Genomic DNA, 57671 nt, shown 5'->3' with positions numbered 1-57671 from the left:
CAGCTAATAATGCAGCAAAAGTAGCTGTAGGAATCCCTACAATCCCTGCAATCGAAATGAATAGTAATATTTTTAGTAAGAAATTTACAAGAGTAACTAGAAATGGTTTTAAGGTTCCATCTACTTTACTTCTGTCAAAAGCTTTTTTAATAGCTTTCATGATCATTTTTACGATCCATAAACCTATTAACAGTGCTACAATTCCTCCAACAATTTTAAGCCCATATTGACCAACTCCTTCTTGTATAGAATTGAAAAAACCGCCAAGGGAGCTCATAATAGTTCCTCCTGTTTCTGTAGTAACCGATATCGTAGTATCTACTACCTTTTCTGTAGTTTGCATAATGTGTTTTTTAGTGATTAAATTTTATCACATAAATCTACTATTATATAAACGGCGATATATTTCTTGTTAAATAATAAAAATATAGAAAATCGTTAAACTGAAATAATTATCGATGAATTGTAAATTATTTTTTGGCAGTCAATTCTGCAATCTTAACAATCACTTCTACAGCTTTAATCATACTTTCTACGGGTACGTACTCATATCTTCCATGAAAATTATGTCCGCCAGCAAATATATTAGGACAGGGTAGTCCCATATAGCTTAATTGTGAGCCATCTGTACCACCACGAATTGGTTTAATAAGAGGAGTAATGCCTAACTCTTTCATGGCTTCTTCTGCAATAGCTACAATATGAATTACAGGTTCCACCTTTTCCTTCATATTGTAGTACTGATCGTTAATATAAGTAGTAACTGTATCTTTTCCGTATTGTTTATTTAGTTCGCTTGTAAGTTTAATCATCATCTCTTTACGAGCTTCAAAATGTTCTTTATCGTGATCTCTTATAATGTATTCTAGTTTAGTTTCTTCTACCTCTCCCTTCATAGTGTGTAAATGAAAAAAGCCTTCACGATCGCTAGTGTGTTCCGGAGTTTCTAATCTGGGCAGAGAATTGATAAAATCCTGTGCTATATACATGCTATTAATCATTTTTCCTTTTGCATATCCTGGATGTACTATTTTACCTTTTATGGTAACCACAGCACCAGCAGCATTAAAATTTTCATATTCTAGTTCTCCAATCTGACTGCCATCCATAGTGTAAGCCCATTCGGCTCCAAACTTTTTAACATCAAATTTATGAGCTCCTCTACCAATTTCTTCATCTGGAGTAAAACCGATACGGACCTTTCCGTGTTTAATTTCAGGGTGTTGAACAAGATATTCCATCGCCGAAATAATTTCGGCAATACCAGCTTTATCATCTGCTCCAAGAAGTGTAGTTCCGTCCGTAGTAATTAAAGTTTGTCCCTTATATAATTTTAGATCTTCAAAATAATCCGGAGACAAGATGATATTCTCTTTTCTGTTAAGGATAATATCTTTACCGTCATAGGATTCAATAATTTGTGGATTCACATTTGCACCTGTAAAATCAGGAGTAGTATCAAAATGGGATATAAAACCAATTGTTGGTACATCGTGATCTACATTTGAAGGTAATGTTGCCATGATATAGGCATTTTCATCAATAGTAACTTCGTCCAGACCGATTGATTTTAACTCTTCTACTAATTTATTTGCAAGATCCCATTGTTTTTTTGTGCTTGGTGTTGTGTCACTATTTGGGTCACTTTCGGTATCTATGGTTACATAACTTACAAATCTTTCAATAATGTGTTTTTTTGGAATCATAGCGATGAGTTTTTAATCTTGAAGATTTCAAAAATACACATTCATACACTTTTATTAGAAACTACTAAGACTTATTTTTGCACTGCAAAAGAATCTTTCAATGTATAAATCGCTTGTCCGTCCAATTTTATTCAAATATGATCCTGAAACAGTGCATCACTTCACGTTTAGAATGATAAGGATTATGTCTAAAATACCTTTCTTCTCATCAATTTTTAGAAGTTTATATCTTGTGAAAAACCCAGTATTAGAGCGTGAGGTTTTTGGGTTAAAATTTAAGAATCCGGTTGGACTTGCTGCAGGATTTGATAAAAATGCAATACTTTATAATGAATTAGGGAATTTTGGTTTTGGATTTATTGAAATAGGTACTGTAACCCCAAGAGGACAAGAAGGAAACCCTAAGAAAAGATTGTTTAGACTAAAAGAGGATAGCGCAATTATTAATAGAATGGGGTTTAATAATGAAGGTCTAGAAGCTGCAATCGAACAGCTAAAAAAAAATAAAGGAAAGCTCATTATTGGTGGTAATATTGGAAAAAATACGGATACTGCCCCAGAGGATTATACCAGAGATTATTTGGAGTGTTTTAATGCTTTACATCCTTATGTAGATTATTTTGTCCTTAATGTCAGCTGTCCTAATGTTAGTAGCCACGCTAAGTTAAATGATAAAGATTATTTATTAGAGTTGATTAGTGCTGTGCAAGAAGTAAATAATGCAAACAATACACAAAAACCTATTGTATTAAAAATTGCACCGGATTTAAATAATAGTCAGCTTGATGAAATTATAGAGCTGGTTAATGTAACTAAATTAGACGGTGTTATCGCTAGTAATACTTCTACGTTTAGAGAAGGTTTGAAAGCTTCAAAAGAGCAGTTAGATGTTATAGGTAATGGAGGTTTAAGTGGCCAACCTATAAAAAACAGAAGCACATCAGTTATCAAATATTTGTCAGAAAAAAGCAATAAAGCTTTTCCTATTATTGGAGTAGGAGGTATTCATAGTGCTACTGATGCGATAGAGAAATTAGAAGCAGGAGCAAGCCTTGTCCAATTATACACAGGCTTTATTTATGAAGGGCCAAAATTGATTAAGGATATTAATAAAGAAATAATCAAAAAAGGATTATAAAATAAACTATCTTAAGATTATTTTTTGAGTTTCAGTTTTTCCAAGGTTGGTATGAAGTCTTACTAAATAAATTCCAGAATTAAGATTGGTGAGGTCTAAGTTAATATTTGTGTTACTTTCTCTAAAATCATAACCTCTTACTTTTTTTCCTAAAACATTATAAACCTGTATTTCTTTTATGGTAGCTGCCTTTGAAGATGATATCGATATGTTTCCACTGCTTGGATTAGGAGAAATCGTAATAGCATCTTTTGTATTGTCAAAATCTTGTAGGTTAAGTTGTTTTTGTGTAAAAACAATAGTTCCAATTTTTTCAGATGAAAAAGGAGCAATTCCCTGCAAGCTAGATATTGTTTCCTGAGGAACTGTAGCAGTGTTATTTAAGCTATAACCGGTTCCGTTTTCAGTTCCTCCATCATATGCATAGAGATCCAATGTAATTTCAGAAATCCATTGTCCTCCGTTATCTAATAGGGAAACACTATTTACAGCAATCATCCAATCTGGACTTGGGGCAATCATAGAGGCAAGGCTAATCAGGGGGTAGTCCGAACTTATAGTAATATCACTTATCGTGATAGTTCTGCTAGACCCATTGAAAAATAAACTTGGCCCTTCAATAAATTGATCCGCATTATTAGCGTTTATTGCACTCGTAATTTCTGAGTTAAAAGTACCGAAAGCACCAGTTTCCGCAACTTGTTCTATGCCAGCAGTGGCTAAACCTCCCATTTCCAGAAAAGTAACATTACTATTATGTGCAGCGCCTACTAATTCAGTAAAATGTGCATTGCCAGGTAATGTGCCATGAGCTTCCCAATTACTGGTGAAAATAATATCGTATGTGGCTGTTGTTTGACCAAATGTTGCTAGTGAAAAGAATAATAGTGTAGTTTTTAGAATAAGTTTTTTCATTTGTGTGGTTGTTGGTTATCTTAATTTGTATTATATATTTTAAACAGTTGAATGAAGAATAACCCTAATTATTCAATAATAATTTATTATGAACTGGTTTTAAAATGATATGTATACTTTTGGGCAGTCGGTCGTTTATACAAAACCTTACAAAAAAGAAGGATGAATTTTGAAATCTTATACACTTTCATAATCGCTACTCTGATTTTATCTATTTCTCCAGGGCCAGATAATATTTATGTATTGATGCAAAGTATTGTCAATGGCAAAAAATATGGCCTTGCAACAGTAGCTGGTTTAATATCTGGTTGTTTGGTGCATACTACATTAGTAGCTTTCGGAGTATCTACTATCATACAACAAAGCGAAGTGTTATTTTTTGTTATAAAACTATTAGGGGCTCTATATTTATTTTTTTTAGCATATAAAGTATGGAAAAATAGTGGGGCGATACAACTTTCGGCTGATACCGTGGAAAAAAAAAGTTTATCGCAATTATTTAGACAAGGGTTTATTATGAATGTATTAAATCCTAAAGTATCTATATTCTTTTTGGCTTTCTTTCCTGGGTTTTTATTTAGCGAAGAGTTAAGTAGTGTAACACAGTTTTATGTTTTAGGTTTTTTATTTATGGGAGTGTCTCTTTTAGTGTTTAGTTTAATAGCTATTTCCGCAGGATATCTCTCAGATTTTATTAAGCATAACTCTAGCATAGGTATGTTTCTAAAATGGTTACAAATTATTGTCTTTATCGGAATCGGAGTTTTTATCCTATTTTCTGAAAAATAATCATACTTAAAGAGCTAGAAAAGGTTGTCTGTTTTTTTTAGACAACCTTTTTTAAAATTTAGTTCAAACTAACAAAAGGTTTATTGATCTGTATTAGGATCAATAGATTCTTCGCAAACATAACTTCCTTGATGCCAAACCCATCTACCTGCATGATCACCACAAGGAAGTTGGCTACCACCTTTTAAAGAAATTAAATTTTCCAAACTTAATTTTTGTACTCCTTCTAAATTTAAAATGTTTTTTAACATGATTTTTTTTTTAAAATTATTAATAAATGTTTTAAAGATTCGAATATTGAATCTTTATATACCTGTTCCGCGAAAAGTAAAATGTTACTATCAAAAAAACCTTTTTTTTTAAATAGTTCGGTAATGGTGATTTTTACTATGAAATTTTTTATTCTCTTTTCTGAAAAATAATCATATTTTTATACTCTTAATTAAATTTCCTTTAGATAGACGCTTGTAAATGGCTGAAAAAGTAAAAATCATTGAATGCCCGAGAGATGCTATGCAAGGCATTAAGGACTTTATTCCTACCGAAAAAAAAGTTCAATATATCCAATCGCTTTTGCGTTGTGGATTTGATACGATAGATTTTGGTAGTTTTGTATCTCCTAAAGCTATTCCGCAAATGGTGGATACGGCCGAAGTTTTATCGAAGTTAGATTTGTCGATAACTGAAAGTAAACTATTGGCTATTATAGCCAATGTTCGTGGAGCGAATGATGCAGTGCAGCATAAAGAAATTGATTATTTAGGGTATCCTTTTTCGATTTCTGAGAATTTCCAGATGCGTAATACACACAAGACGATTGCAGAATCTGTAGAAACTTTGCAAGAAATTCTCAATATTGCTGATAGATCTAATAAAGAAGTAGTAGCATATCTTTCCATGGGTTTTGGTAATCCTTATGGAGATCCTTGGGATGTAGAGATTGTAGGTGATTGGACAGAGAGGTTAAATACTATGGGAGTGAAGATTTTATCGCTTTCTGATACTGTTGGGACATCCAATCCTGAGATTATAGAGTACTTATATGCTAACTTGATCCCCAAATATCCAGAGATAGAATTCGGAGCACATTTGCATACAACTCCTACTAGCTGGCATGAAAAAGTAGATGCTGCTTATAAAGCAGGTTGTAGAAGATTTGATGGGGCAATACAAGGATTTGGTGGATGTCCAATGGCAAAGGATGAGTTAACCGGTAATATGCCAACTGAGCGTATGCTTTCCTATTTTACAACTGCAAAAGCAGATACTAATGTTAGAATGATGAGCTTCGAATCTTCTCATAACGAGGCGACCAAAATATTTACTAAGTATCATTAAAAGATAGATTCATAAAATGAAAAACATTTTGAAAAATAGGACTATTGTTGTTAGTAGTAATTGTACAATTTATTAGACTAGATAAGAATAAATCCTGTTATGAATCTGTTGCTTATTTTGAAAATGAAACAAAGCCTGCTCCGGAAATAAAAGAGATATTTAAAAGTAATCTTTATGACTGTCATAGCAATCAAACAATTTATCCCTAGTATTCGGAAATAGCATTTTAATGTGTTTGATTGAGGACAGTATTCAATAAAAAGAAAGGTCATGAATTAGAAGAGTTAATTGAAGAAGTAGAGGAAGTAGAGGAAGGAGAAATGCTGCTTTCATCTTATATCTGGATACATGAGAATCTAGAAAAAGAAGAAATGGAATTACTTGTTAATTAGACAAAAGAGCTTAGAAAAAAGTGCATTTCTGAATGGTAAATCTCATAAATACTAGCCATAAGTTGTAACTGATTGTTTACTATGTTTCTATAAATGTTTTAGACGAGCTAACATTAGTTACTTCCAGTTTGCTTCAATGTTAAATTTAATTTTATTTAGATTTAATATAAATAAAGTTTGTAAAATATGTTTTGATACATATATTTGCACTCAAAATAAAAAACTATTTATATTAAGTCTAAATAAAAAATACTCATGAAGTTCAAAAATCTTATCAAGTTTATATGTATATCTGGGACTATTATTTTAGGTTCATGCTCTTCGGATGATGATACAACCATAGTAGGTGTAGAATCTCCTGCTACATATGAATTTCAACGTGATGGAGCAAGTACAGTAAGCTTTAGTGGTCAAACTACTAGAATAGCAATGGCAGAAGTGATTATTAGTGAATTTACCGATAACACAAGTACTGAAGGAATTATAGATGCAATGTTCGATCATCAAGAAAATGCAGATGATTTTGAAGATGCTGCTTTAAATTTGTCTGATAAAAGCGTACGAAGCAAAACCGCTGCAAGTGCAGATTATTTTTCTGCTAATGTTACTGATGCTGCAGCAATCAAAGCAGATTTTGATGGATGGATTAAAAGTCAGATAGATGAGGTGTTTCCTAACTGGGCGATACCTGCTACTGCTGGTAACTCGGGAGTTTTACAGGAAGCTGGAGGAGGATCTAATCGATATGTAAATGCCAAAGGATTAGAATTAAACCAAGCATTCGCAAAAAGTTTGATAGGCGGATTAATGACAGATCAGGCATTAAACAACTATTTAGGAACTGCTGTTCTTGATGAAGCTGATAATATAGCTAATAATGATAATGGCGTTGTAGTAGATGGTAAGTCATATACTAATATGGAGCATAAATGGGATGAAGCTTATGGATATTTATATGGTGCTTCAGTAAATGCTGCAAATCCTAATGCGACAATTGGTGCAGATGATAGTTTTCTTAATAAATACATTGGTAGAGTAGAAGGTGATACTGACTTTGAAGGGATTGCAGAAGAAATCTATAATGCATTCAAATTGGGTCGAGCAGCTATTGTAGCTAAGAATTATACAGTTCGTGACCAGCAAGCGGCTATTATTAGAGAAAAAATTTCTGAAATCATTGCTATAAGAGCAGTATATTATTTACAGCAAGGTAAAGTAGCTTTAGAGGCTTCCATTATTGATTATGCAAGTGCTTTTCATGATTTATCAGAAGGGTATGGGTTTATCTATAGTTTACAGTTTACAAGAAGATCCGATAGTAATGCTCCTTACTTCACCAGAACAGAAGTTCAAAGTTTAATTGATGATCTAATGGGAGGTACAAATGGTTTATGGGATGTAACACCTGCAACATTAGATGCTATGTCAGAAACAATTGCATCCAAGTTTGATTTTACGGTAGCACAAGCAGGAAGCTAAAAATTAAACAAAGTATAAAAATGTAAAAAAAGAGGTAGGAAATTATACCAATTTCTTCTCTTTTTTTACATTTGCAAAAATTTATTAAGAATAAATAAAAATAAGATGAAGAAGTTTGGGTTTTTAACAGTGGCTATTTTGGTTCTTATTGTAGCAGCCTGTTCGTCGAGTGATGATGGTGCGGGAACAACTGATAATTTTGACAGAAAAGCAATGTTGGAAAATATTGCGGATAATATTATTATTCCTGCATATCAAAATTTCTCGACAGATATGACAGCTTTAAAAACAGCTACTTCTGATTTTATAAACACTACCGATGAAGCTACTTTGGTTTCTTTAAGACAGGCTTGGTCGACAGCATTTATTTCTTGGCAGTCTGTTAGTCTGTTTGAGATAGGTAAAGCTGAAGAGATATCTTTCAGAAACTTTATGAACGTTTATCCTGTAAATGCAACAAATATAGAAGCAAATATTTCTTCAGGAACTTATGACCTTACTTCGATTTCTCAACAAGACGAGCAGGGTTTTGGAGCATTTGATTATATGATTAATGGTTTGTCTGATTCTGATGATGCTATTGTTGGTTTCTATACGGATGCCGCTACAGGTGTAAGCTATGAAACATATCTTATAGAGCTTATTACCAGAATGGATGATATGACATCACAGGTATTAAATGATTGGACTGGAGGTTATAGAGATTCTTTTGTGAACAATAGTGGTTCTTCGGCAACAAGTTCATTAGATAAATTGGTCAACGATTTTATATTTCATTATGAAAAACATTTACGAGCTGGTAAGATTGGTATTCCTGCTGGTGTTTTTTCTGTAACTCCTTTGAGTGATAAAGTAGAGGGTATTTATAAAGGTGATTTATCAAAAACACTTTTTATTGCAAACTTTAATGCTTTGCAGGACTTTTTTAATGGAAAACATTTCGGAAGCAATACTATTGGTGAAAGTTTAAAGACATATCTTGATTTCCTCAATACTATTAAAGACGAGGAGGATTTAAGTACCTTAATTAACAATCAGTTTAATGTGGCAAGAACTACAGCAGGTAACTTAAACGATGATTTTTCTGTACAGGTTCGGACTAATAATAATCTAATGCTTAATACATACGATGAACTTCAGAAAAATGTAGTCTTTCTAAAAGTAGATATGCTTCAGGCTATATCGGTAAACGTTGATTTTGTCGATGCTGATGGAGATTAAATTTATTTTTAGTATCATATGAGGTATTATTTAAACGAATATTTTAAAAAGAATACGGAGGCTGCACCACTTGCAGTCTTTCGTATTTTTTTTGGTTTGATGATGTTGATTAGTATTATTCGTTTTTGGAGTTATGGATGGATAGGCAAATTATATGTCAAACCAACTTTTTTCTTCTCATATTATGGTTTTGATTTTATTAAACCTATGGGTGTTTACACCTACTTGATTTTCGTTTTATGTGGTGTTTCTTCAGTATTTGTAGCTATTGGATATAAATACAGAATAGGCATTATTACGTTTTTTCTAAGTTTTACCTACATAGAATTAATGGATAAAACCACGTATCTCAATCATTATTATTTTATTAGTATACTTAGTTTTTTACTTATTTTTTTACCGGCTAACGCTTATTATTCATTAGATGCTAAGATGAAAAGAACTTCTTTTCAGAAAGTACCAAATTGGACAATTGATGCTGTGAAATTATTATTTGGAATTGTTTATTTCTACGCAGGTTTGGCAAAGTTAAATTCTGATTGGTTGCAAAAAGCAATGCCTCTAAAAATTTGGTTGCCTTCTAAATATGATATACCATTAATAGGAGATCTAATGCAACAAGAATGGATGCATTATGCTTTTAGTTATACAGGTGCTATTTATGACTTAACAATTCCGTTTTTATTGATGTACAAAAGGACTAGAGTTTTTGGTTTTTTAATGGTTGTTGTGTTCCATGTTTTAACAAGAGTACTTTTTCCAATAGGTATGTTTCCTTATATTATGATTGTTGGGGCATTACTATTTTTTGATAGTAGTGTTCATCATAAAATACTACAATTTATTTCTAAAATATGTGGTGTAAATAAAACAAATTTTGATACAAATAGAAGGTTGGTTTTCCAATATAGTAAAACCAGAATTATGACATCGGTTTTGGGATTGTTTTTTATAATTCAATTATTTTTGCCGTTTCGATATATGCTATATCCTGGTGAATTGTTTTGGACAGAAGAAGGGTACCGTTTTTCTTGGCGAGTGATGTTAATGGAAAAGGCAGGATATGCAAATTTTAAGATTGTAGATGGGGAAACTGGGAATAGATTTTATGTGGATAATGATGATTTTCTAACTCCTTTTCAACAAAAACAAATGGCTACGCAACCTGATTTTATATTGGAGTATGCACATTATCTTAAAACACATTTCGAAAATCAAGGGCATCAAAATATACAAGTATTCGTAGAAAGTCATGTAGCACTTAATGGGAGATTAAGTAGCGAATATATTGATCCTAATGTGGATCTAGGGAAACAAAAAGAGTCATTTAAACATAAAACGTGGATTATTCCATTTAAGGATGAGATTAAGGGATTGTAATGTAGTTATCTTTTTTTTATTGATAACTACAATCGTTTCAGCGCAGTATACGATTAAAGGAGTTGTAAGAAATCAAAATAACCAAGCTGTTCAGGGTGCAGAGGTTTATAATAGAACTACTGGGCAACAAGAAATAACAAAAGTAGATGGAAGTTTTGAGTTTTCTGAGTTAGCAGAAGGAGTATATTTTCTTGCGGTTTTCAGTTTTGATTATGAGATTTTAGAACAAGAAGTTACGGTTAGTAAGGATGTTGAGATTAAGCTGGTTTTAAATCTTTTGGGAGAAGAGCTGTCAGAAGTAATCGTGACTCAGCGAAGAGAAAAAGTCTTTGGACTTAAACAATTAAAACCTGTAGAAGGAACAGCGATATATGCAGGAAAGAAAAGTGAAGTAGTATTATTGAGTAATGTACAAGGTAATTTAGCTTCTAATAATGCTCGACAGATTTATGCGCAAGTTGCTGGGTTAAATATTTATGAAAATAGTAGTGGAGGATTACAACTTAATATTGGAGGGAGAGGATTGGATCCGAATCGTACAGCAAATTTCAATACTCGTCAGAATGGTTATGATATCAGCGCTGATGTTCTAGGATATCCCGAAAGTTATTATACACCACCTGCAGAAGCAATTGAAGAAATACAGGTAGTTCGTGGAGCTGCTTCTTTGCAATATGGAACACAATTCGGTGGGTTATTGAACTTTAAAATGAAGAGACCGAATCCTAATAAAAAAATAGAATTGGTTTCTCGTCAAACATTAGGTTCCTATAACCTTTTTACAAGTTTCAATAGTTTAGGAGGTACCATCGGTAAGTTTAGTTATTACACCTATTTTAATTATAAAAAAGGGGATGGGTTTAGAGCTAATTCTGAATTTGATTCTAAGAATGCTTATTTCCATTTAGGGTATCAATTGTCTGATAAAACAAAGTTGATTGGAGAATTTACATATTTAGATTATTTGGCAAAACAACCAGGAGGTTTAACAGATACGCAATTTAATTTAGATCCTACATTTAGTAATAGAACTAGAAATTGGTTTGATGTAAATTGGAAGTTATTTTCTCTGAAACTAGAACATGAGTTCTCTGATAAGACTGATTTTAGCTTTAATTTATTTGGGTTAAATGCTTCGAGATCAGCTGTTGGTTTTAGAGGTATTCCTGGGAGTCTAAATACTAATCCTATTACCGACATAGATGAAGTTGATGGATCTGGTGGTTTTGTAAACTCGAGGGATCTTATTGTTGATAATTTTAAAAATTGGGGAGCAGAAGCAAGATTACTTACTAGATATCAATTATTGGATAAAGAGTCCGTTTTACTAATTGGTTCAAAGTTTTATAAAGCTTCTAATGAATCTAGGCAAGGGTCGGGAGGTATCGGATCTGGACCGGATTTTGATTTTCAAGATGATGCTTTTCCGGATTATCCAAATCAATCTTCTTTTGATTTTCCTAATATTAATCTAGCCGTTTTTGGGGAGAACATATTTAAAATATCTGATAAGTTTTCGGTTACTCCTGGATTTAGATTTGAATATATTAAGACAGAAAGTCAAGGGGTCTTTAATGATGTAGTATTCGATAATGCAGGTAATCCAATCGCTAACAGTATAGAGACAGATAATAGAGAATTGGATCGATCTTTTTTTCTTCTTGGAATTGGATCGAGTTATAAAATTAGCAACTCTTTAGAAGCATATGCGAACGTTTCACAGAATTATAGATCTATCACTTTTAGTGATATTAGAGTTGTGAGTCCAACATTTAGAGTTGATCCTAATATAGGAGACGAAGAAGGATTTACTGCTGATATCGGCATACGAGGTAGGTTAAACAATATGTTATCTTATGATATAAGTGTTTTTGGATTAGTGTATGACGATAGAATTGGTATTGTATTTAATGATAGGGCTGAGCGAGTAAGAGGAAATATCGGAGATGCAGTTATATATGGAGTAGAGAGTTTTGTGGATTGGAATGTTTGGAATACTTTGTCAGGAGATAATGAAAATTATAGGTTGAACTTGTTTGCTAATACTTCCTTTACTACTTCAGAGTATACGTCATCAGATCTTTCTGGAGTTGAAGGAAATAAAGTAGAGTTTATACCAGAGGTCAACTTAAAAGCTGGTCTGAAATTTGGTTATAAGAACTTTCTGGCAAACATACAATATACGTATCTTTCTGAGCAATTTACGGATGTTTCTAATGCTGCTGTGGCATTAGATGGAGATAATAGAAACGGTATTATAGGAGAAATACCATCCTATTCAATTTTAGATCTATCGCTGTCCTATTCTTATAAAAAGTTTAAACTAGAGACAGGAATAAATAATCTTTTGGATGAAAGTTATTTTACACAAAGAGCAACAGGATATCCTGGACCAGGAATTATCCCTTCTGATCCTTTAACCTGGTACGCTACTTTACAATTTAAGTGGTAGTTGTGTAAGATTTAACTTTTGTTTACTTGTATAATTAACTTTTGTTCAATCTTTGGTTTTGGTTTTAATCTATAAATTTGTTTAAAACACATGTTATGAAAGAGTTTGAAGGATACGATACAATGATGGCTGAATACTATAATGCTAGTTCAGCACTTGTTTTACCACTTTCTTCTTGGGAATTTTATGGAGAACATAACTGGTTTTTTAATAGTTTTAAAAAAGATCTTGATTCTTTGAGTAAAATCACTAAAAAGTGGGATTTTGAAGATGTTTATCATAACGAGCTGGTTAACAAGCAATCGGTTATAGTTGTAACTAATCCAGATCTTGAAATAGTGTATGCTACTCACAATATAGAAAAGATGAGTGGGTATACCTCAGATGAAGTAATAGGTAACTCCCCTAAAATGTTTCAGGGTAAAGAAACTGATCCTAAAATATCTAATGTTATAAGAATGGCGATAGAAAAGCAAGAGCCATTTGAGGTTTCTATTGTTAATTATAAAAAAGATAAATCTACTTACTTATGTCATATCAAAGGTTTTCCTGTGCATGATAAGCGCGGTAGACTTGTTAATTATATAGCTTTTGAGCAAGCTGCATAGTGTTTTTTTAAGCTTATCCTCTTCGTATTTAATTTCAAAACAAGTACTTCTTATTAGTAATGATCTCCTGATATTAATCAAAACTGATTCCTGATTAAGTATTTCCTTGTTGTTTATTCAGTTAATAGTGTTGAATTCGGAATTCGTGTTTTGAGTATTTCTATTTTAGAGAGAGTGTATCGAGAATAGCATTTTATTTTTCTAAAACTATTCTCAATACATCTTTGCTGGTTTTCACTTTGAGAATTTCCAAATGTGTAACATATTATTTTAAACCCTACTCTCACCGTTTATTTCCACTCTAATCAAATAAATATATAGTTTGATTAGATTAATTTCTTGCTCTTTTAGGATAGGCGGGTCTTTTGTAATCTTTTGGAGGGTTTTTTTTCAGCTCTTTTAAGGCTATTTCTATCGCTTTTTCTAATTGCGGATCCTTACCTTTAATTACTTCAGACGGTAATTGCTCTACTTCTACATCTGGTGCTACCCCAACGTTTTCTACAATAAAACCATCTTCCGTCCAGATTGCTACATTAGGAGCAGTAACACTCGCACCATCAATAAATTCTGGAAACCCTAAAACTCCAACTAAACCACCCCAGGTTCGTTTACCTACCATTTGTCCTACTTTAAATTTTCTGAACATCCACGGTAGCATATCTCCACCAGATCCAGCGGTTTCATCAATGATCATTACTTTAGGCCCCTGAATAGATGCACTTGGTGTTTTTAGATCTTTTCCATATCTAAAATTCCAATGAGACTGATAAGGATTGAGTAACAGGTTGATGTAATAATCAGCTATTTGACCACCACCATTAAAACGTTCATCAATAATAATGGCTTTTTTATTTGCTTGTGGAAAGAAATATCTTTTAAAGTATTCATGACCGGCACCAGCAGTATTGGGAACATACACGTATGCAACTTCTCCATTGGTGGCTTCGTGTACTTTTTTTAGATTTCCTTCAACCCAATCACGATTACGTAATCGATATTCGCTTATTATAGGTGTCACTTTTACGACTCTGGAATCTTTATAGCTATTATTAGGACCTACAGTAATTTCGGTAATTTTATTAGCAGTATTCTCGAAAACACTAAAAAGGTTCATTGTGCTTTCTATATTTGTTCCGTTTACTGCCAATAAGTAATCTCCTTTATTTACTAAAACTCCAGGTTCTGTTAGCGGTGATCTTAAATCAGGATTCCAATTTAATCCACCATAAATTTTCTTAAATCGATATCTATTGTTTGTTATTTCGTAATCGGCACCAAGAAGACCTCCGGGAATTCTTTCGGGAGTATTCAATTTTTCTCCACCTCCCTGTAATCTATGATGTCCTACAGATAATTCACTACACATCCATTGTATCACTTTATTAAGATCATTTCTGCAAGAAAGGTGAGGTAAAAACTGTTCGTATTTCTTTTTCATTGCTTTCCAATCGGAACCGTGCATTCCGGGATCATAAAAATAATCACGGTTGATTCGCCAGGCTTCTTCAAAAATGTTTTTCCATTCATCAATGGGACTCATTTTTACCTGAATATCATTAATTTTTAAGACTCCTTTTCCATTTGTTGGTTTTTTTGCTGTTTCTGCGATTCCCCAGGTATCATCTTTTTGATATAGCATTTTTTTACCGTTAGAAGAAATAATATAATTATCTAATTCCATTATCTCAGCGTCTTTACGGTCATTTAAGTCATATTCGTGCAGTGAGGAAGGAATTGAAGAATCTAAAGAGTTCGACGAGATGTATAGGATTTTATTAGCTTGCCCTGAATTTAATCCACGATAATTACCTGCTTTTATAGGGATATCGATAATTCTATTTTGTATTCCATCAATATCAATTTGTAATGATTTATTAGAATCTTCATTTTCTGAAGACTTATCTTCTTCTTTAAGTTCTTCTTCATCGCTTTCTTTGGCAAAAGGAGAAATGATACCTTTTCTAAGTGTAGCTAGATAAATAGAGTTGGAAAATGTCATATCTTGATTAGACTGATCAAACCAATTTACAACTGGCCCAGCATCTGTAGATGCAAAGAAATAAATATAATCACCACTAGGATCAAAAATAGGATTGGTAGCATTACTTAATCCATCACTAATGGGATATGATTTTGATTCTTGTGTGTTATATAAAAATACTTGCTCGAAGTTAGAGTCTATTATTTTAGAATAAACAATCCATTTAGAATCGTGAGACCAATCTCCAAAAATATTTCTAAAAGCTCCAGGGACATAGTATTCATCATTGGCAATTTTAGAAACTTTTTTAGAAGCTATATCTAAGATATATAAATTCCGACCGTTATCCGAAAAGCTTATTTTCTTACTGTCTGGAGACCAATTCGTATATGCATAAAAACCGGTACCAGGAATTTTAAATTTTTGAGAATCTCCTTTACCATCTTGAGATTTAATATGTAATTCATATTCTCCCGAATCATCAGAGAAATAAGCAATGTTTTTTCCGTCAGGAGACCAAGCAGGATATTTTTCGTGACTTCCAGGACTTTGAGTTAGATTTCTAGCATCTCCTTTGCTTTCTGGAACGGTTACAATTTCTCCTCTATAATCGAAAACGACCCTCTTTCCCGAAGGAGATATATCAGAAGAGCGTATATATTTTGAACCTTTTACATATCTATCCCGTAACTCTAAAAGATCTGTAGTTATTCCTATGATTAGTTTAGTACTTGTTTTTGTGCTGGTATCATATATATGAAGGTAACCAGCTTGTTCAAAAATTATTTTATTAGTTCCTAAATCTGCATTAGTAATTGGAAACTTATCAAATTGAGTAAGTTGTTCAACTGTTTTCGAGTTTATTTGATAGGAAAATAAATTAAATTCTCCATTTCGGTCACTTAAGAAGAATATAGTATCATCTTTCCACATAGGTTGTACATCATTACTTCCTCCTTTAGGTTGTGGAATTTTTATAATAGATTTATCTGTAAAAGAGAACAACCATATATTTGCTGTTGTACCTCCTCTATAGTTTTTCCATTGATGAAAACGTTCTCTGATTGGGGTATAGGCCATATGTTTTCCGTCCGGAGAATAAGTAGCATGCCATGCATTAGGTATTTCGAGTTCAGTTGGGAAACCACCGTTGATAGAAACCTGATAAAGTTTTGAATATCGGTTGGTATGAACTGTTCTTTGTGAGTTGAAAAGTACCGAGTTCCCATCAGGAGAAAACCCTAATGTAGTATCTGTCGTTGGATGCCAGGTAAGCCTTTTAGGAATTCCCCCTTCTACTGGAATGATAAAAACATCAACATTCCCATCATATTCTGCACTAAAAGCAATAGATCTACCATCGGGAGAGAAAACGGGGTGAGACTCTATTCCTTTATCTATAGTTAACCTATGAGGTTGACTCCCATCTGGTTTAGCTACCCAAAGATCTTCTGCATAAATAAATGCAATATGTGATTGGCTGATCGCCGGTGTATGTAGCATTCTGGTATCACTAGGATCTGTAGCATAAGATTTGATTGAATACAAAACTGTTAAAAACAGTATTCCGTAAAGAGTCGAGTTTAAGTTTTTCATGACTTTTTTGATTGATGAAGATTTATGTTTTTTATTTAATGAATGAAATTAAGTTTTTATGAATTGGATTCTGTTAATCATATTTTAAAATAATATAGTTTTAGATATTTTAAGTAGTATAGATGATATCAATATTAAAGCCTATATGGTGATTATTTAATCCCGATAAGTTTAACTACTATAACAGCACTTGATTTTTATTTGCTTTATAAGTATGAATCAATAAAAAAGAATAGAATGAAAATATTAAATGTTATGTTGTTGCAGTATTATTTGCAATTAGTAGTATTGTAAGTATAGGTGCAAAATCTACAAAACTAGAAACTGATTCCACAAAAAGTCGAGATAAATTAGTTTTACATTATTTCCCTTTGATATAATTTATACTAACTGTTGCTAAATCAGAATCAGGAAATTTAGAAAAATAAATTGGATTACTTTCTAATCCCACTTCTCTGATTATCTTAAGAAAAGAATTTATTTCTAAAATATACTGGTCAGAAAACCCGTGAGTTGCATCATAAGCAGTGGCAGCAGTGCTACCAATATTTTTAGCAGTTATATCAGGTGGAATAGTATGTAACTCTATAACTATCAACCCGAATTTTAAGATGTGGGGAGTCCATTTTGTAAAATGATCTTTCAGATTGCTTTCTACATCATCATTATATAACAATTTTCCTCTAAAAGCAAATGCTCCAGTAGAGTTGCTAGGTGTGTCTAGTGTTGCTATAGGTTCACTCCAGATTCTGTTATGGTCTAGAAAAGTTCTTACCGATAAAAGATCTCTTAGTTCGATTTTATAGTTTTCTTTTAAATCTTTTTCAAGAAGATCGGGATCGCTAATATCGCCCCAGATTACTTTAGCCCATATATCTGCTTGGATTAAGTTAGCTCTTGTAACTTTAAGAGCGGCTTTATTATAATCTGCACCAACTAAAAATAAAGGATGATCATCCAGATGTTTTCCTCTTAATGTTTTAGATGCTATGATTTCAAAAAGATGGATCAAAAAAGCACCATTTCCACATCCCATATCTAATATTCCTTTAGGTTGTTCATCTAGTGGTTTATTAAATAAACTGATAATGATCTCGTCAATTTTTTTGAAATATGTAGTGTGAGCGCCACCACTTCCCCATACATTCATTTCACGATCTACGTGAATTTCATCGGTATGATGAGCAGGATTCCATAAAACTTCAGGATTACCAAATAACAAGGCATCCATCTGTCTAAACATTGGGATGTAAGATACTGTTACCCCATATGCAGTTGCTCTTTTAGCAAAAAATAGCCCTTTATTAGTGAATGTATAGTTTTCTTTGTTTTTAAGAAACCAACCTAAATAACTTAAGAAGGTGAGGATGGTATCAAAACTATCTGGAAAACGATGATATTCATCTGCGCTAAAGGATGCTTCCATAAAATATTTATGGAACATTCCGCCCATTCCTAGGCGCACGACAGTTGGTCCTACCAGAATACCTTCTAAATGTTTATGGATTTGATGCTGGATAGTACTTGTTAGTTGGTCTTCGGAAACAGGCGATTCTAATCTATTCTGATAGAATTGAAATAGTTTTTCTAGTTTTTGAAACGGTTCTAATTCGAATTTCCTTCTATGGAATTTACCAGAATATTTAAGAAGATCAACAACTCCTTCGTACAAATGAAAATGATCAAAAGCTATTCTTGTACATTGGTTTATAGAAATAGTAGGTATTTTTTTTTTAATTTTATAGTCTAACCACCCTTGTGAGGATAAGATTCGTAGCCCTACATTCAGGTACCCTTCATTTCCATTAAATTCTTTCGCGATTTCTTGTACAGTTACGGTTTTATGTAAGATTATGTAATCAGTAACTTTTTTTTTGAATAAAGAGTAAGCTACTGGCGCGACAGCAATTCCGTCTAAATGCCTAAATAGTTCTTCCCGGAATATTTGTTTTTCCTGTTTTGTTAGCATGAATACTTAATTGGTTGTTAGTTGAGATGCTACTTGATAGCTTCATCCAAATTAAGCATTTATTTTCGAAGTTGATATGCTATACTTTCTTATTTACTGGTGGTTTATCTTTTTTCGCAGGCATAGGTCCTCTAAGGTGAATTACAAGTCCATTTAAGAAATTACGTAGGATTTGATCACCGCATTCCATGTATTTAGGATGATTTTCGTTTCTGAAAATAGCTCCAAGTTCACTTTTGGTAACTTTAAAATCTACTAATGAGCAAATTTTTACAATATCGTCATCTCGTAATTTGTGAGCTACTCGTAGTTTCTTAAAAATATCATTGTTAGTCAATCCCATAAGACAAAGGTACTTTTTTAAATGAGTTCAAAAGAAAAAAATATCGATTATGTTCCATAAGAAATATGTTTATAAGATATTTGTATACTTAAAATTTTATAATGTATAATAAGGAAGAGAAATTGAGTTTGTTGTCAGAAATGATAGAATTCGCAAAGGCTGATAAAAAAATAAAAGATGAGGAGTACAATTTTATTTTGGCAATAGCTTCTCAGCTTAAAATAACAGAAGAAGAGATTGGTCATTTGGTGCGTAATAATGCGGAGAAGAAAAACCTTCAACCGGAATCGCAAAGGATATTACAATTTCATAGATTGGTTTTGTTGATGAATGTAGATCAAGAAACAACTCAAACAGAAATTCATAAAATTAGAGAAATGGGATTGCACATGGGGTTGCGATCAGAGGCTATAGATACTGTTCTAAAAGAAATGCATAACTATCCTAATAAGGTAATTCCACCAAAGGAATTGATTACAATTTTCACTAGATTTTATAACTAATCCTATAAACATTCTGGATATTCTAAAATATTAAACCCTCAAGTAAATCTTGAGGGTTTAATATTTTGTGCGTTTTTGTCATTAAAAATAGGGATTAGGTGTCATTTTGACAGCTTATGGTTTTGAAAAAGTGACAGAATGTCTTAAAAATAACAATGGAATTCTAATTGCTATATACTCATTGAATTTAAAATATAGAATAACTTAAAAAATATAATACAATGAGTTTAGTAAAAAGAACAGACAGATTACCATTTATTCTTGATGACATTCTTAATACCGATTGGTTTGGTGGAACTAGTAATGGACAAAAAATTGGTTTTAATACACCTGCCGTAAATGTAAAAGAATCCGATAATGATTTTGTAGTCGAACTTGCTGCGCCAGGATTGGCAAAAAACGATTTTAATATAGAATTGGATAATGATGTGCTAATAATTTCTTCAGAAGTTAAAAAAGAAACTACAGAAGAAAGAGATAATTACACTAGAAAAGAATTTGGTTACAGTACGTTTAAGCGTTCATTTACCTTACCAGATACTGTAAATATTGTTGATGTTTTGGCTTCTTATGATAACGGAATTTTATCAGTAAAACTTCCGAAAAAAGAAGAAGCAAAAGTACAACCTAAGAGATTTATAGAGATTTCATAAGTTGATTTTTAGTTAGTTAGTTAATGTTGCGAAAACGCCTTCCAGAAATGTGAGGCGTTTTTATGTTTTAAAGAATATTATTCGGACATAGTTTTTGTTTTCTGTAAATTATTGTAATATGATTTTTTTTTGTATCATTGTGATATCAAAATGATATTATTATGAAAGAAGAAAAAAATTTAAAGGCAACTAATGGTTATTTAATGCTACTTGTATTATTGTTAATTGTAGTAGGAACAATTTTGGGTTTGATAATTACCAAGAATTTATTGTTTTTAATTTCTATAGTAGTAATAATCTTAATTATTAAAGGTTTTTTTACCGTAAACCCAAATAGCTCGAAGGTGATGGTCCTTTTTGGAGCTTATAAAGGAACTGTTAAGAAAAATGGATTCTTTTGGGCTAATCCGTTTTATACAAAACAAAGAATTTCATTAAGGGCAAGAAACTTTTATAGTGAACGAGTAAAAGTGAATGATAAAATTGGTAATCCGATTTTGATTAATGTAATTTTGGTGTGGAAAGTAAGTGATACTTTTAAAGCAGCATTTGAAGTGGATCATTATGAGGATTTTGTAAGAGTGCAAACGGATGCGGCAGTTAGAAAACTAGCAGGTTCTTATCCATATGACAATTTTGCTGAAGGTGAAGTTGAAGTAACACTATTATCAGGTATGGATGAAGTAAATGAAGCACTGGAAAATGAAATTACTGAACGGTTATTGATGGCAGGAATAGAGGTTATGGAAGCTAGAATAGGATATTTAGCTTATGCCCCGGAAATAGCCAGTTCAATGTTAAAAAGACAGCAAGCCGTAGCGATAGTTGCTGCACGTAAAAAGATAGTAGAAGGAGCAGTTGGGATGGTAGAAGATGCTCTAATCCAGTTATCTGAAGATAAAATTATTGATTTTGATGATGATAAGAAAGCATCTATGGTAAGTAATTTAATGGTAGTATTGTGTGGTGATAAGGAGGCTACTCCTGTTATTAATACAGGAACATTACATTCATAATTTATGAGTAAGAAAAAATCATTTGTCCTTAGAATATCCCCAGAAACTTTTAATTTAATTGAAAGATGGGCAGATGATGAGTTTCGCAGTGTTAATGGACAATTAGAATGGATGATACATAAAAGCCTTAAAGATGCTAAACGGTTAAAATCAAAAAGTAGTGATGATGATGCTACAGATGAGAAATAATTATAACTTATTTCCGTAATAACAATCTGTAGAAAGTGCTTTAGAATAACTGATTTTAGAATCTAAATCCATAATAAGATATATCTCTTTTTTTAGTTTTATTTCTATTCTATTTTGTTTCCAATGGACTTTTATATCTTTCGATTTAAGATTTTTAATATAACTATGTTTATTTGCAAAATTAGTCGTTAAAGGAGGTGAATTCCCATTTTTAGTAGCCTCTTTTGGACTGATTGTAATAGATTCCGGATCGACAACGGAACAAAGAAAGCCATCAAAATCAATTCCTTGTTTATCAAGATTCAATACATACACCCATACAGAGTATTCATCTTCTTCAATCATTAAGGTTCTACCAGATATAGGATCTGTAGAGGTGATAAAAATACCATCTATGGTTCCTTCTGATCTTGTTTTAGGTGTACCTATGGCAAATACACTAGTAAATATTGATAGTAAAATTAGTTTCATTTAAAGGTGCTTTATATCATTCATAATTATAACAAGTATGATGTACCTGCTATTGTTATAAGTTTTAAGCCCTAATAAAATGATATGAGTTTAGACCAAATGGATAGAATTATCTTGAATCACGATCTAAATAAATTATGCAAGGAACGAATTTAAGAAATTAATACTAAAGTTGTATCTATTTGATACATATAAATTTGTGAGATTTTCCCCTCAATTTTTAATGAATATTTGTAAGAAATTATTGTCAGTTAAATAAATAAACTATGATTTTATTATTTTTTATTTCATATCGTTTACAGAATTGTAGTCAACTAATAAGATAATATCACCAAATAGAATATGATTATAGAAAACCGTATTCTGGAAATGTATCTACCAGCAATACATCTTTTCGCGGGGTTAAACTAAACTTAGTTTTATAGCACTTTCTGCACAAGCTAATACCGCATCTTTTGCTGAAATAGGTTGCCAGTCTAGAAGTTTTATAGCTTTACTATTATTTACTTTTCTTTCTGCGCCTAAATCAACTAATATTGGTTTTATAGTTTTATCAAGATTGGAAAATAGGCGTACAATAAAATCAGGTAGGGAAAGTTTAGGTACTTTTTTGTCAGGATACTTTTCTTTTAATATAGATGCAACTTCCTTAAAAGTCAAAAAACCAGCAGAAGCAACAAATCGTTCGCCCGCAGCTTCAGGGGTTTCCATTGCTTTTATATGTAAATCTGCTACGGACCGAACGTCAACCATATCAAAACCAATTTTTGGTATAGCGGGAGAACTACCATCCATAGCTTTTATTACAATATTAGCAGATGTACCAAAATCTTTTTCAAGTATTGGACCTAAAATTGCTCCAGGACAAATTGTGGTCAATTCTAATCCACTCGTGTCTTTTTTAATAAAATCCCATGCAGCTTTTTCTGCAATAGTCTTACTTCTGAAATAAGGAGTAGAGTCTTCTATATTAGTAGTGTCAGTCCAATTATTTTCATCAAAAACACCTTTTCGGTTGGACTTCTCTTTTCCATAAGCAATCGCACCAGATGATGAAGTAAGTACTACTCTTCTGATTCCATGTTTAGAGGCAGCTTTTAATATGTTTATCGTTCCAGCCTTAGCAGGGATAATGAGCTCATCATCATTTTTTGGCAATTCTCTGGGAAATGGCGAAGCAATATGTATCACATTTTGAACTTCGCTTATAAGATCACCCCAAATGTTTTCATTCGTTAAATCTGCTTCAGCAAAATGAAGCTTATCAATGTTATCTGTTTTTTCGGCAATGACTTGTTTGATTTCATCAGCTCTTTTCATATTTCGCAATGTACCGATAACTTCATATCCTTTGTTAAGTAATTGGATAGTGGTATGTGAACCAAGAAAACCGGTTACTCCGGTTAGTAGTACTTTTTTGTTTTCCATTTTTTGAGTTGATTTTAAAGATCTAACCATTTTTTGAAATTAGAGGTTCGCTCTCGTGAAACAATAATCTGTTCTTCTTCTTTTGGTCTTAGTTTAAGTAATAATCGACTATTGAAATAACTATGAATTTCTACTACTGACTTTACTGATATCATGAATTTTCTATTGATCCTAAAAAAATGCACAGGATCTAGGATATCTTCTAATTGATCTATCGAATATTCAATAGGATATTGTTGTCCAGTATGAGAATGTAAAAAAATTAATCCTTCGTTAGACTTAAAGTAAGCAATGTCCTCTACACTAAAGGTGTTAAACTGATTGCCAACCTTAATCATGAATCTTTTTTTATACTCTTTAGAGAATAATTTTTTAATTTTTTCTAACTTTTGTTCATCAAAAATGATATTAGCGTTTACTTGTGATTTTCTGTATTTACTTAATGCATTTTTGAGATCATTTTTATCAATTGGTTTTAGTAAATAATCCAATCCATTATACTTAAATCCTCTAATAGCGTATTCGTTATACGCTGTTGTGAAGATAACTGGAGGATGATCCTCTAACATATCTAAAATATCAAAGCCATAGCCATCATTAAGCTGAATATCCAAAAATATTAAATCGGGTTTTGGATTATTATCAAACCATTGCCGACTGTTTTCTACAGATGTAATCTGCCCAGTTATTCTTATTTCCGGAGCTAATTCTTCAATAAGAGTTGCTAGTCGTTTAGACGCGAAATTTTCATCTTCTACAATTACTGCTGTCATCCTATGATACTTTTACCATTGCAATTTCTTTAATATTCTTGGGGAGTAAGGGAATTATTACCTTAAAGTATCCATTTTCGGTCTCTATAACCACTTTCTGATTAGTATAAAAAGAATACCTTTTTTCTATGTTTTTAAGTCCAAGTTTTGTTGATTCTTCTTTTTGCTTTCTTACATGTAGATTATTCTGAATAACAAGACTGTTTTTATGAGTTGAAATAATATTAATTTCTAAAGGCTTTTCTTTAGAGTAGTAATTATGTTTTAAAGCATTTTCTACTAACATCTGTAGCGACAGTGTTGGGATCACAAAGTCTTTCGGATTCACAGAAATATGAGTAGTGATGCTCAATGCATTTTCGTGTCTTATATTCATCATAAAGATAAAAGAATCCAGAAAGTTGAGTTCTTTTTCTAAATTCACCAGATCTTCTTCACGATTATCCAGAATATATCGATAACACGTTGCTAATCTCGAAACAAAGTCTGAAGCCAAATCTCTATCTTCATACATTAGAGAAGTTAATGTATTCAAACTATTAAATAAGAAGTGTGGACTTATTTGATTTTTAAGTGATTTGTATTTAGAAGTCATGATTTCTTTTTGCAAATCGTTCATCTTATTCTCCATCTCTTTTTTTTGTTGTAAAGCGTGATAGAATAAATTAAAAATGATTAAGGCAAAATTAAGGATCAATGCTCTGAAAAAATCAATTCTAAAACGTAACCAAGGGTTATTAGCATCAATCTGGCAGAGTTGATCAAACTGGAAAATGGCCAAATAATATACTAAAGCCGAAATAGGTAGGCAAATAGCGAGGTTTATAAGTAAAATATTAATACCCTTTGTAAGATTGAGACCTTCACCTGTGTTCAATTGTTGTCTCCTTACTAACCAATCATTGCTTTCCCAGGCTAGCATAAATAGAAAGAAAGCACTACAATAATAGAAAATACCAGGAGCATCAAAAAGAGTATCCTTTTTATCATGAACGATGGTAAGTTTTATTAAAAAATATACCACATTAATAATAAGAACTCTTATTCCTAATTTTTTTACAGTAGCTTTTTTTAGCATAGAAACTCTAAATAGTATTGTTAAAGATACATAACTACTGACCAAGTTACATTTTGTATTTCCTTGAACTGTTAAAATATTAGTTGAATTGTAGTAAAAGACATTTCATCTGAAAATTAAAGTGAATCAATAACTAAAAGAGATTCAATAGTAGTCTTAAACACTTCAATAACAAAATTAACGACTCTACTATTTTGATTTGTCCGATTATGATCAAGTTGGGAGATTTGAGTAAAATCAAAAACATTATGAAAACATACGTTCTCTTATTTATGCTTTTATGTATTAGTATAATTAATGCCCAAACAGGAACTGTTAAAGGTTTAGTAATCGATAAACAATCCGAAAATCCATTAGTTGGAGCAACCATAGAATTGTTAAATACAGATAATACTAATGGTGTAATTACGGATATCGATGGATATTTTATCTTACAGAAAGTCCCATTAGGTAGACAAGTAATTCGTGTAAGTTATATCGGTTTTGAATCTATTACACTACCTAATATTGTAATTACATCGGGTAAAGATGCAGTTGTTAATGTAGCTCTGATTGAAGCTTTCGATCGGTTAGATGAGGTGATAATAACCTCAGATACTAATAAAGCAAGATCGATTAATAAATTAACATCGGTATCGGCAAGACAATTTAGTTTAGAAGAGGTAACTCGTTTCTCTGGAGGTAGGAGTGATGTAGGTAGGTTAGCTGCAAACTTTGCAGGAGTATCAGCTCCTGATGACAGTAGGAATGATGTTGTTATTCGTGGTAATTCTCCAACAGGATTACTCTGGCGATTAGAAGGAGTTCCGATTCCAAGTCCTAATCATTATAGTACCTTAGGAACTACTGGGGGACCAGTTTCTGCATTAAATCCGAATCTGTTAAAAAATTCTGATTTTATTACGTCTGCGTTTCCAGCGGAATATGGCAATACAATTGGAGGAGTTTTTGATCTTGGTTTTAGAAAAGGAAATAAAGATGATTATGAATATACCGCTCAAGTAGGAATTTTTACAGGAATAGAAGTAATGGCAGAAGGTCCTGTAGGGAAGAATAATGGTTCTTTTTTAGTTGCAGGAAGATATTCATTGGTTGGTTTATTAGGAGTTGGAGCAGGGGGGACTTCTGCAGCTCCTAACTATAGTGATGTGTCTTTCAATCTTGATTTAGGAAAAAGTAAATTAGGTAATCTTTCATTGTTCGGTATCATAGGTTTTTCTGATATTGATTTTCTTGGAGATGATATAGATGAGGATGATCTGTTCGCAGCAGAAGATGAGAATTCATTTGTAGAATCTAGATTTGGTGTGATAGGCTTAAAACATCAAATTAGGATTACCAATAAATCATATCTAAAGACTATTCTGTCTGGATCATTTACAGCAAATGATTTTGTTGCAGATCGATTTATAGATAAGGAGACTCCGCAAGAAAGAGTTATTCGATATACAGAAGCTGATAATGCAGAAAATAGATTTACTTTTTCAACTCTTTATAACGTTAAACTTAGTAGTAAAAGTACTATAAGGACTGGAGTGTTATTAGAAAATATTGGTGTAGAATCTTTGTTTCGTGATAGAACGGAACAACCTGATATTAATAATGATGGAGATCCAGATGTATTCGTATTTAGGGATATTGACGAAAGTCTCACGATTACGCAACCTTATGTTCAAGGACAATTTAGACTAACAGAAAAACTAACATTAAATGCAGGAGTTCACGGACAATATAGCTCGCTTAATGAACAATTTGTATTGGAACCAAGAGCAGGACTTAATTATAAAATAGCGCAAAGTCATCGGTTGAGCTTTGGGTATGGTTTGCATCATCAACCTGTTCCATTACCTCTCTTATTTCTAAATGAAGAAGTGAATCAGGAGTTGGTGCAGACCAATAAAAACCTTGATTTTGTTCGGAGTAATCATTTTGTGTTAGGATATGATGCGAAACTAGGTATTAGTTGGAGAAGTAAAGTAGAGGTATATTACCAAAATATAGATAACGCAGCGGTAGAATCTTTTCCTTCTAGTTATTCTTCCTTGACCGAAGGTGCAGACTTTGGGTTTGATAATGATAGGGTTTCATTGACGAATGAAGGAAAAGGAGTTAATCAAGGGGTTGAATTAACTCTAGAACGATTTTTTAGTAAAGGATATTATGGATTATTAACAACTTCTTTATTCGAAAGTAAATATGAAGGTAGTGATGGAGTAGAACGTAATACACCATTTAATAACGGATATGTAATCAACCTGTTGGCAGGTAAAGAGTTTGCTATGGGGAAAACTAAAAAAGATGTACTTTTTTTTGATACAAGACTTACTTTTTCAGGGGGGAGGTACTATACTCCCGTGGATCTAACAGCATCACAAGCAGCCGGTTTTGAAGTGCTACAGGAGGGTGTTGCATTTAGCGAACAAAATGATGGATACTTTAGGTGGGATGTGAAATTTGGGTATAAAATCAATAGTCGTAAAAAGAAACGTTCTCATCAGTTTTATTTGGATTTACAGAATGTAACTGCTAATGAGAATCTTTTTGCTCGACGTTATAACAGATTGACAAATAATATAGATGAAGTGAATCAGATAGGGTTTTTTCCAGATTTTGGGTATAGATTTGAATTTTAACATAAATAATTGGAAATGAATGCAATGAGAACACCTTTATTAACGTTGTCTCTTATTAGCAACTTGGCTTTCTGGGGGATACGGACAAGGAGATAATAATGAAGGTAAGAAAGGATTTATGGATAGTCAATTGTATGATATCGCATATTTAATTCAGTTTAGAGACTGTGTGAATGCTAATGTTTCTGAAGCTCCTATTGCTTGGCACCTGGATCATAGCCTAAAGGTTATTAATAAAATACACGATGTGCTTAAAAGTTCTGATTCTACCGTTTATGAAAAACGTTTCAACCTAGTTCGTAGCTTCTCATTTACGTTTGGTTTTATACCTAGAGGAAGAGGGGAATCTCCAGGATCCGTATTACCTCCAAACGATATAAAAACCGAAGATATACTATCTCAATTAGAAATTGCCAGAGAAAATCTTTCAGAATTATCGAGTTTGGAACTCAATGCAAATTTTATTCATCCTGTTTTTGGTCAACTAAACAAAAAACAGGCTAAGCGTTTTTTAAAAATACATACGAAACATCATTTAAAAATCATACAAGATATTTTACGTAAGGAATAAAGTTGAAATTTAAAAAATAACTAAACTAGTTTTTTACGATTTTCTACTTCGATAGCTCTTTTGTAAAATTCTCGAAATTCTTCTTTGGTATATTTTGCTCGCATTGCGGAAAGCACATCAAATAACGATAAACTGCACCAATCCCAAAGCATAGTATCAAAATTATATGTGTACATCTGTTTTTCAACTTCTTTTCTTATGGTGTCAATTTCAATTTTGCTGAAACCATTTTCCAGAAGCCTCGATGTAATCTGTTGGTTATTTTCTTCTGTAAATTCCGTATCGAGATAAGGTTCTAAAATCCAATCCCAATTCCAGCTATAGTCGCATAAAGGGATTTTATTTCTTTCAACAAAACTTTTCAATTGGTCTTTTTTCTCTGCTGATACAAAAATGATGTCATCTTTTACTTTAACTCGTAAAGCTCCAGAATCTAAACAAATAGAATCAATTTCGACTGCTTTAATTAACTTTTCTGGATATGCTATTGAAGGCTCGAAGGGATAGTTAGCTATTAATATTATGTTTTCACGAATTTCAGAATCGCCAATTACGCAAAGTAAATTATTAAATTTACTTTTTGAACTGTAGGATTTGAATATGTTTTTCAAAAAGTTCACAAAGTACAATAGATTTTGATCGTTTGATAATACTCCTAAAAGTATTAATGACTCATGCGGTTTATTCTACCATTAAAAATAGTGATTATTTTTATATAATATTCCTGATGGTTCTTACTAATTATTAGCTTTTGTAGAAGATTTTTATGATTGAAATAATAAGACTTATTTTAATACAGCTTGAAGCTAATAATATATTTTTTATTAGCTTAATTTATTTAGTAGCCTGTGTTTAGTTATTTCTTATTCCAATTTTTCGTTAATTCTTTTTCTGAATGATTTGTAGCTATATCTGATAATATAATATATCATTTTTTTATAGCTGATTTGATATTTGTATAAGGCGTTTCTTTTGTTAATGAAACTAACTTTTTGTTTAAGTCAATTTTTTGTCATATCAAGTAAATAATAACTGTTCTAAAACAAAATGGTTATGTGTTTTATAATACTTCATCAGGTATGAGAATCATGGTTGCAATATAGTAGCTATCCAGTCTTTTCCGTTTAACTGAAAAAGAGTTCTTTTATGAAACCTGCTTTTTTCGAATTCCATGCATTCTATTTTAATTGGTTGAATGGCGTAACCACCCCAATTTTTAGGTTTAATAATATCTTTGTTTTTGTATAAAGTTTCAGCTTCAGTAAACTGTTTTTTTAAAATATCAATGCTTTCAATAGAAGCTCCCTGTTTGCTGATCAGGGATATAATTTTAGAATCTTTATTTCTTTCATTAAAATAAGTATCAGCTTCTGTGTCTGATATTTTAATGGCATTTCCTTGAATACGTATTTGCTTCTCTGTTGTTTCCCACCAAAAAGTCAATGAGACTTTGGATGATTTTTCTAATTCTAATCCTTTTCTGGATTGTAGCGACCCAGTAATAATAAACGCATCATCTTTTACTTCTTTTAAAGATACAAATCGAGCATTGGGGTACCCATCTAATCCATTGGAAGAAAAACAGCAAGCTGAAGGTATGTTTGCTTTACTTTTCTCAAGCTCATCAGTATACCATTTTTTAAATAATTGAAACGGATTCATCCTCATTTGTTCTCCTGATAGTATTGATTAATTTTTTGTATGCTTTTTTCCTTTTCTTGATCGGATAACCAACTTGCTTTAAAACTATTTTTAACCAGAGTTGTGATTTGTTCTTTAGAAAGATTTAAAGCTTGAGCAATCCCGAGATAGTTTTCGTTCATATATCCGCCAAAATATGCTGGATCATCAGAATTAACGGTTACCAATAAATTTTTATCCATCATTTTAGCAATCGGATGATCTTTTAAATCTGGTACTACTTTTAATTCTAGATTGGATAAAGGGCATAAGGTGAGTGGTATTTGTTTGTCAGCTAGTTTGTTAACTAGTTTTTCATCATCCAGGCAGCGATTACCGTGATCAATTCTAGTAATTTTCAGTAAATCTAGGGCTTCCCAAATATACTCGGCAGGACCTTCTTCTCCTGCATGTGCCACGGTTAAAAAACCTTCTTCAATTGATTTTTCGAATACTCTTTGGAATTTAGATGGAGGGTTGCCGACCTCAGAAGAATCTAAGCCAACTGCGCTTATCCAATCTCGGTAAGGTAATGATTGTTCTAATGTTTTAAAAGCAGAAGCTTCATCCAGATGTCTCAGGAAAGACATAATTAATTTATAGGTGATACCTAGTTTTTCTTTTCCATCTTCTAATGCAGTACGAATTCCTTTGATCACTGTGTCAAAAGAAATACCGCGATCTGTATGTGTTTGTGGATCAAAAAAGATCTCTACATGTACCACATTTTGCTCATGTACTTTAGTAAGATATGCCCAAGTAAGGTCATAAAAGTCTTGTTCTGTGATGAGTACATTGGCTCCTGCATAGTAGATATCCAGAAATTCTTGAAGGTTATTAAACTTATAAGCATTTTTTAATTCTGAAACCGAGTCGTATGGAATCTTCTTTTGGTTTCGTTTAGCAATCTCAAACATCAATTCAGGTTCAAAAGTTCCTTCGATATGTAAGTGGAGTTCTGTTTTAGGGATTTTTTTTATGAATTGTTCTATTGAAGTCATATTCATTATGAATTAGTGTGTTAGCGTCACTGCAACACAAGATTAAACTATTGATGAAACTCTGGTTGAGATGACGTATATATATTGTTTTAAAAATTTACTATACTTTCTGATCCTGAACCTTAGCTTGTAACATTTTAATTTCATCTCGTAATCTTGCTGCGGTCATAAAGTCCAGCTCTTTTGCGGATTTTTCCATTTCTTTACGGACATTACGGATACGAGTTTCTAATTGATCCTTTGTATAATATGCGGTTTCTTCTTCTGCAGCTTTTAAAGTAGGGGCGTTTTCAAATTGATAGGGTTCTACTTTCTTACCGGCTAGCGCATTATCTAACGATTTCTTAATAGCGGTAGGGGTGATTCCATGCTTGGTATTATAAGCAATTTGCTTTTCACGCCGATAATTGGTTTGATCAATTGTTAACTGCATGCTTTTTGTAATTTTGTCAGCATACAGGATTGCTAGTCCATTCACATTTCTTGCAGCTCTACCGATAGTTTGAGTAAGAGATCTATTGTTACGTAAGAATCCTTCTTTATCTGCATCCAAAATAGCAACCAATGATACTTCTGGAAGATCCAATCCTTCTCTAAGAAGATTTACTCCAATCAATACATCAAAAAGTCCTTTTCGTAAATCTTGCATAATTTCTACACGCTCTAAAGTGTCTACATCACTATGAATATATCTACATCGAATATCAATTCTGGTTAGGTATTTAGTGAGTTCTTCTGCCATTCGTTTGGTCAATGTAGTAACTAAGATACGTTCGTCTTTTTCGATTCGTTTATGCATTTCTTCAATCAAATCATCGATTTGATTAAGGCTTGGTCGTACTTCTATTATAGGATCTAATAATCCAGTTGGTCTTATAATCTGTTCAACATAAGTTCCTTCACTTTTTTGCAATTCATAATCTGCAGGTGTGGCACTGATATAGATTATCTGATTCTGAAGAGCTTCGAATTCTTCGAATTTTAAAGGTCTATTATCCATTGCTGCAGGAAGCCTGAATCCATACTCCACTAGGTTTTCTTTTCTGGATCTGTCACCTCCATACATTGCATGTGTTTGTGGGACGGTTACATGGCTTTCATCTATGATCATTAAATAATCATCAGGAAAGTAATCTAACAGACAGAAAGGCCTTGTGCCGGGATCTCTACCGTCAAGATAACGGGAGTAATTTTCTATTCCTGAGCAATACCCTAGTTCTTTGATCATTTCTAGATCAAAATTGGTACGTTCTTCTAGGCGTTTAGCTTCCAGAAATTTTCCTATTTCTTTGAAGTATTCTACCTGTTTTCCTAAATCCAAAGCGATTTGATCGATAGCTCCGTGTAATATATCCGGAGAGGTGACGAACATATTGGCAGGGTAAATATTCAGGCGATCATATTTTTCTAAAATTTCATTGGTCTGTACATCAAAAGCTTCTATTTCTTCGATTTCATCGCCAAAAAAGTGTACCCTAAATGCATCATCCGCATAACTTGGGTAAATATCCACAGTATCTCCTTTGATTCTGAAATTACCGTGATTAAATTCTGCTTCAGTTCTGGAATACAAACTTTGTACTAATTTATGCAGTAATGCTGTTCTGGAAACAAACTGACCTTGTTCTATAGATATAACATTTTTTTGAAATTCAACAGGGTTTCCAATACCATATAAACAGGAAACTGATGCAACAACAAGTACATCTCTACGTCCTGAAAGTAGGGAAGAAGTAGCACTTAATCTTAATTTTTCAATCTCATCATTAATCGACAAATCTTTTTCTATATAAGTTCCAGTTGTAGGAATATATGCTTCTGGTTGATAATAGTCATAGTAGGAAACAAAATATTCTATAGCGTTCTCAGGAAAGAATTGCTTAAACTCAGAATATAATTGAGCGGCTAAGGTTTTATTATGGGCTAGTACTAATGTTGGACGCTGGACTTGGGAAATAACATTCGCTGCAGTAAATGTTTTACCTGATCCGGTAACTCCTAAAAGTGTTTGATATCTTTCTCCAGCTTCCATAGCATTGACAAGCTGCTTTATGGCTGCAGGTTGGTCTCCTGTAGGTTTAAAATCTGACTTGAGTTCGAACTTCATTGTATTCTCTTTCTTTTTCTGAATAAAGATACAGAATACTACTATGATTTTTAAAACTGAATAGAAGTTTTAGGGAAAGTTTATCGTATCAGAGAAAAACTTCCTTTACGTATTCTACCATCACCTAATTTTACGTGGAACCAATATTCGCTAGAAGGCATTAATCTTCCTCCATATGTTCCATCCCACCCATTTCCTGAAGGGATTAACTGTTTAATTAGTTTACCACTGCGATCAAAAATATAAATGATAGAATTGCCAAGTACTTGTGACGATATTCCTTCTACATTCCAGGTTTCGTGAAAACCATCCCCATTAGGTGTAAAATATTTAGGAAATCCTACAACAGAAATACCCTCAGTAGCTTCCGGTCCACATCCATTTTTATCTCTTACATATATCGTATGAAATCCTGGAGGCACATTTGTAAACGTAGGACTATCTTGATAGGTTCTTATATTGCCACCATTATATGCTATTGCATATTCGTAATCACCAGATCCATTTACGTTTATTGTAACAGTATTATTATCCGAAGTATCATTGATTTCAATATCAGTAATAGTTGCTGGAGAAGAAGTTGTTACGGTTACTGTTCTGTCTTTAGAACAATTTGTTAATTGATTTGTAACCGTTACGGTATACATTCCTTCCTGAGTAATGTTGATGTTTTCTGTAGTTTCTCCACTTGGCGACCAGAGATAATTAAAATTGTTCGGATTGCCTGATTCTAGTCCCGAGTCAATAATAACGTTAGCACCTTCACATAAAAATGCTTCATCTAGCTCTTCAATATCTGGTAAAGGGTTGACAAAAAGTGCAACTTGATTGATACCAAAACATTGATTTAGATTGTCTTCTACTCTGGCATAGACTATGTCTTGACCTTGGGTTCCGGCCGTAATATTGATGTAGAAAGTGATTGGATCAGTCTCGCTAAGAGCATTTTCATTAGTTTCATAATAAGAAACGGCAAGATTTGGACTGGCGATTCCCAGAAGCACCTGCGCATTTGCTTGTGTAAGATCAAATTCTCTAAACCCATCTTCTGTACCGTCATCATCACATTGATTTAAAACTGCATCACTAGCAGATGTAGTACTTACTAAAAGATCTAGTGTCGAAATTCTATAACATCTTGTTAGATCATCTATTACTCGAACAAAGAGTTGTTGATTAGCTGCCGTATTTTGATATGTGTTTGTATTTGATATGGCAGGAGTTCCTGCATCAGCTGAGGCCATATCTTCAAAAAATAAAACTGAACGATCGCCTGCGCCTCCAGTGATTTGATTTGTAGCTTCATTAAGATTGAATAATGTTATACCATCATTGGTGTTCATATATTCATCACATTGAGCTAAGGAAGTATCATTGGCAACGGGTAATAAATTAATAGTCACAGAAATCTCTACTATGTCAAAACAACTAATGCTTAGATTATTTTCTAATCTGGCATATACGACACTAATTGTATTTGATAGCACTGCATTCGTAGGATCTGGAATTGAATTTGTGTTATTCTGCGCATCTATTAAAGTAGTATGGTAACTAATAACATAGTCAGCAACATTTTGACCGTTATAAATGTCACTATTTGCCGAAGTTAAATCATATGTTATTATGCCATTAGTGTCATCGCCATCATCTGCATTATCACAAGAAACTATTGGACTGGTTGCAAAAGCAGTTGGAGTATTAAAAACCTCAATTTGAAAACTAGTTGTATCGTAACAATTGATGTTGCCTATGTTTTCAATTCTGGCAACAATAGTTTGAGGATTGTTTTCGGTAGTGAAATTTTGAGGCAATACGTTGGCATCAGCATTAGCATCTGCCAGAGATCTGAAATAACGCACCTGAAACTGATTAGGATCTTGAGTACCTAAAATTGTAGCATCATATAGTGATATGTCTAGATCTGATATTCCATCATTATTGTCATCACAAATGATTTGATTTGTAGGAGTATTGTCTACTACAGGGACCTCAAAAAAAGTAACGTTAGCAACTCCTATCAAAGGACAACTACCATCATTAAGGTCAACTTCTAATCTATAGTTTCCAGTAGTGGTTACATCCAGAAAAAAAGAACTGCTAGTAATCTGAATATCATCAATAAACCAGGTATATGTTGCAGTCGCAATATCTTGATATTCTAATCTATACATATCTCCTTCACAAAGTATAAGATTTACATTGTTAGGATTTCCGCTATTAATAATATCAATAGTTTGTGCAAAAATAGATTGAATAAATGGGGGTAATCCTATCCTAGAGCTTCTTATTCCATCTATATTTACAAATACTCCTCTATCGGTGTAATTAATATTCGCTGCTGACTCTTCAGGGTTTTCAATAACTCCAAGGTAGTTTCCGGTGTTAGAATTAAAATCAAACAGTGCTCTATAAATTTTTCCGTCAGGTCCAAGTTGTAGTGCCCCCGCACTAAAAGAGGATGTATCTTGTCCGTTTTCGTTTAGAATTCTTGTTCCGCTAGCGGCAATTTGATTTTCTGGTAATGTAAGGTCAAATTGCATTAAAAATCCATTTCCTTGTCCACCAATTCCTAAACCTACTGTAGTATATAGACGTTCTCCACTTTGTGAAAATTCTATTCCATAAGGCGCATCACCATCATACAATTCTATTTCATTACTAACTATTCCTGTACTATTATCAAAATTATAAAATAATACTTTTCCTGGTCCATCTCCACTGGTTACATTAGTTAATCCAAAATGTACTACAGCTAATTTATCTCCTTCTGGAGAAGCTTTTAGGTATCCTAAGGCATTCCGTCTATAACCTGAAATAGGAACTGTCACCCCAACTTGTGATGTTACGGGAGTGGTATTCACACCTGTTTGGTCTACACTAAATGCATAATAGGTATCAATAAAATGGGTAATGACCCAAAATGCATCACAATCATCACTTTTTACGGCTGTGATTTTTTCAGAACATTTATAAGAACTTTCAGCATTATCTGATATGTTATAAGTTATCAGTGAGATATTTTTTTCACTAGCGACAACATCTCCCAGTCCACCATTTAAAGTCATATCTACAACCGAATAGGTGAATCCATTGTTAAACCCATCATCTTGATTGGCTGGAAACCCAGTATTTTGATTAGGGTACGTAGCTGCATTTTCGTGATGAGGTTCATCTACCGCAAAAATGAAATATCTATTTGGTATATTAGGTTGAGGCACAATCAAAGCACTCGAGGTACTAGATGGATCTCCTAATAAACCAGTACCTCCATTATAATTAGCATTAGGCATAACCCGACCATTTCGATCCCAGGCAGTTCTTCCATCTGTGTAAAAAAGTAATTGACCTGTAGCATCAGAAATAGTTGTGCACCCTTCTAGTGTGTTTATATTTCCATCTGTAAGTGGAGTAGGAGGTGTGGTGCTAAAATTTATTCCTGCATTTTGTCCAAAATACCAGTTATTAGCTTCTCCTTGCGCAAATAATGAAGAGCCTACTAAAAGGAATAGGATGATCGATATGTATTTCATGAGTTAAGTTGAATAACCCAAAGATATTATAAATCTCTCTTTTTTAGAAGATAATATGAAAGTCTCACAAATATTGCTGTCCAAACTAATACGATTAATATCTCATACCAGTGAACGGCATAATCTCGTTGGAAGTTTTCTCCCAGTTGATTCGCTGCTGATTGTATAACATTTAATCTCGTTACTGGTTCATTAATAAGATTAGCCATACTGTCTAATGGTAAAAATGGAATAATTTTATCTACAAAATCGGAATCAAATTTCCATTTGATTAATCCCGAGAATAGCCTGAATGCACCTTCTATTAGCTGCCAAAAAATCAAAAAACCAAGAGCAAATGCAGAACGTTTAATGAGTATTCCTAAAAACATACAGAAAGAAAAGAATCCAACCAGCTTTACAAAGTAGGCAAGGATAAACTCTAAATCCGAAAATATAATCGAAACTTCGTTATAATCAGAAAAGGTAAGGCCTAATGTCAAAGATACTATAAACAAGAATAGAGTAGATACAAATGAGAAAACGATAACAGTAAGAAACTTAGAGGCTAGGAATTCTTTTTTGCTTAATCCGTCTATCAAATTTTGTTTTAGTGTTCTATTTGAATACTCATTTGCCATTATGGAAACTATAACAATAGCCAAGAATAGTTTTAACCAGGATGCAATCCAGGAATTTACGTGCCATATGTATGGAAAGTTAAAGATTCCCTGATCGGCTAATCTGAAATTAACTCCTCCAAAACCAAACTCATAAGATGCTATTAGAGAGATTAGGAGTATTAATACAAAATATGTGATAGTCAGTATTTTGGCCGACTTATTATATCGTAATTTCTGAAATTCTATATTGAGTAATCGTAGCATTGCTTTAGTTTAAATTGTTGGTTAATTGTAAAAACTGTTCTTCCAGACTTTCTTTTCGTTTTACAAGATGAGTAAGTGTGATACCAGCTTCATAAAGCTGTTTGTTCAGACTTTCTGCATCTAATTCACTATTTAAAAAAGCAATAAGTTTACCTTCTTCTTCTTTAAGATTACCAAAAATACTTTGATTAGATAACCATTTTTTAAGTACACTGTTTTGATTGCTATTTAATTCAAAGAAACCGTGACTTGCATTCATCTCATCAACCGGACCAGAATATAGTTTTATTCCTTTACGGATAATCACGACATGACTGCAGACTTTTTCTACTTCATCCAATAAGTGAGATGCTAAAAGAATGGTAGTTCCTTGAGAAGCAATTACTTTAATGATTTCTCTGATCTGATGAATCCCTTGTGGATCCAAACCATTTGTTGGTTCATCAAGAATAAGAATTTCCGGATCGTTTAGTAAAGCCGATGCAATAGCTAAACGTTGCTTCATACCAAGAGAAAACGTATTGAATTTACTATCTTTTCGATCTAAAAGACCTACAAGATCTAATTTTTCTTCAATTTTATCCGTTGGAACTTCTTTGATCTGGCATACCAGTTTTAGGTTTTGGGCGGCAGTCATATATGGATAAAAGTTAGGACGTTCAATAATAGCTCCTACTTTTTTTAGCGCCTCATGAGTGGATGTATTCCCATCAAACCAGGTAAAATCTCCGGAAGATCTATTAACTACATTGAGAACGATACCTAGAGTTGTTGATTTACCACTTCCGTTAGGTCCTAAAATACCATAAACGTTTCCCCTTTTTATAGTAAAGGAAAGATCATTAACGGCGGTTATTGGTCCGAATCTTTTGGTAAGATTCTTTAGAGTTAGAATAGTTTCCAATTGTATTTTTTTTGGCGGTTATATTAAACAAGACGACTAGTATTGGTTTTTGTTACAAAAGGAATGTGGAAAAAATGAATTTAATAAAGATTATATAGAAAAAAGACCAACTTTTTAGTTGGTCTTTTTTTGTATAGAATTGTTGTGATCGATTATTTTAAAATAATTTTTTTACTTAGTTGTCTTTGGTCCTTTAATGCGAGTGTAATTACATAAACACCGCTACTTATTGAATTCATAGTAATAGTTCCCGAAGTCCCTATATCTTCTTTTCGAAGAATCTTTCTTCCATTCATATCATAAATATCGATGCTTTCAACTTTAGAACTGGTTTCTGATATTTGATATGTTAGTGTTTTGTTGTTTGTATAAATATAATATCCTTCGGCTTCAAATTCAGGTGTAGATAGCGTAGCATCATTTTTTGCTATTTCAATAAGGAATTCACTACATAGCTTTGCGAATTTTGTAGCGTGCTCTGCGGTTCCAGATATACTAAATGTATCGTTTCTGGTATGGATATTTGGGTTATATTGAGAAAAGCTGGCTTCAAAAGGAAAAGATGCTTTATATCCTTCGCTATTCCAACTAGCATGATCAGAACAACCATAGTTACAAAAAGCAGTACTATAGGTAAGTTGATGATCACCAGATGCATTATAATGATCCATTAATTGTTTGAAAAATCCATTAAGAGTAGCATCTGTGTTGTCAGATATGAAATAAACATCATTAGCAGAACCATTATAATTTGTCATATCAAATTGTCCGACCGCAACTACATTTACGTTATTGGCTTTATAATCAGCTGCAATTTCTGCCGATCCTCGAAGTCCCACTTCTTCTGCAGCATATGCCATCACCTCAATAGTTCTTTTTGGCTGAAAACCGATTTCAAATAAAGCTCTTGTTGCTTCAGTAATCGTTGCAATACCAGATGCATCATCATCAGCTCCTGGAGCGTCATTATTTCCTTGGGAAGAAGTAGAATCTAAGTGCCCACCAACAATCACAAATTCATCAGGGAATTCAGAACCTTGAATAGTCATCACTACTGATTGCATTGGAGTACTATTATGACTAACTAATCTAACACTAACATCTGTTCTGTTATAGGTAGTAGCCATGGTTTCCCATTTAACTTTTAGGTCTTGGGCTGATTGGTTTGCTGCATTAGAAGTATGATATCTAGTTCCATAATTTTCAAGTTCCGTTATATGGTTTGCGATATTTGGGGTGTTAATAGCATCCATCGCTAAATTTACTATAGCATCTTCTGTTATAGTAAATGCCATTTTACTATGAATAGCACTTTTATTATCATCTAATAATGCTTGTTTTGCCTGCTTTTCTGAAGATTTATATATAAATCCAGGACCATGAACTAAAACGCGTCCATGTAATTTATGACTTCCTTCTTCAGAAATAAAAACAGCTGCTTCGTTTCTTCGTTTGGCAATTATTGTTATTTCATTAGGATATTCTTTTTGTAAGTCTTCAGCATCTATTAAAGCCATGGTGGCATAGAAAGATGATGACTCTTCTTGAGCAAAAGTGAGTGTAATTGTCAGTAATGAGATCATTACTATTGAGATAAAATGTTTCATTTTAAAAGATGTTGAGTTTAGAATATAAATGTAAAGATAAGTATTTGCTAGCCGAGCACATATTTACTTTCTTAAAAAGAACGTACCAATTACATATTTTGGTTAATTTTATAATCATGGAAGAAAAGTTAATGTCTAAGAAGAAACCTACCTATCCAATTAATGATAACCTGGATAGTTATTTAAAGGAATGTAATCGTAAAATTAAAATTCCAGTATTTTATGATGATTTGTTGAGGTTTTCTGGTTCCATAGTTGTGTATGACAGTAATGATCAGGATACGTTATGGATTCGCGTGTATTATGAAGAGCATGAGCGACCAGAAATAGAATCCAGTTTAAAAAAGGTGTACACGATATTACATTCTGATGGAAATGAGGATGCTATAGAATTTCTTAATATTGATGCTATTGATTACTGTACTTTTGGTAATTCAAAACCGTTTAGGATTAAAATAAGGAATATCCTGAATGATAACTACACTTACATCTATGTTAAAAAAGCTGATGCTTCTCGTATCTATGGATTAGAGTTAGAGCATATGTTTTCACCAAATAGAATTAATTTTTTAGTATATAAAAATACGTTGATAGAAGAGCATATAGCAGGAATTCCTGGCGATGTATTTATTAAGGATTTTTTACCAGATTTGAGCGATCAGGCAAAATCTCAGATAGCAAAGGAGTTTGTGAAATTCAACGAACGCTGTCAGATGCGTTTGTTAGGGGATATGCGATCTTATAATTATGTAATCATCCCAATCCATGATTTTGAACACGTAGAATATAAGATTAGAGCGATAGATTTTGATCAACAATGTTTTGAGGGTAAATTAAAAGTATATCAGCCGCAATTCTTTAAAGAGAATTTTGATATGGTAGCTATTGTTATGAATAAATTACAACCAAGCTCTATTGAACAGTACAAAAAAGAGGAGCGTTCTGTTTTGGCAAAGCGGATATTAAATTCCCGATCTCGTTATGAAACACTAATTACTTGTATGTGCAAGGATACGATTTCTACTAAAGAAAATATAGAAGAACTAAGAGAGCATTTGTACAACTTTACATTAGATTTAAAATTCAGAAGAAGTAAATCCATGGGTGAAGTCCTAAAAACTGCATTAGATTTTGTAAGGAGGAATTATGAAAATGTGAATATGAAACGGTTGTTGGAGGGATGATGAAGATAAGGAGTCGGGTGTCTGTTGCTCGATGTTAGAAGTCTGGTGTCGGGAGTCAGGAACATTGTCGCTAAGTTAGGGTTTTTACAATGTCAGTCTGAGCCTGTCGAAGACCAATAAAACCTTGATTTTTAATTGTATTTCGACAGGCTCAGCGTGACATGGCTTAATGTTATTCTTAACTAAGAGTCAGACCGGAAGTGAAATCCAATAGATTACCTCGGACATCTGACTTCAGACCTCTGACATTTTATTTCATTTTCTTCTCAAGCTCAGAATTCTTCTGTTTTAGAATCTCAACTTCCTTGATTAAGGTATCCGTCTTTTTATTCTGCTCAATCATATAAAGAGTTAATTCCTCTATTTTTTGAAGCAGTTTAGCGTTCATTTTCCCTAATTGGATACCATTCTCTGCTACTGCTGCAGCCGATGGGATATTCTCTAGATGTCCTTTTTCTGCAATGTGATTTTCTACTTCTTGTAATGTTGGTAGCTTATAATCACTTTCGAAAACGTAGTCAGGCCATCCTACAAGATCAACTTTTACTTCTTTGGTATGAATGTTTCCGTTTACGGCTAGTTTAGCGTCTGGAAATGTAGTTCCGATACCTACATTTCCAGTTTTATTAATTGACAATTTTGCAGTAGGACCTGCTGTGACAGTATTAGAAGTTCCTAAGTGAAAATTACCATTCACTGGATCAAACCTTATTTCACTTGAGTATTGTAAAGGGTCCAAATCAACTCCGCCAGATGGCTTGTATAAAAAACCTATAACTTTATGTCCGCCATCATGAAAAGTATATGTATTTCCTATTTGAAATTTTTCTTGCGGGCTTGTAGTTCCAATACCTAGATTACCATTAGCTGACATTGTCATCATTTTTTGATCATAATTAGTCCACACAAACAAAGGTCTTGTTTGAACAACACTATTTGATCTCCTTGCATTAAAATTTATCAATGCATTAGATCCATTATCCATTGCATCCGATGTAGACCCCATAATAGAAAGCGAGTATCTATTATCTGTTTCATGATATCCTTTGATCAACGGAATAAATTGATTTGCAGATCCGGTAGAGTTTGCTATTTGTAAATAATCGGAAGGAGCATCTGATATCTTAAAGCGCATTAAACTTTCTGTTTGCCCAGTATTAGATAATATGTCTAATTTAGCTCCAGGATTTGTTGTTCCGATACCTAAATTACCAGAAGGATTAAGAGTCATTAAATGCCCCGTTCCTTTATTGAAAAAGTACATATTCCCTATTGTCTTTTCAATACTTCCAATATAAAGTTGATTGGATCCATTTAAACCAAATGCTCGGGTATAACCCGTTTCGCCATTCTTTTGAACTCTAATATAATCAGTAGTATTGTTTAAATCAATATTTTGAGATTTTGCTTGTATACAAAAAAATGATAATGCTATTATGAATACTGTTTTTTTCATAGTTTTTTTAATTATTTAGTTTTTGATTCTAGCTTTTCAAGACGCATTTGTAATTCAATTAATATACTGTTTGTTGATTGTAATTGTTTGTTTTCTTCTTGAAGTTTATAAATTTCTTTTTGTTGGTTCTCCGTCTTTTTATTCTGCTCAATCATATAAAGTGTTAACTCTTCTATTTTCTGAAGCAATTTTGAGTTCATTTCTCCTAATTGGATACCGTTTTCTAAGACTTCTGCAGCAGAAGGAATGTTTTCTAGATGTCCTTTTTCTGCGATGTGATTTTCTACCTGTTGTAGTGTTGGTAGCTTATAATCATTCTCGAAAACGTAGTCAGGCCATCCTACTAAATCTACTTTTACTTCTTTAGCATGAATATTTCCATTAACAGCTAGTTTCGCGTCTGGTGTGTTTGTTCCAATCCCCATATTTCCTTTAAAATAAGTATTACCTGAGTTAGATTGAATGGTATAAATATCAGTGTTATCATAGCTTTTGATTTTAAAGAATTTATTACCAGAAATTTCTTGAAGTACTAAGTTAGAAGATGCACCTGTTCCTTCTTGTTTAAAAACCCACGGTCTCTCGGTAGATAGTTTTAATATTTCTACTCCATCTCCAGCGCCTTTTATTTCTAATTTTGCGGATGGACTTGTCGTTCCGATACCTAAATTGCCATTTTTACGAAATGTAAAAAAGGTATTAGGATTATCAGAGTTGTTCAAGTATAAATTGTCTCCTATATTTTGAATAGAAAAATTCCAACTTTTGCCTCCTCTTTCAATTTTTAAAGCAGCACCTCCAGCAGGGTCTTTAATATGCAGCATAGATGAAGGATTTGTAGTTCCGATACCTACGTTGCCAATAGAATTAATAAACAGGCGATTATCACTTCCATTTGTTCTAAAAGTTAAAGAGTTATCTGTGTTATTATATCTGAAACCGCCCATAGCACCACTATCTTTATCACCAAAATAAAAACTAGCTCTTCCATCGGTTCCAGAAATTAAATTAATTGAAGCATAATAGCCAGGGGTATTATTTGATTGAAAAGTTGCTACATTTCCAGAAATTACTGGGGCAAATCCTTGACCAGAAGTATGAGCTACATGAAATCTGGATGTTGGATTTGAAGTTCCGATACCTACATTACCTCCAGGAAGAACTGTCAATCTTTCTTTTGAGCTTGTAGCGTCCTCAAAAATACCCCAACGATCATCAGTAATAGTTCCGGTAGCCCAAACACCGTTAGAAGAGTTACTCTGAAATAAACTCACGCTGCTTGGTGATTGTAGATTGAGTTTTTCATTATTTGAAGTTTGTGTTTGTGAAATACCAGTTAATGATATAAGCAAAAGCGGAACTGTTAGTAAAACAATTTTTTTCATGAATTCTTTTAATTATTTATCGTTTTGAAGCATAGTAACTCCATAAAAATTTATAATTCTTTTATATACGTGTCTTGAGATTATCAATTGTTACCTTAAAAAATGAAGTTTTTTAAAATAAAGGTGCGAATTTAAGGGAGTCCTACGGTTTACCCATAGGATTGAGGTGTGATTTTAGGGATGGATTAGTGAGTCAAGAGTCGGGTGTCGGATGCACGAGGTCAGGTGTTGGAAGTCTGATGTTTGATAATAGTTGATAGGTGTTAGATTTCGAGTGCTGAGGTTCTCGAAGTACAAAACAGGAAGTCAGGAGTTAGATGCACGAAGTAGGATGTCAGAGGTTGGAAGCAAAATAATAGAATATCTCTAACATCCGACTTCCAGCCTCGGGCATTAATAATAGATTATCTCGAACATCCCTAATTCTTGCAATACTAATCCTTTTGCTCCTTATTAAAGTATACTAGATAATAATACATTTGTTTCTCTTCATCCCAACCTTTTTCTACAAATTTCTCGGCAGATTCAGGATTAATAAAATCCATCTTGATCTGTATATTCGTATCCAGATTAATGGTGTTTTTAATCTTTTTTCTTGCCGCTGTTACTGCGGTATTGGCAATATTAAATTCTGTTAAGTCTTCAATATGATATTTTGGAGCTTTTTCAGTTTTGTAATGTTTAAATTCAGGAATTAGGTCTGGATTATCAATTACTTCGTTTATAAAAGCAGATTCTTCGAAGGCGTCATTTTTTGCAAAGTGATTTACAGCTCGATTCATAAACATCACTTCTTCTTTTTTGTCTTCTGCTGGTAATACCACATCTTTTGCAAAATCTTGGCAGAATTTCATATACTTTTTTGTATAAAAGTTTTCGTCTTCAAAGGCTTCTACTCCTAAGAAATGTTCTAGCCAATATTTAGTATCATATTTATTAGAGTCTACAGAAAGAATTTTATATCCTTCTTCCTTTTTATGATTAAAGATCAAACATCCTTTGTCAAGTTTGTTGAGGTTTACGCCTTGCTGATGCAATAGCTCTAAATCTGTTCCTTTTTCTTCGAACTGAAGGAAATCATATTTTAATTCAGACTTAAAAATTCCAATAGCAGAAGTTTTTTCATTATCAATGGTTAAATTTTCTAAGTAAGTAATATATACTTCTCCACTTTTAATATGCGGATGTTGTGATTGTTCGTATAATAAAGAAGTAATTCTTTTAGACTTTTCATGCGCAGAAGATGGATTGTCAAAAATTTCGGTAACAATCTTAAATAGCGGATTAAATTCTACATCAACTTCATTTGCAAATTGAAAATAGTTTTCTTCTTTTTCTCTAAAGGGTTTGAAAAAGTATTCTTTTAACAAGGCTGTTAGCTCATCATTAAGTTTATAAGGAGAATCAGAAAGAAATATATTCTCGTTTCTACTTTTATTTCCTATTCTATGAATCGAAAGCGATTCTATTTGAGTGCTATATAAGTTAATCATATCCTTTTAAGTTTCAAAGTAGCAAAGCTACAAAGTTAAAAAGCTAATAAAAGCCTTTAAATATTATTTTGAATTTTTTATAGTTCTAATAAAACTAGATAACATACGCTCTAATTCACGAGTGTCCTCATAGATGGATTCATATTTGTTTTCATTCAAAAACTCCAATTTTCTCTTATTTCTAGTTGAGTTTGTAATTCAAATAATGAACTTATACCAATATTTAGATACCTTAGATAATCTTTTTTACCATCTCTTCTATAGTCTTCAGCAATGTTACTTGGTATCGAAATTGAAGCTCTTCTTGTCTGAGAAGTTAAGCAATATATTTCTTCTTTCGGAAACTTTGTTATTTCCAGATAAATATTGTTGATCAAGGTCATAGATTTTTCCATAGTTGAAGATCCCTATATGTACTCAATATTAGATTTTCACCTTTTTTAAAAACTTAAACTTTGTAACCTAGATTCTTAAGATTTAATTCCAATGTTCATCAAATCCCAATTCATCATAATCATCGAGATCAAGAAAACCTTCTTCTTCATTAGTATCGTCTAGATTGTCGGCTTTGAATTCTTTATCAGGTGCATTATCAGGAATTTGACCATGCACAAACATAATGTTTGGATATTCTTTTCCGTTTTCATATTCGGCAATTTCTGCAAGTTCTACCAAAAAAGTCCACATACTAAGAAAATCATAGATGTATATTAATCTTGGAGAAGCCTCATGAACAACATCAATTAATGAGGTTTCATTCATCAATCTCACTGGTTGATTACCATCGCTCATATCAAAAAGAGAGATCTCTTCTCCTTGATTCCATTGTTCATCACTAGTATAAAAAGAAGCCATTTCCATCCCATCAAATCCAAAGGATTGGTTGATGACATTATGAAATTGCTCTAAAGTAGCATCTTGCTCAATTTCGATATCTCTAAATACATCTTCTTCTGTGTCCAGGATAATTCTGAAACGGTAAATCATTCTTGATTAATTTGGAGGGACAAAGATACAAACTTGTTTCTGACTATTTTAAATTTTCAGGCTTCAATAGCTTTATTTTTATAGACCTCTAACATAATATAAAACTGTACTCCAAACAATAAAGAGGATAACACTAAATGTAAAGGTTGAGATAAAAACGGAAAGTCAAAATAGTACATCAAAATTCCGGTTAATGCTTCTAAACCTATTAGTATTAGAATCCAGTTTAATTTTGATAGATTCAATTTCATTTTTTTAGAATACCAAAAGAGCCAAGTGTTAACAATGACCACTAAAATTGAAAATGATCTATGGATATAGAAAGTGAAAGTAGGAGGGTTTAACCATTCTGATTTTTCTAATTCTCCAACTATCTTAATTTGTTCATCAACATATTGACGTACCTGAGTTCCTAATGCCACCTGAATTAGAGTAAGAACCACCGAGAAAAGTAAAACGTTCTTAAAAGTATCAGTAAACTTGATATTGGTTGCTCGTTCTTTTGTTAGAAATAGGACATATAATAATATTGCTAGAATAATAAAAGCAACTAACATGTGAACTGTAATTCTAAGCGGTAATAAATTAGAATCTACAACGATTTTACCTAACCAAGCTTGGAATGCCATCGCTAGGATGGTTATGCCAGCAAATAACGTGATTTTTCGTTTTTCTTTCCAAAACCTTAATGACAGAATAAACATCAATAATATTGGTATTCCCGAAAGTACTGTAACTAATCTATTAATATATTCGATCCAAGTATGCCAGACATTAAATTGAGCATAATCGTGTTTCGTATATGATTTCCAGTTACTAGGATCATACTTAGAAGAAGATGTAAAATCTTTAGCTGCAATTCTTAGCTCTTTGTTCAGGATTACAATAAAACCTTCTCGATATTCATAATTAGATTTCCACTGAATCTGAGCTTCTTCTGTAGGAGGAATATAGTATCCAAAGCACTTAGGCCAATCAGGACATCCCATTCCAGATCCAGTCATTCTAACAACCGCACCTGCAATTATAATTAGGTATATCAGTACAACAGATGCTATGACAAGTGGTCTGAAGTATTTTTTCATATAATTATTGTATAAATTCTAGGTTGTTAATGACTCTTTAAACCTAATTCTTCACCTTTCCTGATCATAAACTGATAGGCCGCTTCATGTTCATTGGATATTTCTCCTTCTAGAATAGCTTCTTTAATAGCTTCTTTAATAATTCCGATTTCACGTGAAGGCTTAATATTAAAAGTTTTCATGATTTCTTCTCCACTCACTGGAGGTTGGAAATTACGAATATGATCGCGCTCTTCTACCTCTACCATTTTCTGGCGAACAATTTTAAAATTGTTGTGATATTTCTTAAAACGCTTTGGGTTTTTGGTAGTAATGTCTGCTTCGCAAAGTGTCATTAATTCTTCGATGTAATCACCTGCATCAAAGACCAATCTTCTTACAGCGGAATCCGTAACACCTGATGCGATAACAATTGGTCTCGAGCTCATCAGTACCATTTTCTGCACAAATTTCATTTTGTCATTCAAAGGCATTTTTAGACGTTTAAATAGTTTGAAGACCATTTTAGAACCTACAAATTCGTGACCATGAAATGTCCATCCTACTTTTTTACTAAATCGCTTGGTAGGAGCTTTACCAATATCGTGTAATAATGCTGCCCAGCGGAGCCATAGATCATCTGTATTCTCTGATATGTTATCAACCACTTCTAGTGTATGATAAAAATTATCTTTGTGCTTCTGACCTTCTACTTCATCAATACCTTTTAAAGCAACTAGTTCAGGCATTATATATGGTAATAAGCCTGTTTTTTCCAATAGTATAAAACCTACCGATGGTTTTTCACTAAGAATAATTTTATTTAACTCATCAACAATACGTTCTTTAGTGATAATCTTAATGCGATCTTTATTTTTAGTAATTGCTTTTAGAGATTTTTCTTCAATCTTAAAATTTAGCTGTGTAGCAAAACGAATAGCGCGCATCATTCTAAGTGGATCGTCGGAGTATGTGATATCCGGATCCAAAGGTGTTCGAATAATTTTGGATCTTATGTCTTCAAGTCCATCAAACGGATCTAAGATATTACCAAAATTATTTTCAGAAAGGTCTAAAGCTAATGCATTGATGGTGAAATCTCTTCGATTTTGATCGTCTTGTAATGTGCCGTTCTCCACAATTGGATTTCTGCTGTCTTCACGATAAGATTCTTTTCTAGCCCCCACAAATTCGACTTCGATATCATTGGCATTTAGCATTGCCGTTCCGTAGGTCTTAAATATCTGAATTTTGGGATTATCAGGTAATAATTTAGAAACCTCTTCAGCCAATTCAATTCCACTACCGATCGCTACAATATCAATATCCTTTGCAGTGCCTCTTTGCAATATAAAATCTCTTACAAACCCTCCAATTACATAGCTCTCTAATTGAAGATTTGATGCCGCTTTGGTTATGGTATTAAAAACAGAATGATGTAATGCTTCTTTGTAATTCTTAGCTTCCGACATGTATCAATTTACTTCCTGATAATTTTCACTGTGCTATCGCCTCCTATTTTGATGATAGAGGAGGGTTTAACGTCTTTGTTTTTCAACGGCAAATTTACAACATAGTCTACGCCTTCCAAAATCTCTTTGCTTATTTCTTTTAAGTTTCGAGGAGTAGATTTTCCACTAATATTAGCAGAAGTAGAAACAATTGGTCTTTTAAACTTTCTGAGTAATTTACTGCAAAAAGGGTCACGAGCTACTCTAATTCCAAGAGTGTTATCCTCTGCGATTAGATTTTCTGCTACTCGTAGAGGTCTATCATAAATTATAGTAGTTGCTTTTTTAGCGTATTTTAAAATGTCATATGCTACTTCTGGAACTTCTTCTACATATTGCTGAAGCATTTTAAAATCACTTACTAAGCAAATCAAGGATTTTTTTTCTGCTCGTTGTTTTAAGGCATATACTTTATCAATAGCACCAGGATTTGTTGCATCGCATCCTATTCCCCAAACTGTATCTGTCGGATAAAGAATGAGGCCACCTCTCTTAAGTATTGTTATCGTTTTTTCTATTTCTTCTCTGTGATCTTCCATTAGCTCTATTTGTTTTAATGTAGGAAATTATTCATGTCATGCTTTTTCGTAAGAAAAGTTAAAGTAATCATAATCGCATTTATTTAGAGTAACATACTTTTTACATAGGACATTAAACTATGTAATAGGCCAATTACAAAAATGTTCTGAATGCACAACAGATATAACTTGTGCAAAAATAATTTTAAAACCTAAATATTATGAAAAAAATCATTTTTTTATTAATGATTGTTGCGGGAGTAGTTTCTTGCGAGAAAGAAAACTTTAACTCAGTAGATGAAACTTTAGAGATGAATGATAAGCCAGAAGAAAATAATTTTGAAAAAAGTGGATTTATTGAGACTGATGACTCGGGTCAGATTGAAATGTCTTTTTCTACTTCAAATTTTATTTCTAAAAAAGTTCAGACAGGTGTTGTGAAAGGAAAGGCATTAGTTCCCGAGGGGTTTTTATGTATTGGAGGAAACGTCTGGGCTAAATATGATCAATATGATCCAGGCGCTTTAATAACAAAGTCTGCTCCATCTGCATCATTAACGTCTTGGGAGTCTGAAGCGAAAGATCATTCGGTAGCAAATAGATATGGATTTATTTTAGTCGGTTCAGCAAGGGGTATTAGATTAAAAGATAATGATGGTAATTATATTCCACCGAATCTATTAAAAAATTACATTAAAGTTGTTTCCAAAACTTCATCAATAGCTTCACAACCAGAAACCAGTATTCAGTTACCATCTGGGTATACTTTAATTTCCGGAGGAGCTAAAGTGAATTGGTCTGGAAGAGGAAATTTATTAACAGGTTCATTTCCTTTTGGTAACGGATGGAAGGCATCATCTAAAGATCATGAGAAATCCTCACCTGCGTCGATAACAGTATATGCAATTGGAATAGCTAATAATATTCCTAATTTTGGCTCTATACGAACGATTCGAAATTCTGATTGTGAATATAAGAGTTCTGGAGTTAAAGGAGTTAGTACTTCATTAAGTTCTTCACAAAGTGATTATGTCGCTAGTGGAGGTGGAGCCTCTTCCAGTTATAATGGATACGGTAGAATGTTATATGCTATTGGTGTTGGAAATGGAGCCTCTAAAGATCACCTAAGAGCGGATGGGGGAAATACCTGTGCTTATCTACTTGCCATAAAAAAAGGGTAACCACTAAGAATATTTATGTATAAAAAAAGCAGTCCCAGAAGTATAATTTTCTGGGACTTTTAAAATTTAGTTACTTAAATTTTGGAACTATATTTTCTTGATCAATGTATTTAGGGATTTTATTGTTTATTGTTTCTCCGGAAATAACCTTTTCATATAGTTTCAGATATGATTCTGTCATTACTTTAGAATTAAAATATTTTACTGCATATTCATGACATCTTTTTGGATTATAATCAAATTCTCTAACGGCTTTTGCAATTTCATCAGCGTTAGTACCAGTAAAACCAACTTCTGATTTTATCAATTCTGGTAATGAACCGTTCTTTGTTCCGAAAACAGCACAACCTGCGTACATACTTTCTGTAATCGCAATTCCAAAAGGTTCGTGCCAAACTACAGGGAAAACTAAAGCTTTAGAATGCTGAGCGACTTCCATCTTTTTGTCATTTTCAACCATTCCGTGAAAAATAATATTCTTGTTCAATATATATTTTAATCCTCTTTTGAAATTTCTAAAAGTCCATCGCTCTCCACCCATAACGTGTAACTTGTTACCTGACTTTAGTGCAATATCAGCAGTTCCGAATAGGTTTTTTACTTTCCAGGATGCTTTGGCTAAAAAATGAACATATTTTCTGTCATTATCCAATATTGGAGCAGGATAATCATCCCAATCAATACCGTTATAAACAAAAGCAGTGGACCCATATCTTTTTGCATGATTTCCAGATACGAAAACCATATTTATATCAAGCAACTGATCTGGTGATGGATTACCTTCCATAGTAAAGATATAAGGTTTACCAGTCGCTTGGTTTAGTGTGTTAAAAAGATGAACTACAGTAACATCGCCTGGGATCTGATCCTGTAATGTTTTGTTTTCGTCATATATTAGTACAGTAGCAAAATCAGAAGTGGAGCCTTCTTTTGTTAAAAAGTAGACTTTATGTCCTAATTTGGAGAGTTCTTTGCCAAGTCCCCAAATAACTCGTTCAGTCCCGCCATATTTTTTAGCGGGTAATAGAGCAGTTTTATCTTCTATAAGTATATTCATTGTCGAGTATCAATAGTTTTAACAGTTATTTTTTTACTACCGTTGCGTATTGTAAATATCTCATATCCATTGCTGTAAAAAACATAGGGATGTTGTAAAGATATGGCTTAATGGATTTTGTTTTATTAATACCTTTGTGTGTTAGAATTTTATACCCTAAACGAGTATACATATTGGCTATGCTTTTTCCTGTAAAGAATCTTAGATGTGTTTTGTCCATGATTCCGTGATCTTCATATTCCCAATTTTTCTTAAGAACAAGATTCTTTAGGGCACTGTGATATCTCATATTTGGGATGGAGCTAATGATGACACCATCTTTAGATAATTTACTCTTAATCTTCTCTAAAACCATATACGGATCTACAAGATGTTCTAGAACATCATTAAAATAAATAGCATCAAAATGATCATCAGGAAGTTCATCGATATAACTTTCTACTTCTCCGATAAAAACTTTGTCAAGTAATTTCTTTGCTTTTTCCCCCTCTTCTTTCATTAGTTCAATTCCCCAAGTTTCGGTTTGATATTTTTCTTTAATGAAAGAAGCAAAAGCTCCTTCTCCGCATCCAACATCTAATAACGTTTTGGTATTTTCTGGCAGAAAATCCAACATTTCATGACGTGTGTTATTAAAATAATTATCGGGTTTATTATCGTAATCCATCGATCTGCTTATTTTTTTGAGTTATAGAAAATTATTATTAGTCAGTTTTAAACCAAAACTACACTGTTGTTTTATTATAATTCTTAATATTGTACAATATTTATTTGTATGAAAGTTACATTAATCAGCCTGGATAATTGGGGTTTTAATCAATTCATTGCTAAAGAATTAGAGCGTCGAGGAATAAAGGTGTGTCAAATCAATTTTTACCAACTGCGCTATAAGTATCCTTCATTTTTTCATAAGGTTTTTAATTTCTTTGCAAAACTATTTTTTAAATATAACATAAAAAAGAAGTTTTTAGAGAAAAAAATTCTTGAGGAACTAAACAAGAATGGGCATCAAGATAAAATATTGATTATTAAAGGTGATTTTTTGAACCCAGATTTTATTAAAAAGATACGTCCTTACACAGATAATTTGCTTGGTTTTTTTAATGACAATTATAAAAGATCTCCAAAGATAGCTAAGATTTATAATGAGTTTGATAAGGCATTTTCTTTTGAAAAGGATGATGTAGAACGTTTCAATTTTTCTTTTATCACCAATTTTATTTATAAAGAAGAACTGTCTAATCAAGAAATTCCTATGTATGAGGTGTTTAATATTAGTTCTTCTGGTAAGAGAGATTCGGTTATTGAAAATATAGCTAAGGCATTAGATAAAATAGATATTAAGTATAAAATTGTAATTGTCGGTAAAAGTGAAGAATACAAGGATGATACTCATATAGTATATTCAAAGAATACCATGGATCTTGAGCAGGTAGAAGGGTTGATAGCAAAGTCTAATGTTTTATTAGATGTACATCGAGAAAATCAGTCTGGTTTAACATTTAGGGTCTTCGAAAGTATGGGCTTTTCTAAAAAGCTAATTACAACTAATAAAGATATTACTACATACGATTTTTATAACCCTAATAATATTTTAGTAGTGGATAAAAAGAGAATAGAGGTTCCTAAATCCTTTTTTGAAACACCTTATGAGCCTATTCCAAAAGAAATATATAATAGGTATACTTTACCTTTATGGGTAAATGAAGTTTTTGGATTTTAGAAAATTAAGCATATGAAAAATCACCCTAGCGTAGCTTTATTGATTTCTACCTTTAATTGGCCAGAAGCGCTGGATTTAGTGCTAAGCAGTGTATTGAAGCAATCTATGTTACCTGCAGAAGTAATTATTGCAGATGATGGCTCTACAAAGGAGACTAGATTATTAATAAATAGTTATAAGAAAGTTTTTCCTGTGTCTCTAAACCACATTTGGCATGAAGATAATGGTTTCACTAAAACGATAATTCTTAATAAGGCGATAGCAAAAATCAAATCAGATTATATTATACAAATTGATGGGGATATTATTTTGCACAAACATTTTGTCAAAGATCATTTAAATGCCTGTGAAGATGAAATATTCCTTTATGGAACTAGAGTTACGATCACTAAAGAAAAATCTTTGCAGCTAATGGCTAAAAAGGCTACAAATTTGAATATTCTTTCTAGTGGACTAAAGAAACGTATGAGAATGTTGAATTTGCCTTTTATTTATAAAAATAGAAATCCAGATACTACTATTACCACCAAGTTAAGGGGAGCCAATATGTCGTATTGGCGTAAAGATGCGATAGAGATCAATGGGTACAATGAGGATTTTTTAGGTTGGGGTTTTGAAGATTATGATTTTGGGCAGCGATTGACTTTTCTGGGAGTAATGCCTAAAAGATTAAAATTTGCAGGAATTTGTTTTCATCTCTATCATAAAAAGGCAGTGTTAGAAAATGTCGACAAAGGGAATGAAATTCAAAACAAGACCATTGAAGGTAGAGTTAAAAGGTGCGAAAATGGAATTGATAAATATTTGACAGGTGATTAAAGCTGATGTTTAATTGATTCTACATTGGATCAAATAAATGCCTTCATCAATTATATAGAAATATGCCAAACAGATTTGTAATACATAATTCAAAAACGAGTTTAAAATCACTAGTAAAAGATGCTATTGATAATTTTGAGAGTTACAGTGAAATACTAGGTGATGCAGAACGTAATGTGATCAAAATAATTCCTCTTGATGGTGAAAAAGTTACCATAAAATCATTCAGAATTCCTAATGTGATTAATCAGGTTGCTTATCGTTTTTTCAGAAAATCCAAAGCAGAACGTTCTTATATGTATGCCAATAGATTATTGGATTTAGGAATCAAAACTCCTTTTCCGATTGCTTATGAAATAAGAACTACTCCTTTTTTGTTCAAGAAAAGTTATTATGTAAGTGAGTTGGTGGAGTGTGATCTTACTTATCGAGAGTTAACAACGGATTTTAATATCTCGGATCATGAAGATATACTTCGGGCTTTTACACGATTTACATATAAATTACATAAGAATGGTGTGAATTTTCTAGATCATTCTCCCGGTAACACACTAATTGAAAGAAAAGAAAAAGGATATGAGTTTTATCTTGTAGACCTTAATCGAATGGAATTTGGTGAAATGAATTTTGAAACCAGAATAAAAAACTTTGCTCGATTAACTATTCATGAATCAATGATCAAAGTAATGAGTAATGAATATGCTAAATGTACAAGTGAAGACGAATCAGAAATCTTTAGATTAATGTGGCAGTATACTCAAGAGTTTCAGAATCGTTATCATGGCAAACGAAAATTGAAGCGAAAGATCTTTTTCTGGAAAAAGAAGTATAAAGAAGAAGGTTAACTCGAAGTGTTATTATTTTTTATCAATTCTCTAAGTTTAGAGTATTTTAGGAAAGTAATATTGGCTGTTTGTATGCATATTACAAAGCCATTAAATCCATCTAGAAATCCAAGTCTTAGAAAATAAGCTTTAAAAAATGCCCAAGTTGGATTAAGAATAATTTTCCAAATAGGAGCTTTTTTACCTAATTCATAGTAAGATTGGGCTGATATTGTAGAGAATTTATCTGTTTTAAGATTAAACTCTTGATAGGTGGAATAGTTCCAATGTAGTATATCACCTGACAATTTTGAAGAAGCTTTTGGATTACTCAATTTAAAAGAATCATGCGGGTTTATGCCTTTCCATTCTCCTTTTTCTTTTACAAAAGCCCTAAGTTTCTTGTCAGGGTACCAATCCGAGTACTTTATCCATTGTCCACAAAAATTATTATATCTATTCATATAATATCCATCATGTGTCCAATTGGATTTTAGTTTAATTAAGGAATTCTGAAGTTCGCAAGATAAAGCCTCATCACCATCTAAAGATATGATATGATCATTGGAAGCTTGTGTAATAGCGAAATTCTTTTGTTCTATATATCCTAGAAATTGCTGTTTTATAAATTTGACTTCAAACTGTTTACAGATTTCCTCTGTTCTATCTGTAGAAAAGGAGTCAACAATCACGATCTCATCAACTACACCTACTAAAGATGAGAGACATCGCTCTATTTTCTTTTCTTCATTGTAAGTAATGATAACAGCAGATAGTTTAATCATTCGGGTATTTTAAGATTGATTGATGAAAAATTATTTCAAGAATATTATGTCACATTGAATTTGCATCTGGCAGACTCTAAATGAGAGTAAAATTTATTTTTGAATAACTTACTGGCAAAAATAGTTATTTTTACGCCAATGCAATCACCAGAAATAACAGTAATCATAAGTACTTACAACCAACCTGAATGGTTGAGTAAAGTATTGGTTGGATATGAGTGTCAGAGTATCAGGAATTTTCAGGTGATAGTTGCGGATGATGGCTCGACAGAAGATACGAAGAAATTGATTTCAACATTTTCTAAAACAGTTAATTATTCTTTGAAACACATCTGGCATGAGGATCAAGGATTCAGAAAAACTATAATTTTAAACAAAGCTATCGCAGTTGCTGATTCGGATTATTTATTATTTACGGATGGGGATTGTATTCCTAAAGAAGATTTTATTGAAACCCATTTACGGATGAGAAAACCAGGTTGGTTTTTGTCAGGAGGTTATTTTAAGTTACCAAAAGGTATTTCGGAATTAATTTCTGAAAAGAATATAAAAAATCAAGAATGCTTTGATGCTAATTGGTTAATCGATCAAGGTTTGGAATCTTCATTTAAGCTAAATAAATTAACTGCGGAAGGGTGGAAAGAACGTTTCCTTAATTTTATAACTCCTACTAAAGCTACTTGGGATGGGATGAATGTTTCAGGTTGGAAAAAAGATGTTCTGTTGGTTAATGGTTTTGACGAACGGATGCAGTATGGAGGAGAAGATAGAGAAATAGGTGAGCGATTGTTTAATCTTGGAGTCAAAGCAAAACAAATACGTTATAGTGCAATTTGTATACACTTATATCACGAAAGAGGATATATGCAACCCGAAATGATCACCAGAAATAAAGCTATCAGAAAAGTTACTAAACGAGATACTGTTATCAGAACCCCTTTTGGAATCGAAAAGGATTAAAACTTTAAGTTTTGAAGATATGATCTAAGCTTTGGAATAATTAATTCTGAAGAAAGATTTTTATATAATTCCAATGCTTTGTTTTTCATTTCTTTTGGAGTTTTGTTATCATACAATTCAGGTTTAGAATCATAAAGATGTACTGAATCATGTTTAATACCATCTTCAAACATATTCCAGTCTTTTTTAATGATCCAAGGAGAAAAAATCGTAAATGTCGGTTTGTCTAAAGCTTTAGCCATATTAACTGCTCCACCTTCATTTCCGATTAAGATGTTACAATGAGAGAGTATTGCTATGAATTCACGCAAACTTTTTCCAAATACATTAAAATGAATGTGTTTTCGTGTGTTTTTTGTTGTTAAGTCATAAATAGCTTTAGCATCTTTTTCTTGATTTGGAAT

Annotated in this window: 53 protein-coding genes (2 of these 53 cut by a window edge); 22 read left to right on the top strand and 31 right to left on the bottom strand. The window is 32.5% G+C overall.

The annotated features are described in order from the left end of the window. Both Q0921_RS11995 and pepT read right to left on the bottom strand, forming a co-directional pair. Positions 1–343, bottom strand: partial view of a mechanosensitive ion channel domain-containing protein gene (locus tag Q0921_RS11995; RefSeq protein ID WP_299257094.1) — the 5' portion only. The gene continues 536 nt to the left of window position 1, outside the view; only the first 343 of its 879 coding nucleotides appear in the window; its start codon is at positions 341–343; its stop codon lies beyond the left edge, outside the window. Between the two features lie 127 nt (positions 344–470). Then, positions 471–1706, bottom strand: coding sequence for a peptidase T (gene pepT, locus Q0921_RS11990; RefSeq protein ID WP_299257092.1), 1236 nt, complete (start codon positions 1704–1706; stop codon positions 471–473). A 100-nt stretch (positions 1707–1806) separates the two neighbouring features. On the opposite strand from pepT, the gene Q0921_RS11985 reads away from it, so the two are divergent. Then, on the top strand, positions 1807–2844 hold the full coding sequence (locus Q0921_RS11985; RefSeq protein ID WP_299257090.1) for a quinone-dependent dihydroorotate dehydrogenase: 1038 nt from the start codon (positions 1807–1809) through the stop codon (positions 2842–2844). Positions 2845–2850: 6 nt separating this feature from the next. Here Q0921_RS11985 and Q0921_RS11980 read toward each other — a convergent pair whose 3' ends face one another. Next, entirely contained in the window at positions 2851–3759 is a 909-nt protein-coding gene (locus Q0921_RS11980) for a spondin domain-containing protein (RefSeq protein ID WP_299257088.1), read from the bottom strand. Between the two features lie 162 nt (positions 3760–3921). Here Q0921_RS11980 and Q0921_RS11975 point away from each other — a divergent pair, with 162 nt between their 5' ends. Then, a complete protein-coding gene (locus Q0921_RS11975; protein ID WP_299257086.1) occupies positions 3922–4548 on the top strand; it encodes a LysE family translocator in 627 nt (208 codons plus the stop codon). An 80-nt stretch (positions 4549–4628) separates the two neighbouring features. Here Q0921_RS11975 and Q0921_RS11970 read toward each other — a convergent pair whose 3' ends face one another. Beyond that, the gene (locus Q0921_RS11970; protein ID WP_299257084.1) at positions 4629–4799 is read right to left on the bottom strand and encodes a hypothetical protein; all 171 of its coding nucleotides are present in this window, start codon (positions 4797–4799) and stop codon (positions 4629–4631) included. A gap of 220 nt (positions 4800–5019) precedes the next feature. On the opposite strand from Q0921_RS11970, the gene Q0921_RS11965 reads away from it, so the two are divergent. The 8 genes from Q0921_RS11965 (at position 5020) to Q0921_RS11930 (ending at position 13418) form a co-directional block, all read left to right on the top strand. After that, positions 5020–5886, top strand: a complete 867-nt coding sequence (locus Q0921_RS11965) for a hydroxymethylglutaryl-CoA lyase (RefSeq protein WP_299257080.1) — start codon at positions 5020–5022, stop codon at positions 5884–5886. 44 nt (positions 5887–5930) lie between these two features. Continuing rightward, entirely contained in the window at positions 5931–6095 is a 165-nt protein-coding gene (locus tag Q0921_RS11960; protein ID WP_367183341.1) for a heme-binding domain-containing protein, read from the top strand. Positions 6096–6125: 30 nt separating this feature from the next. Then, positions 6126–6278 carry a hypothetical protein gene (locus Q0921_RS11955; protein WP_299257078.1) on the top strand — a complete coding sequence of 51 codons (153 nt, stop codon included), beginning with the start codon at positions 6126–6128 and terminating at the stop codon, positions 6276–6278. Positions 6279–6533: 255 nt separating this feature from the next. Beyond that, on the top strand, positions 6534–7757 hold the full coding sequence (locus Q0921_RS11950) for a DUF4856 domain-containing protein (RefSeq protein WP_299257076.1): 1224 nt from the start codon (positions 6534–6536) through the stop codon (positions 7755–7757). A gap of 105 nt (positions 7758–7862) precedes the next feature. After that, complete coding sequence (locus Q0921_RS11945; protein ID WP_299257074.1) at positions 7863–8978, top strand: imelysin family protein; 1116 nt, start codon at positions 7863–7865, stop codon at positions 8976–8978. A gap of 18 nt (positions 8979–8996) precedes the next feature. Continuing rightward, entirely contained in the window at positions 8997–10358 is a 1362-nt protein-coding gene (locus Q0921_RS11940; RefSeq protein ID WP_299257072.1) for an HTTM domain-containing protein, read from the top strand. Continuing rightward, the gene (locus tag Q0921_RS11935; protein WP_299257070.1) at positions 10339–12810 is read left to right on the top strand and encodes a TonB-dependent receptor; all 2472 of its coding nucleotides are present in this window, start codon (positions 10339–10341) and stop codon (positions 12808–12810) included. Before Q0921_RS11940 ends, Q0921_RS11935 begins: the two co-directional genes overlap by 20 nt. A 95-nt stretch (positions 12811–12905) precedes the next feature. Beyond that, complete coding sequence (locus tag Q0921_RS11930) at positions 12906–13418, top strand: PAS domain-containing protein (RefSeq protein WP_299257068.1); 513 nt, start codon at positions 12906–12908, stop codon at positions 13416–13418. A 331-nt stretch (positions 13419–13749) separates the two neighbouring features. Here Q0921_RS11930 and Q0921_RS11925 read toward each other — a convergent pair whose 3' ends face one another. From Q0921_RS11925 to Q0921_RS11915, 3 genes are all read right to left on the bottom strand, one after another. Further along, positions 13750–16998: a S41 family peptidase gene (locus Q0921_RS11925; protein WP_299257066.1), complete on the bottom strand. Its 3249-nt coding sequence runs from the start codon at positions 16996–16998 to the stop codon at positions 13750–13752. A gap of 361 nt (positions 16999–17359) precedes the next feature. Then, on the bottom strand, positions 17360–18967 hold the full coding sequence (locus Q0921_RS11920) for a class I SAM-dependent methyltransferase (protein WP_299257064.1): 1608 nt from the start codon (positions 18965–18967) through the stop codon (positions 17360–17362). A 79-nt stretch (positions 18968–19046) separates the two neighbouring features. Next, a complete protein-coding gene (locus Q0921_RS11915) occupies positions 19047–19310 on the bottom strand; it encodes a DUF1456 family protein (protein WP_299257062.1) in 264 nt (87 codons plus the stop codon). 101 nt (positions 19311–19411) lie between these two features. Between Q0921_RS11915 and Q0921_RS11910 the strand changes: the two genes are divergently transcribed. The 4 genes from Q0921_RS11910 to Q0921_RS11895 all read left to right on the top strand — a co-directional run bounded on the left by Q0921_RS11910 (position 19412) and on the right by Q0921_RS11895 (position 21671). Beyond that, entirely contained in the window at positions 19412–19813 is a 402-nt protein-coding gene (locus Q0921_RS11910) for a TerB family tellurite resistance protein (RefSeq protein WP_299257060.1), read from the top strand. A gap of 221 nt (positions 19814–20034) precedes the next feature. After that, positions 20035–20466, top strand: coding sequence for an Hsp20/alpha crystallin family protein (locus Q0921_RS11905; protein WP_299257058.1), 432 nt, complete (start codon positions 20035–20037; stop codon positions 20464–20466). Positions 20467–20627: 161 nt separating this feature from the next. After that, positions 20628–21482 (top strand): SPFH domain-containing protein, encoded by an 855-nt coding sequence (locus tag Q0921_RS11900; protein ID WP_299257056.1) that lies wholly within the window; start codon positions 20628–20630, stop codon positions 21480–21482. 3 nt (positions 21483–21485) lie between these two features. Further along, positions 21486–21671 (top strand): Arc family DNA binding domain-containing protein, encoded by a 186-nt coding sequence (locus tag Q0921_RS11895; RefSeq protein WP_299257054.1) that lies wholly within the window; start codon positions 21486–21488, stop codon positions 21669–21671. On the opposite strand, the gene Q0921_RS11890 is transcribed toward Q0921_RS11895, so the two are convergent. The 4 genes from Q0921_RS11890 to Q0921_RS11875 all read right to left on the bottom strand — a co-directional run bounded on the left by Q0921_RS11890 (position 21672) and on the right by Q0921_RS11875 (position 25421). Then, positions 21672–22142 (bottom strand): hypothetical protein, encoded by a 471-nt coding sequence (locus Q0921_RS11890; RefSeq protein ID WP_299257052.1) that lies wholly within the window; start codon positions 22140–22142, stop codon positions 21672–21674. Positions 22143–22544: 402 nt separating this feature from the next. Then, positions 22545–23570: an aldehyde reductase gene (locus Q0921_RS11885; RefSeq protein WP_299257050.1), complete on the bottom strand. Its 1026-nt coding sequence runs from the start codon at positions 23568–23570 to the stop codon at positions 22545–22547. 14 nt (positions 23571–23584) lie between these two features. Further along, positions 23585–24343, bottom strand: a complete 759-nt coding sequence (locus tag Q0921_RS11880) for a LytTR family DNA-binding domain-containing protein (RefSeq protein WP_299257048.1) — start codon at positions 24341–24343, stop codon at positions 23585–23587. Position 24344: 1 nt separating this feature from the next. Then, positions 24345–25421 (bottom strand): sensor histidine kinase, encoded by a 1077-nt coding sequence (locus tag Q0921_RS11875; protein WP_299257046.1) that lies wholly within the window; start codon positions 25419–25421, stop codon positions 24345–24347. A 248-nt stretch (positions 25422–25669) separates the two neighbouring features. Here Q0921_RS11875 and Q0921_RS11870 point away from each other — a divergent pair, with 248 nt between their 5' ends. Together Q0921_RS11870 and Q0921_RS11865 are read left to right on the top strand one after the other, a co-directional pair. Further along, complete coding sequence (locus Q0921_RS11870) at positions 25670–28054, top strand: TonB-dependent receptor (protein ID WP_299257044.1); 2385 nt, start codon at positions 25670–25672, stop codon at positions 28052–28054. A gap of 118 nt (positions 28055–28172) precedes the next feature. Continuing rightward, positions 28173–28625, top strand: a complete 453-nt coding sequence (locus tag Q0921_RS11865; protein WP_299257042.1) for a DUF1569 domain-containing protein — start codon at positions 28173–28175, stop codon at positions 28623–28625. 20 nt (positions 28626–28645) lie between these two features. Here Q0921_RS11865 and Q0921_RS11860 read toward each other — a convergent pair whose 3' ends face one another. From Q0921_RS11860 to Q0921_RS11825, 8 genes are all read right to left on the bottom strand, one after another. Continuing rightward, positions 28646–29236, bottom strand: a complete 591-nt coding sequence (locus Q0921_RS11860; protein ID WP_299257040.1) for a hypothetical protein — start codon at positions 29234–29236, stop codon at positions 28646–28648. A gap of 475 nt (positions 29237–29711) precedes the next feature. Further along, the gene (locus tag Q0921_RS11855; RefSeq protein ID WP_299257038.1) at positions 29712–30287 is read right to left on the bottom strand and encodes a pyridoxal 5'-phosphate synthase; all 576 of its coding nucleotides are present in this window, start codon (positions 30285–30287) and stop codon (positions 29712–29714) included. A 2-nt stretch (positions 30288–30289) separates the two neighbouring features. Further along, positions 30290–31306 (bottom strand): adenosine deaminase, encoded by a 1017-nt coding sequence (locus Q0921_RS11850; RefSeq protein WP_299257037.1) that lies wholly within the window; start codon positions 31304–31306, stop codon positions 30290–30292. A 100-nt stretch (positions 31307–31406) separates the two neighbouring features. After that, positions 31407–33413 carry an excinuclease ABC subunit UvrB gene (uvrB, locus tag Q0921_RS11845; RefSeq protein WP_299257035.1) on the bottom strand — a complete coding sequence of 669 codons (2007 nt, stop codon included), beginning with the start codon at positions 33411–33413 and terminating at the stop codon, positions 31407–31409. Positions 33414–33493: 80 nt separating this feature from the next. Further along, positions 33494–36943 (bottom strand): T9SS type B sorting domain-containing protein, encoded by a 3450-nt coding sequence (locus Q0921_RS11840; RefSeq protein ID WP_299257033.1) that lies wholly within the window; start codon positions 36941–36943, stop codon positions 33494–33496. A gap of 26 nt (positions 36944–36969) precedes the next feature. Next, on the bottom strand, positions 36970–37809 hold the full coding sequence (locus tag Q0921_RS11835; protein ID WP_299257030.1) for an ABC transporter permease: 840 nt from the start codon (positions 37807–37809) through the stop codon (positions 36970–36972). Between the two features lie 4 nt (positions 37810–37813). Further along, entirely contained in the window at positions 37814–38713 is a 900-nt protein-coding gene (locus Q0921_RS11830) for an ABC transporter ATP-binding protein (RefSeq protein ID WP_299257028.1), read from the bottom strand. 152 nt (positions 38714–38865) lie between these two features. Further along, on the bottom strand, positions 38866–40320 hold the full coding sequence (locus Q0921_RS11825; RefSeq protein ID WP_299257025.1) for a M20/M25/M40 family metallo-hydrolase: 1455 nt from the start codon (positions 40318–40320) through the stop codon (positions 38866–38868). A 116-nt stretch (positions 40321–40436) separates the two neighbouring features. Between Q0921_RS11825 and Q0921_RS11820 the strand changes: the two genes are divergently transcribed. Then, a complete protein-coding gene (locus tag Q0921_RS11820) occupies positions 40437–41504 on the top strand; it encodes a hypothetical protein (protein ID WP_299257023.1) in 1068 nt (355 codons plus the stop codon). Positions 41505–41754: 250 nt separating this feature from the next. Here the strand turns inward: Q0921_RS11820 and Q0921_RS11815 are convergent, their stop codons facing one another. From Q0921_RS11815 to Q0921_RS11780, 8 genes are all read right to left on the bottom strand, one after another. Then, positions 41755–42960, bottom strand: coding sequence for a hypothetical protein (locus Q0921_RS11815; RefSeq protein WP_299257021.1), 1206 nt, complete (start codon positions 42958–42960; stop codon positions 41755–41757). Between the two features lie 11 nt (positions 42961–42971). After that, positions 42972–44345, bottom strand: a complete 1374-nt coding sequence (locus Q0921_RS11810) for a tail fiber protein (protein WP_299257020.1) — start codon at positions 44343–44345, stop codon at positions 42972–42974. A gap of 434 nt (positions 44346–44779) precedes the next feature. After that, positions 44780–45838 carry a nucleoid-associated protein gene (locus tag Q0921_RS11805; protein WP_299257018.1) on the bottom strand — a complete coding sequence of 353 codons (1059 nt, stop codon included), beginning with the start codon at positions 45836–45838 and terminating at the stop codon, positions 44780–44782. Between the two features lie 155 nt (positions 45839–45993). Next, positions 45994–46233: a four helix bundle protein gene (locus tag Q0921_RS11800; RefSeq protein WP_366520026.1), complete on the bottom strand. Its 240-nt coding sequence runs from the start codon at positions 46231–46233 to the stop codon at positions 45994–45996. Between the two features lie 82 nt (positions 46234–46315). After that, complete coding sequence (locus Q0921_RS11795) at positions 46316–46825, bottom strand: hypothetical protein (RefSeq protein ID WP_299257016.1); 510 nt, start codon at positions 46823–46825, stop codon at positions 46316–46318. A 56-nt stretch (positions 46826–46881) separates the two neighbouring features. Further along, positions 46882–47910 carry a heme A synthase gene (locus Q0921_RS11790; protein WP_299257014.1) on the bottom strand — a complete coding sequence of 343 codons (1029 nt, stop codon included), beginning with the start codon at positions 47908–47910 and terminating at the stop codon, positions 46882–46884. 26 nt (positions 47911–47936) lie between these two features. Next, positions 47937–49361 carry an HD domain-containing protein gene (locus Q0921_RS11785; RefSeq protein WP_299257012.1) on the bottom strand — a complete coding sequence of 475 codons (1425 nt, stop codon included), beginning with the start codon at positions 49359–49361 and terminating at the stop codon, positions 47937–47939. Positions 49362–49369: 8 nt separating this feature from the next. After that, positions 49370–49939, bottom strand: a complete 570-nt coding sequence (locus tag Q0921_RS11780) for an L-threonylcarbamoyladenylate synthase (RefSeq protein ID WP_299257010.1) — start codon at positions 49937–49939, stop codon at positions 49370–49372. A 200-nt stretch (positions 49940–50139) separates the two neighbouring features. Between Q0921_RS11780 and Q0921_RS11775 the strand changes: the two genes are divergently transcribed. Next, positions 50140–51099 carry a hypothetical protein gene (locus Q0921_RS11775; RefSeq protein ID WP_299257008.1) on the top strand — a complete coding sequence of 320 codons (960 nt, stop codon included), beginning with the start codon at positions 50140–50142 and terminating at the stop codon, positions 51097–51099. A gap of 70 nt (positions 51100–51169) precedes the next feature. On the opposite strand, the gene Q0921_RS11770 is transcribed toward Q0921_RS11775, so the two are convergent. Next, a complete protein-coding gene (locus Q0921_RS11770) occupies positions 51170–52156 on the bottom strand; it encodes a glycosyltransferase (RefSeq protein ID WP_299257006.1) in 987 nt (328 codons plus the stop codon). 25 nt (positions 52157–52181) lie between these two features. Then, positions 52182–52823 (bottom strand): class I SAM-dependent methyltransferase, encoded by a 642-nt coding sequence (locus Q0921_RS11765; RefSeq protein ID WP_299257004.1) that lies wholly within the window; start codon positions 52821–52823, stop codon positions 52182–52184. Positions 52824–52931: 108 nt separating this feature from the next. Between Q0921_RS11765 and Q0921_RS11760 the strand changes: the two genes are divergently transcribed. The 3 genes from Q0921_RS11760 (at position 52932) to Q0921_RS11750 (ending at position 55543) form a co-directional block, all read left to right on the top strand. After that, positions 52932–53879, top strand: coding sequence for a hypothetical protein (locus Q0921_RS11760; RefSeq protein WP_299257002.1), 948 nt, complete (start codon positions 52932–52934; stop codon positions 53877–53879). A gap of 12 nt (positions 53880–53891) precedes the next feature. Continuing rightward, positions 53892–54698, top strand: coding sequence for a glycosyltransferase family 2 protein (locus Q0921_RS11755; protein WP_299257000.1), 807 nt, complete (start codon positions 53892–53894; stop codon positions 54696–54698). 62 nt (positions 54699–54760) lie between these two features. Beyond that, entirely contained in the window at positions 54761–55543 is a 783-nt protein-coding gene (locus Q0921_RS11750) for a lipopolysaccharide kinase InaA family protein (protein ID WP_299256998.1), read from the top strand. Here Q0921_RS11750 and Q0921_RS11745 read toward each other — a convergent pair. Further along, on the bottom strand, positions 55540–56307 hold the full coding sequence (locus tag Q0921_RS11745) for a glycosyltransferase family 2 protein (RefSeq protein ID WP_299256996.1): 768 nt from the start codon (positions 56305–56307) through the stop codon (positions 55540–55542). The genes Q0921_RS11750 and Q0921_RS11745 overlap by 4 nt on opposite strands. Positions 56308–56406: 99 nt before the next feature. Between Q0921_RS11745 and Q0921_RS11740 the strand changes: the two genes are divergently transcribed. Continuing rightward, positions 56407–57267: a glycosyltransferase family 2 protein gene (locus tag Q0921_RS11740; RefSeq protein WP_367183340.1), complete on the top strand. Its 861-nt coding sequence runs from the start codon at positions 56407–56409 to the stop codon at positions 57265–57267. On the opposite strand, the gene Q0921_RS11735 is transcribed toward Q0921_RS11740, so the two are convergent. Next, positions 57264–57671, bottom strand: the 3' end of a protein-coding gene (locus Q0921_RS11735; protein WP_299256994.1) for a glycosyltransferase family 9 protein. The gene runs 657 nt beyond the window's last position; the window shows 408 of its 1065 coding nt (coding positions 658–1065); its start codon lies beyond the right edge, outside the window; it ends in the stop codon at positions 57264–57266. The genes Q0921_RS11740 and Q0921_RS11735 overlap by 4 nt on opposite strands.

Source organism: uncultured Aquimarina sp., from assembly GCF_947496855.1.
In the GTDB taxonomy this organism is placed as follows: Bacteria; Bacteroidota; Bacteroidia; order Flavobacteriales; family Flavobacteriaceae; genus Aquimarina.
Note: the sequence above shows the minus strand (reverse complement) of the source record. Positions and strands in the feature narration are given on the sequence as shown.

Coding starts and splice junctions, on each gene's coding strand:
- pepT (WP_299257092.1), bottom strand. CDS start 1,706: ATGATTCCAAAAAAACACATTATTGAAAGATTTGTAAGTTATGTAACC.
- Q0921_RS11985 (WP_299257090.1), top strand. CDS start 1,807: ATGTATAAATCGCTTGTCCGTCCAATTTTATTCAAATATGATCCTGAA.
- Q0921_RS11980 (WP_299257088.1), bottom strand. CDS start 3,759: ATGAAAAAACTTATTCTAAAAACTACACTATTATTCTTTTCACTAGCA.
- Q0921_RS11975 (WP_299257086.1), top strand. CDS start 3,922: ATGAATTTTGAAATCTTATACACTTTCATAATCGCTACTCTGATTTTA.
- Q0921_RS11970 (WP_299257084.1), bottom strand. CDS start 4,799: ATGTTAAAAAACATTTTAAATTTAGAAGGAGTACAAAAATTAAGTTTG.
- Q0921_RS11965 (WP_299257080.1), top strand. CDS start 5,020: ATGGCTGAAAAAGTAAAAATCATTGAATGCCCGAGAGATGCTATGCAA.
- Q0921_RS11950 (WP_299257076.1), top strand. CDS start 6,534: ATGAAGTTCAAAAATCTTATCAAGTTTATATGTATATCTGGGACTATT.
- Q0921_RS11945 (WP_299257074.1), top strand. CDS start 7,863: ATGAAGAAGTTTGGGTTTTTAACAGTGGCTATTTTGGTTCTTATTGTA.
- Q0921_RS11940 (WP_299257072.1), top strand. CDS start 8,997: ATGAGGTATTATTTAAACGAATATTTTAAAAAGAATACGGAGGCTGCA.
- Q0921_RS11935 (WP_299257070.1), top strand. CDS start 10,339: ATGAGATTAAGGGATTGTAATGTAGTTATCTTTTTTTTATTGATAACT.
- Q0921_RS11930 (WP_299257068.1), top strand. CDS start 12,906: ATGAAAGAGTTTGAAGGATACGATACAATGATGGCTGAATACTATAAT.
- Q0921_RS11925 (WP_299257066.1), bottom strand. CDS start 16,998: ATGAAAAACTTAAACTCGACTCTTTACGGAATACTGTTTTTAACAGTT.
- Q0921_RS11920 (WP_299257064.1), bottom strand. CDS start 18,967: ATGCTAACAAAACAGGAAAAACAAATATTCCGGGAAGAACTATTTAGG.
- Q0921_RS11915 (WP_299257062.1), bottom strand. CDS start 19,310: ATGGGATTGACTAACAATGATATTTTTAAGAAACTACGAGTAGCTCAC.
- Q0921_RS11910 (WP_299257060.1), top strand. CDS start 19,412: ATGTATAATAAGGAAGAGAAATTGAGTTTGTTGTCAGAAATGATAGAA.
- Q0921_RS11905 (WP_299257058.1), top strand. CDS start 20,035: ATGAGTTTAGTAAAAAGAACAGACAGATTACCATTTATTCTTGATGAC.
- Q0921_RS11900 (WP_299257056.1), top strand. CDS start 20,628: ATGAAAGAAGAAAAAAATTTAAAGGCAACTAATGGTTATTTAATGCTA.
- Q0921_RS11895 (WP_299257054.1), top strand. CDS start 21,486: ATGAGTAAGAAAAAATCATTTGTCCTTAGAATATCCCCAGAAACTTTT.
- Q0921_RS11890 (WP_299257052.1), bottom strand. CDS start 22,142: ATGAAACTAATTTTACTATCAATATTTACTAGTGTATTTGCCATAGGT.
- Q0921_RS11885 (WP_299257050.1), bottom strand. CDS start 23,570: ATGGAAAACAAAAAAGTACTACTAACCGGAGTAACCGGTTTTCTTGGT.
- Q0921_RS11880 (WP_299257048.1), bottom strand. CDS start 24,343: ATGACAGCAGTAATTGTAGAAGATGAAAATTTCGCGTCTAAACGACTA.
- Q0921_RS11875 (WP_299257046.1), bottom strand. CDS start 25,421: ATGCTAAAAAAAGCTACTGTAAAAAAATTAGGAATAAGAGTTCTTATT.
- Q0921_RS11870 (WP_299257044.1), top strand. CDS start 25,670: ATGAAAACATACGTTCTCTTATTTATGCTTTTATGTATTAGTATAATT.
- Q0921_RS11865 (WP_299257042.1), top strand. CDS start 28,173: ATGGATAGTCAATTGTATGATATCGCATATTTAATTCAGTTTAGAGAC.
- Q0921_RS11855 (WP_299257038.1), bottom strand. CDS start 30,287: ATGAATCCGTTTCAATTATTTAAAAAATGGTATACTGATGAGCTTGAG.
- Q0921_RS11850 (WP_299257037.1), bottom strand. CDS start 31,306: ATGACTTCAATAGAACAATTCATAAAAAAAATCCCTAAAACAGAACTC.
- uvrB (WP_299257035.1), bottom strand. CDS start 33,413: ATGAAGTTCGAACTCAAGTCAGATTTTAAACCTACAGGAGACCAACCT.
- Q0921_RS11840 (WP_299257033.1), bottom strand. CDS start 36,943: ATGAAATACATATCGATCATCCTATTCCTTTTAGTAGGCTCTTCATTA.
- Q0921_RS11835 (WP_299257030.1), bottom strand. CDS start 37,809: ATGCTACGATTACTCAATATAGAATTTCAGAAATTACGATATAATAAG.
- Q0921_RS11825 (WP_299257025.1), bottom strand. CDS start 40,320: ATGAAACATTTTATCTCAATAGTAATGATCTCATTACTGACAATTACA.
- Q0921_RS11820 (WP_299257023.1), top strand. CDS start 40,437: ATGGAAGAAAAGTTAATGTCTAAGAAGAAACCTACCTATCCAATTAAT.
- Q0921_RS11815 (WP_299257021.1), bottom strand. CDS start 42,960: ATGAAAAAAACAGTATTCATAATAGCATTATCATTTTTTTGTATACAA.
- Q0921_RS11810 (WP_299257020.1), bottom strand. CDS start 44,345: ATGAAAAAAATTGTTTTACTAACAGTTCCGCTTTTGCTTATATCATTA.
- Q0921_RS11805 (WP_299257018.1), bottom strand. CDS start 45,838: ATGATTAACTTATATAGCACTCAAATAGAATCGCTTTCGATTCATAGA.
- Q0921_RS11800 (WP_366520026.1), bottom strand. CDS start 46,233: ATGGAAAAATCTATGACCTTGATCAACAATATTTATCTGGAAATAACA.
- Q0921_RS11795 (WP_299257016.1), bottom strand. CDS start 46,825: ATGATTTACCGTTTCAGAATTATCCTGGACACAGAAGAAGATGTATTT.
- Q0921_RS11790 (WP_299257014.1), bottom strand. CDS start 47,910: ATGAAAAAATACTTCAGACCACTTGTCATAGCATCTGTTGTACTGATA.
- Q0921_RS11785 (WP_299257012.1), bottom strand. CDS start 49,361: ATGTCGGAAGCTAAGAATTACAAAGAAGCATTACATCATTCTGTTTTT.
- Q0921_RS11780 (WP_299257010.1), bottom strand. CDS start 49,939: ATGGAAGATCACAGAGAAGAAATAGAAAAAACGATAACAATACTTAAG.
- Q0921_RS11775 (WP_299257008.1), top strand. CDS start 50,140: ATGAAAAAAATCATTTTTTTATTAATGATTGTTGCGGGAGTAGTTTCT.
- Q0921_RS11770 (WP_299257006.1), bottom strand. CDS start 52,156: ATGAATATACTTATAGAAGATAAAACTGCTCTATTACCCGCTAAAAAA.
- Q0921_RS11765 (WP_299257004.1), bottom strand. CDS start 52,823: ATGGATTACGATAATAAACCCGATAATTATTTTAATAACACACGTCAT.
- Q0921_RS11760 (WP_299257002.1), top strand. CDS start 52,932: ATGAAAGTTACATTAATCAGCCTGGATAATTGGGGTTTTAATCAATTC.
- Q0921_RS11755 (WP_299257000.1), top strand. CDS start 53,892: ATGAAAAATCACCCTAGCGTAGCTTTATTGATTTCTACCTTTAATTGG.
- Q0921_RS11750 (WP_299256998.1), top strand. CDS start 54,761: ATGCCAAACAGATTTGTAATACATAATTCAAAAACGAGTTTAAAATCA.
- Q0921_RS11745 (WP_299256996.1), bottom strand. CDS start 56,307: ATGATTAAACTATCTGCTGTTATCATTACTTACAATGAAGAAAAGAAA.